A 54,733-nucleotide genomic window follows, 5' to 3' on the forward strand; every position below is an offset into this window, starting at 1 on the left:
GCGGCGATCCCAGGCGTGCAGACCCAGCAGCAACAAAATCGGGATAACGAGAAAGCGTAAGAGAATGCCAAAATAGGTCATGACCAGAATCTCCAGCGGCGGGAAAAATCGTGTAGTAGGACGGTGGCGGCGTTGCGCCCGGCTGCCCCCATGATGCCGCCGCCAGGGTGGGTGCTGGCTCCTGTAAAGTACAATCCCTTGATGGGGCCGCGATAGTTGCCCATCGTCAGCGCGGGGCGCAGCAGGAACATCTGGTCCACGGACATTTCCAGGTGCATGACGTTGCCGCGGAGCAACCCCAGCGTGCGTTCCAGGTACAGGGGCGTTTCGATCAGTTGGCCGATGACGGCGTCGGTGACGTTGGGGGCATATTCGGCCAGCTTGGCCAGCATCCGGTCCGCCTCTCGCCGGGCGATGTCGTCCCAGTTTTCCCGCGAAGCCAGTTCATACGGGTAATACTGTCCCCAGAGAAAGAGGGTGTGTTGGCCTGGGGGGGCCAGGGTAGGGTCTACGGCGGAAAACGTCATGGCGATGAGGGCGGGGTCGCGGGAGGGCGTGCCGCCGAGATAGTCGCCATAGGCACGGTCCAGGTAGTCCAGGTCGGGGCAGATAAACTGCAAGGCGCGGTGCTGCGGTCCGGCAACGCCGTCAGGTGGCGAGGGCAGCGCCGTGTAGTTGGGGAGTTCGCGCATGGCGTAGCGCACGATCATGCCAAAGCCGTTGCCGATGCGGGACTTTTGCAGCAGGCTGCGGGATTTTTGCGGAATTTCTCCATCCTGGAGCAAACCCAATGTGGTGTGGATGTGCGCGCCGGAGACGACGGCGCGGGCGGTGATGCGGCGACCATCGCTTGTTTCCACGCCAACGGCGCGTCCGTTCTGCGTGAGGATGCGGCGCACGGGGGCGTCGGTCATGATGTGGCCGCTGTGTGCCTGGATCATGCGCGCCAGGGCTTGCGTTAACATGCCGGAGCCACCGCGCGGGCGGCGCACGCCGCTGACGTGGTACATGGGATGCCAGAGGGCGAAGGGGGCGCTGAAGGGTTCGGTGGGCGGGGGGCCGGATTGGGCGGCCATCCAGCCGATGAGGGCTTGCACCTGGGGGGTTTCAAACGTTTGCCGCAGCAGGGGGCCGTAGCCGCGGAGGATGTCGGCCAGGCGGTCGATGTTGTCGCGCCCCAGGCCGCTGCGCCATCCCAATGTTTTGGCAAGGTTGAGGGGGGAGGGGCGCTGCATGAAGGCGTCTACCATGGCGGCGGCGAGTGGCTGCCATTCGCGTATGAAGCGGGCGTAATTGTCGGCGTCACGGGGGGAAATGCCGGCAATTTCATCATACGTGCGATCCAGGTCTTTCCAAATGGTCAGGGAGCGGCGATCGGGGTAGGGCGCGAAGAAAAGGGGATCGACGTCAATGTATTCCAGGCCATACGCCTCCAGGCCTAAATCGGCGACGATGGGCGTGTGGTTGATGAGGATGTGCGCGGAGCCGCCGAGGTCAAAGCGGAAGCCGGGCACGTGTTCCTCCGTGACCACCGCGCCGCCAACGATAGGGCGGCGTTCCACCAGGCAAACGCGATAGCCTGCCTGGGCCAGGTAGGCGGCGCAGACGAGGGCGTTGTGCCCCGCGCCAATGAAGACAGCATCGTAGTCGGTCATGCGGTTTCCCGGCTGCGCCACCAGATACCGGGTAGGCGGCGCAATTTGCCCCAGCCGCTGACGTGAGCGCGGCGGGAGAATACGTCGTAGTCGTGGGCTTCGATGTCGGCCAGGATGCCGCGGTATAGTTCGGCGGCGGCGGCGATGGCAAAGCGTCCGCTGGGGTCGAGCAGGGCGATGCCGGGCCAGGCTTCTTCGTAGAGTTGATGGTTGCGGGCGATTTGGAAGCGCATGAAGTCGCGCCAGGCGGGGGTGACTATGCCGCGTTCCAGGTCGGCGGCGCTGAGGCCGTAGGCGGCGAGTTCTTCACGGGGCAGGTAGATGCGCCCGTTCTGGTAGTCCTGGGCGACGTCGCGCAGGATGTTGGTTAGCTGTAGGGCGACGCCCAGTTTGATGGCGTAGGGGATGGCGTGTGTGCCGGCATAACCGGTGATGTGCATACTCATGAGGCCGACGGTGGAGGCGACGCTGTAGCAGTAGGTGGTGAGGTCGGTGAATGTTTCATAGGAGGTTTGCACCAGGTCGCGGGCGACGCCGTCCAGGAGTTGGTGGGCGTAGTGGAGGGGGATGTGGTGGCGCAGGCGGGCGTCGGTCCAGGCGAGGACGACGGGGTCTTCGGTGTGCGGGCTGCCGCTGAGGGCTTGTTGTCGCCACTGCGCCAGTTGGTCGGCGATGTTGCCACTGCCGCGATCGACGATGTCGTCACTGACGCGGCAGAAGGCGTAGAGGGCACGCACGGCGCGGCGTTTGTCCGCGGGGAGCAGACCAGAGGCCATGTGGAATGAGCGGCTGTGCCGCGCGGTGATGGCTTCGCAGGTGGCGTAGGCTTGCTGCAAGTGGGTGTTGGGGATGTTGTGGGTGCGGGGGGAGAATGCCGGCATTCCCTCTCCCGAACTCTGCGCCAACGAAAGCAAATTGTGTTCCCATGCCGTGTTTACGAATGTCATTGCGCTCTCCAGAGGAAAAGGGATGAGGTATGAGGTGTGAGGTGTCCCTTATGCCAGGGCCAGTTCCGGCGCGGCGTAGTGGGTGGGGGCGGGGCGGTGGCTGCCGACGGGCGCCGGTCCGCCGATTAACTCGTCCACGATTTTGGCGGAGGCGAGAACGCCGGGGATACCCGCTCCCGGATGCGTGCCCGCGCCCACGAAGTAGAGATTGTCGAAGTCCTCGGAGCGGTTGTGCGGGCGGAACCAGGCGGATTGCGTCAGCGTGGGCTGCACGGAGAAGGCGGAGCCGAGGTGGCTGTTCAGCGTGTTTTGGAAGTGCAGCGGGTCGATCACATGCTCGGCGACCAGATTGGCTTGCAAGTCGGGCAGGTAGTTGTCCTCCAGGAACTGCATGATGGCGTCACGGTATGGTTTGGCGGCGGTGCGCCAATCAATGTTCGCGCCCAGGTGGGGCACGGGGGAGAGGACGTAGAATGCTTCATGTCCGGGCGGGGCGATGGAGGGATCGGTGAGCGTGGGCATGTGCAGGTAGAGCGAAAAGTCTTCGGGCAGATCGCCGTTGGCGAAGATGTCGCGCAGCAGTCCTTTGTACCGTTCGCTGAGGATGATGTTGTGGTGTGTGAGGGCGGAATCGGTGTAGCGGCGCTTTGTGCCGAAGTAGATGACGAAGAGGGACATGCTGTACTTCATGTTGCGGATGCGGCGGTCGCTGTTCTTGCGCCGGTTGGCGGCGGGGATCATGTTCAGGTAGGTGTGGGCGACGTCCGCGTTGGAGATAACGATGTCTGCGTGGTGGACTGTGCCGTCCGCCAGGCGAATGCCATGTGCATGGCGGCCGGTTGTCAAGATTTCGTCTACTTCCGCGTTTAGCACCACTTTGCCGCCCAAATCGCTGAAGAGGCGGCCCATGCCGTTGACGATGGCGCCTGTGCCGCCCATCGCATAATGCACGCCCCACTGTCGTTCGAGGTAGTGGATGAGGACGTAAAGGGAGGCGGCGTCCAGTGGGTTGCCGCCAATGAGCAGGGGGTGGAATGAGAAGCAGCGGCGCAGGAAGTCGTCTTTGATGAAGCGGGAGACGTAGCCGTAGACGCTGCGGTAGGATTGGAGGCGTATGAGGTCGGGGGCGACTTTGAGCATGTCGCCGACGCGCAGGAATGGCTTGTCAATTAAGGACATGCCGGCATCGAAGATGTCTTTGGTTGTCTTGATGAAGGCGGTGTAGCCGTCGCGGTCTTGTGGGTTCCAGCGGTCAATCTGGTCCAGGGTGAAGTTGTGGTCGCCGTTGTAGTCGAAGGCGCGTCCCTGGTGGTCGAAGATGCGATAGAAGGGGTCGAGGGGGACAATTTGGAAGTAGTCGCTGGCGTTTTTGCCGGCACTTTCCCAAATCTCATCAAACATAAATGGCGCGGTGATGACGGTTGGGCCGCCATCAAACTTGAATCCGTTCTGCTCGTAGACGTAGGCGCGGCCACCCAACTTGTCTCGTTTCTCAAAAATCGTCACCCGATGACCGCGTGCCGCCAGGCGGATGGCCGCGGCCAGCCCACCAAACCCACTGCCGATGACGATGACGTTTTTTACTTCGCTGTTTCCTATCACTGCTGCCTTCCTTATGGTCCAAGCCGTGTCGCACACTGGTAACTATTCACGACCATCTTCCCGGAAGCTGCTTGATGCTCAATGATTGGAATAACGAGTCGCTTTGGGCTTGAAATCGCGCTTCTGGGGATATTGAGGATCATGTACCCCAGAGGCTGAATAGTCACGCACATCTTTTGTTCAGATACGTGTCCATTATACGGTGTTCGTCTATGATTTGTCAAGACTTTGTCGAGCAATTGGCGGGATTTTATTTGGCTCTCATCTTTATGTCGGGCGGCAGGCGAGCGTGGAGAACGTCCGCGTGCATCAGACGACAACCGGCAGGCAAACAAAAACCCACGCCATGACGTGGCGTGGGTCATGTGACGGAAGCGGACTTGTAACGGCTAGGCCAGATTGGACCAATTGGCTCAGGTGAAACTGGTCCTATCTCCAGAGGTCGCCCGGAGTTACGCGGACTCTACGAATTCGGGTCGCTTGTCAGTTTGGGTAGGGCGCGGAGCGCGTTGTCTACTTTTGGTCCCAATCCCGTAGGGCCTTTTTCAGCAAGAGCTGCACCGCGCTGTCTGGAATCTGTCCAGGACTTGCATAGAAGCGTCCGTCCACTTCGATTTGCAGTGTCCCGGAGGCGCCACCTATGAGGCGCACCCGTCGCCCGGCCATCTCCGGCGTGGCTTGAAGGTGGCGCTGCAAGATGGCGTTTATCTGCGCGGCAATGTCGGTTTGCATGGGCGGAGGAGGCGGGGGCGTCGCGCGACCTGTCAAGGAGGGGCGGCGTGAGGTTGGGGTTGCCGGTTCTTCGGATGGCGCGGACAGTGTTTGCAGGAATGCTTCTTGTCTTTCCTGGATGGCTTCCGGCGTTTCCGTGGGGCGGATTGCCGGGGCCAGACCGGCTTCCACCAGCGTGTCGTAGCCGCCGGCAAAGCTAACCAGTTCGCCGATGGCCGCCAGTACACGCTGGCGCAGCGGTCCTACGGGCAGTTCTTCCAGTTTTTCGTAGCGGTGGTTGCCTACCTTGACGACGAGTTTCCCCAGCGGCGGCAGTCGCAAGGCAGTCATGACTTCGAGTTCCCGATCCATGTTGGAATCACCTCTCACTGTTGACAGCGTGGGCAGTAATGCGTGCCGCGCCCGCCCAGGACGATGCGTTCAATGGGCTGGCCGCAGTGATTACAGGGGTTGCCCGTGCGGCGGAAAACTTGTACGGCGTTTTGCATGTCCCCTTTTTGCCCGTCTGGTTTGACGTAAAGGTCAATGCTGGCTCCTTCGCGGTCGATGCCCAGTTGCAGGACGTGGCGAATGCCGGCATACAAGGCCATCACCTCTTCCTCCAATAAACTAGCCGCGCTCCGTCGTGGATCAATGCGTGCGGCGTACAATGCCTCGTCTGCGTAGATGTTGCCAATGCCGGCAATAAATGACTGATCCAGCAGTAGCGGTTTGATTGCCCGCTGCCGTCCTTGGAGCCGCTCTCGCAGCACCTCTGGCGTAAATGCCGGCTCTAGCGGCTCCGGTCCCAGGCTGCCCAACACCGTCCGCGGGTTTTGGGTAAGGTAAATCTGGCCGAATTTACGCTGATCCCGGAAACGAAGCTCCGCGCCGTTGTCCAGATGGAAGACGGTGTGGATGTGCGGGTGCATCGGTTGGTCAGGCGCGACTACTGCCAGGTGGCCGGACATGCGCAGGTGGATGATCAGCGTCTCCGGGCTGTCCAGGTGGAACACCAGATATTTGCCGCGTCGAGAGAGGTTGGTTATGCGGCTGCCGCGGAGGCGGGCGGCGAATTCTGGCAGGTCCAGGCGGGCGATGTGGCGTGGCCAATCATTCCAGATGCCTACGATCATCCGCCCGCGCAGCAGCGGGCGCAGTGCGCGGACACTGGTTTCGACTTCGGGTAGCTCAGGCATGGCGTGTGGGGGAGGGTGATACGAATTTCATGAATGGACACGACGGGTATTTTATACAAGAAAGTGGCCGCTTTCGTAGAAGAGTTCATCGTCCACCCAAATCTGGCCGCCGTCGCGCATGTCGCAGATCATGTCCCAGTGGATGGCGGAGCGGTTACGGCTGCCGGTTTGCGGATAGCCGGCACCCAGGGCCATGTGGAACGTGCCGCCGATCTTCTCGTCAAACAGGATGGACCTGGTAAAGCGGTTGATGCCGTTGTTTGTGCCAATGGCGAATTCGCCCAGGTAGCGCGCGCCGGGGTCGGTGTTGAGGGCGCTTTGGAGGATGGCTTCGCCTTTGCCGGCATTTGCCCGAACCACCTCACCGTCCCGAAAATGCAGCTCAACCCCTTCCACCTCGCGCCCCTGGTAGATGGCCGGATACGTAAAGCGCACCCAACCATTCACCGACTCCTCCACGGGACCGGTGAAAATCTCGCCGCTGGGCATGTTGTTACGGCCATCGGAGTTGATAAAAACGCGGTCGGCAATGGAAAGCGTGAGATCGGCGTGGGGACCTTGCACGCGCACCTGCTTTTTGCCATGCAGCCAGTCAACCAGGCGGCTTTGCGTGGCGGACATGGCGCGCCAGGCGGCTGCCGGGTCGTCGCGGTCAATGAAGCAGGCGCGGTAAACGAAATCCTCATACTCCGTGAGCGACATGTCTGCGTCCTGCGCCTGTGGGTTCGTGGGGAAGAGCGTGCCCACCCAGCGCATCTGGCCGGCGGCGCTGCGACGCATACGGATGTCCAGGAGTTCCCGCTGGGCTTTTTGTCGCAGGGCCTGGCGCGCGGGATCGACGCTGCTGAGGGTGCGGGTGTTGCTGCCGCCGCTGATGTAGATGCGGCAGTCGTACGTTTCCGTGATGAGCAGGTGCGCCGGATCGATGAATTGGATCTGGTCGTCGTTCCCTTCTTTGAGGAGGATTTCTTCCAGGGCGTAATCCTGCAATTGGATGAAGGGGTGGGCGCCTGCTTGAATGACGGCGCGGTAGGTTGCGATTAATGCCGGCATCACCCCCGCCGCCCCCATAATCACCACCTTATCGCCCGGCTGCGCCGCCACGCAATAATTTGTCAACAAACTCGCTAATTTCTCCACACGAGGATCATTCATAACGTATCCATTCCCATTACTTGTGACGACAATTCAGGTAGGGCGCACACGCACGAGCCAGTGCCCCGCCACCTGATTATACCTTCCTTGCGCCCACCATTCCATGCCTTTGTGCATTATGGTAAAATATCAGTGACGCGAATACGTGTTACTCTATATTTCGCCGCGTACAATCGCGTCCTATTTGCCGGCTATTACCCTTTCCCCATGTATCCCGAAGATCGCGTTCTCGTTGCCTATGTCCCCACCCCCGCCGACTTTGCCCTCATTGAGGCGGAGCATTGGTATCGTATCCCCCGGCGATACGCCCCCAAGGGGTTGTATGCGGAGTACTTCGCTTTTTACTTCAGCCGTCATTTTGGGGCGCGGAAATGGGCCGTTCACGCCTATGCCCGCCGCCTGGGGCACGAATTGATGACGCGCCAGGCGCTGTTGCCGCACGAACCGGACCATCCGCGTGCCCACGCGCTCTATTACAAAGTGCAGCTTGGTCCGGTGCAGTGGCTGGAGCGCCCGATCATCAGCCTGCGTTGGCGGCGCATCACGTTTATTCACACGACCTGGGACCGCTTCCAAAATGCGGCGGAGATCAACGACCTGCTGGTGGACAGCGCCGACTTTGTGGACCGCGCCTTTGCCACGCTGCGCGAGCGGGACGAGGAGGAGTGAGGGGGACGGGCGGGGGCGACGATTTCAGGCCTGTGGGAACTGCAAAAAGAGGTTTTCCAGCACCAGGCGGGTGTTGGCGTTGTGTTGCAACTGCCACAGCGCGGTCTGGGTGTGCTTGAGGCTGGCAACGATAGCCGGTTTGCCCCAGGTCGTAGCCAGCGGTTGCATTTGCGCCAGTTGATCGACGTGGACGACACGCGCGGACTGTTGCCAGGCCACCAGCGCCATATCGCGCCACCAGGCAACCCACGTTTGCAGCAGCGCGGGGAGTTCTTCCGCTTTGTTCGCCAGTTTTTCCGCTTGCTGGAAGCGTTCTAACAGGGAGCCGTGGAGGATGGCGTGCAGTTGCGCCAGACTGGCGGTGTGCGCTTCTCGCAGTTGTGGGTCGGTGGCGGCCTGGATGGCCCATCCGAGGCGACCGTCGGCCAGGTGGCCCAGGTGTTCGGCTTGTTCTGGCGCAATGCGCCGGCGGCTTTGTAGGGCGTCGATGATGGTGTTGAGGGGAAGGGGGCGGAGGGGAAGATGCCGGCATCTCGACCCAATCGTCGGCAGCAAACTTTCCGCATCCGTCGCCGTCAGCAGCAGCACCACCTGGCGCGGCGGCTCCTCCAGCGTCTTCAAAAACGCATTCGCCGCGCTGGCATTCGCCGCCTCAAACTGGCGCAAAATCGCCACCTTCCAGCGCGCCTCATAAGCCGCCAGCGACAACTCCTGTTGCAGCGTGCGAATCTGGTCAATTTTGATAATGGGATTGCCGCGGCTGCCCACCTCCGGCTGCAACAGACGCACATCCGTGTGGCGATCCGCCGCAATAAGCTGGCAGGGGCGACACTTGCCACACGGGCGCGCCGCCACATCCGCCGCCTGGCAGTTCAGCGCCTGCGCAAACGTGCGCGCCAACGTCGTTTTGCCCACCTGCGCCGGCCCCGTAATCAGGTAAGCGTGCCCTACCCGCTCATGCCGGATCGCCGCCCGCAAAATATCCACGGCCCAATCATGGCCGACAATTCTGTTCCACTCGTTCATCTATCCATCCCGAAATGATATTGCGCCCGCATCACCCGCGTATTTTATGGGAAAGCGGAATCTTTTCAATGCTCTGGCGTAAACGTGGCCTGAGCTTGTCGCAGGTCGTCGGTTTCCACATGCTCAACCGACGCCGCCCGATGTTTTGAGATGACGCGGAAAGCGGGCGATCTGGCATCCGTCAACTCCTGAGCAAAGCCCTTGTAAACGGATGCGCCCTTATTTTCATGTCGGGTTATAATAGCCGCATGGAACCGTTATTTATCTCTGGCGAATCATTGACAATGGATGACGTCGTATCCGTCGCGCGCGATTTTCGGCCCGTGCGATTGGACCCGGCGGCGCTGCCGCGCATTCAGCGGACTCGGATGGCGGTGGAAAAACTGGTGGCGGAGGATGCCATTGTCTACGGCATCACCACGGGATTTGGTCGTTTCAAGGACAAAGTGATTCCCCACGACCAGGTGCGGCAGTTGCAACAGAACCTGGTACGCAGCCACGCCGTTGGCGTCGGCCCACTTCTGGACGAGGCCGCCGTGCGCGCCCTGACGCTGGTGCGCGCCAATACGCTGGCAAAGGGCTTCTCCGGCGTGCGCCCGATGGTGATTGAACACCTGCTGGCGTTGCTCAATCATGGCGTGCATCCTCGCATCCCCGCGCAGGGTTCCCTGGGAGCCAGCGGCGATCTGGCCCCGTTGGCGCACCTGGCGCTGGTCCTCATTGGCGAAGGCGAAGCCACCTGGCAGGGAACGTGCCTGCCGGGGGGCGAGGCGCTGACGCGGGTGGGGTTGGAGCCGCTGCAACTGGGGGCGAAGGAAGGGCTGGCCCTGCTGAATGGCACGGCGTTCATGGTGGGATTGGGGGCGCTGGCGGTGCGGCGGGGGATCAACCTGGCGCTGACGGCGGACGCGGCGGCGTGTCTCAGCCTGGAGGCGCTGCATGGCACGGACCGCGCCTTTGATGCCCGCGTTCATGCGGTGCGCCCGCATCCGCGACAAATTGACTGCGCCACTTTTTTGCGGCGGCTGCTGCACGGGAGCGATTTTGTGCGCCGCCACGATCCATATCATGTGCAGGACCCGTACACGCTGCGCTGCGTGCCGCAGGTGCATGGGGCGATTCGGGATGCGATTGCGTACGCGCAGTGGGTGATCGGCATTGAGTTGAATTCCGTGAATGACAATCCGATCATTTTCGTGGATGAGGAAACGGACGGGGTGGAGGTGATTAGTGCCGGCAATTTCCACGGTGAACCCGTGGCCATCGCCATGGACTACATGACCCTGGCCCTGACTGAACTGGGCAACATCAGCGAACGACGCGCTGCCCGCCTGGTGGACGCGGACAGCAACGGGCATGTGCTGCCCATGTTCCTCACGGCGCACGGTGGCCTGGAGAGCGGCTACATGATGGTCCAGTACACGGCCGCCGCTCTGGCCAGCGAGAATAAAGTGCTGGCTCATCCTGCCTGCGCGGACACGATTCCCACCAGTGCGAATGTAGAGGACCACGTGAGCATGGGCGCGACGGCGGTGCGTCAGGCGCGGCAGGTGTTGGACCATGTGGAGACGATTGTGGCGATTGAGTTGCTGCTGGCGGCGCAGGGGGTCGATTTTCGGCGGCGAGTATTGGGGCAAGAGGCGCGCCTGGGGGCGGGAACGGCGGTTGTTTATGAGTTGGTGCGCGAGGCGGTCCCATTTGTGGATCATGACGTGGTTTTGGCCCCGTATATGGAGAAGGTGAGGGAGATGGTGAATGCCGGCATTTTCAAAGAAGCCATTGAGTCGGCCGTAGGAGAAAAGCCATGACGCCTTTGTCAACAACCCGGCGCGTTCCGGGCGAACCTGCGAAGTACCGCGAACCGGATCTGATGTTTCTGGCCGCGGCCTATTTGCACCGGGTCAAGGCGCACTACTGGGACGGAGCAGACCTGGTGATGGGAGTTGTCAGCGGGAGTGCGGCGGACCGCCGGCGGGATTTGGTGGTGAAGCGAGGGGAGTATGCGCGTGCCGGCATTTCCGAATACTGGCTCATTGATCCGGACGCGGCCCAAATCACCGTCTTAACCCTGGCGGGCGACGATTATAGCGTACACGGCGTGTTCCCTCCCGGTTCGATGGCGGACTCCATCCTCCTTCCAGGATTTAGCCTGGACGTCGCCGCCGTCCTGGACGCGGCCACAACATAGTTCCTTTGGTAAACGCGCCTGCTTACGAAAAGCACGCCGCAAGGAAAGCCCAAAATGAAAGTTGAACGTCTGGTCATCAACAGGTTTAAGCGATTTGATAAGTACGAAATTGACTTCCGCGATCAAACGTTGGGGGAGATCAGCAATCGCTACCTGATTTTGGGTGACAATGGCGCGGGCAAAACCACCATTCTGCAGGCCATTGCCCTCCCATTGGCATTGGCGACACGCCAGGTATACCAGGTACAGGACTTTGACTGGATTGGGTTTCAGTCCGGGAGATATGCCCGCTGGGGGCTTCCACGTATTGAAGTCACCATCAAGTTTAGTGCGGAAGAGATAGAAACGAATCGTGAGCTGGCTCTTCGCTGGCGTGATACCAAACCGGCTGACTTTTGGCTTAATCGTCATTTCATACCCCCAGGTGAAAAATCCCGGATAACGCTTGTATTGGATGGTTTCAAACTCACTAATCCCGTTGATGAGTTAAGCCAGTTCTGGGGACGATATTATTTGCTGGGTTTGCTGCGCAACAATCCGGCCGAAAAGAGCAAATTTTCTGGCGTTCCGCGCGTTTTTTGGTTCGATCAGTTCCGCAACCTGGCGTCGCCGCCATCATCACCGGAAACCGATAAGGTTGATCAAGAAAATGGTCAGAATAATGGACATAGCGGTGGCGGACGGCTTAATTATGAGGCTGGTGTGGGACAATTGCGCGAGTACTTGTTAGGTTGGGATTATCGTCGCCGGGTATTGACTTCGGAACAGGATTATTTGCAGAAACTTGACCAACTATATCAGCGCATTTTTCCATCACGCACCGTATTGGGCGGCATTGAACCGATGTCAGACTCACCAGATTCACGCGAGTACTACTTCCTCATCCGTGACGGCGACGGACGCACTTACGATATAGCGGAGATGTCGGCTGGCGAACAAAATGTGTTTCCTATTTTGTATGAGTTTGTGCGTCAGCAGATAGGCTATTCCGTTATCTTGATTGATGAAGTGGATCTGAATCTACATCCGCCAGCGGCGCAGGCATTGGCCGCGCAACTGCCTAAAATTGATCCCACCAGCCAGTTCATCATGACGACCCATTCCGAAGCGGTGAGCAATGTCATGCGGGAAGAAGTGATTCACCGTTTGCCAGGGGGGGCGTTATGCCTGTAGCGCTGTTGTTTTGCGAGGGTGGAGGTAGTAGCCCGGATGCCATTGTACTCAACCACGTTCTCGCAGGAACTGGTTGCGAGATTCGCCCAGGCGGTGGCAAACATGAACTGAGTAAACGAATTATGGCCACACGCGCCAAAGGGTTGCGTAGTGCCGGCATTCGAGACCGTGATTTTGATGATGAAGAAAGCAGCGAATCGCTTTCCCTTCCGCAAAAATGGTCTGAGAATTGGGATGATAAAGAGGAATGGCTTGGTTGGCAGTGGGAACGGCGGGAGATAGAAAACTACCTGCTTGACCCTCAGGTTGTTCAAAAGGCATTGGGCGACGAGGCTCCTGACCCACGGCGGTTTGAAGAGGCGTTAACAAAGGCATGTACTGAACTTGGCTTTTATATGGCGGCTAGACACACTTTGTCTTCATCTCGACGTCGCTTTGAGCGTCTGGAAAACCGTTGGGGCCGGAAGCGAGGGCAAGGGAAGCATCCTTTACCCGACGAACGCACGGAAAAATCTTGCCGTCAGGCCCTTAAAGACAACCTCCAAAAATGGATGAGAGGAAACCAGGTCAACGTCAATGAAGTAATGGCCCGATTTGAGAGTTTTATCCCTCTTTACCAGGCGGGAGGCGTCTATTATGAGCGCGCTTTGACGTTTTTTGCCGGCAAAGACATCCTCTACACAATGGAACCAGAATTGACAAGTATGGGTTTCATTTCACCATTGGGTTTTCGCAATAAAGTGATCAGCGGTATTGAAAAAGCCGCGGATGCCTGGACGTGGCTGCCGGAGTGGGGCAGGCTGCGGCAGGAAGTAATGAGAGCGCGTTTCCCTTGAAATTGAACAAAAACAGGTACTATTCACGAGCATCTTCCCGGAAGCTGTTTTGATGCCACTTGACATTGAGCTTCCGGGAAGATCTCCGGTCTGAATAGATATCAAAAGCATGGAGTAGAACGGAGTATTCCCATGAGAGAAGTTGTTATTGTCAGTGCCGTGCGCACGCCGATTGGTCGGCTGGCGGGGGCGCTTTCCGATGTGCGCCCGGATGATCTGGCGGCGTTGGTGATCAAAGAAGTGGTGAACCGTGCCGGCATTAATCCCGCGGAAATCGAGGAAGTCATCTTCGGCTGCGCCAACCAGGCCGGCGAAGACAATCGCAACGTGGCCCGCATGGCCACCCTGCTCGCCGGGCTGCCCCATCACGTCCCCGCCGTGACCGTCAACCGCCTCTGCGCCAGTGGCCTGAACGCCGTGAACCAGGCGGCGCGCGCCATTGCCGTGGGCGAGGGAGACATCTACGTGGCCGGCGGCGTGGAAAGCATGACGCGCGCCCCCTACTCCTTCCCCAAAAACGCGCGCGCCTGGGGACCTGCCGGCAACGTCACCGGCTGGGACACCACGCTCGGCTGGCGTTACCCGAACCCCAATATGGAGGCCCTGTTCCCCCTGGAAGCTATGGGAGAAACGGCGGAAAACATCTACGAGATGAGCTGCGCCGGCCAGATTGAGGGGGGCGAGATCAGCCGCGCGGAGCAGGATGCGTTTGCCTATGAAAGCCAGCGGCGCGCCTGCACGGCCATCAACGCGGGCCGATTCCAGGCGGAAATCGTGCCCGTGCCCATTCCCCAGCGCAAAGGCCCGCCCGTGATGGTGGATACGGATGAGCATCCCCGTATCGTCAAGGGCGATAACGGGTATGAACTGGATACCAGCCCGCAGATTCTGGCGAAGTTGCGTCCCGCTTTTCGCCAGGGCGGGACGGTGACGGCGGGTAATGCCAGTGGCCTGAATGATGGGGCGAGCGCGTTGGTGCTGATGGCGGCGGAGAGGGCGGCGGCGCTGGGTGTCCAGCCGCTGGCGCGATGGGTGGCGGCGGCGGCGGCCGGGGTTGATCCGCGTACGATGGGGTTGGGGCCAGTGCCGGCATCGCGCAAAGCCCTCCAACGCGCCCACCTCACCCTCAACGACATCAACCTGGTCGAACTCAATGAAGCGTTCGCCGTGCAATCCCTGGCCGTCATGCGTGAATTGGGGCTGCGACCCGAAATCACCAACGTCAACGGCGGCGCCATTGCCCTCGGCCACCCCTTGGGCTGCTCCGGCGCGCGCATCCTCACCACGTTGCTGTACGAAATGCGGCGGCGCGCCGCGGAAGGCGAGCACATGCGCTACGGTTTGGCGACGCTGTGCGTGGGCGTGGGGCAGGGCGAAGCAACGATCATTGAGTTGCTGTAAACCGTTCGCGGGAGCCGTCTTTGCGGCGGCTCCTCTCGCTTGAGGCTGTATGCACGTATTCATCACCGGCGGCACGGGCTTTATTGGCGCGAATCTGACCGCGGCGCTGAACCAACGCGGCATCACGCCGCGTCTGCTGCACCGCCAGACGTCTTCGCGGCAGGCGTTGGCGGGTCTCGCTTATGAATCCGTCATTGGCGACGTGCTAGACTCCCCGGAGACGCTGGCGGCGGCCCTGGAGGGCTGCGAGTGGGTTTTTCACGTGGCCGCCGTGGCCGACTATTGGCGACAACAGCCAGATTGGGTATATCGCGTCAACGTGGGCGGCACGCAAAACGTGCTGCAAGCGGCGCGATTGGCGGGCGTGTCGCGGCTGGTGTTTACCAGTTCGATGGCGGCTATGGGCGTGCCGGCATCAGGCGAACTGCTCACCGAGGATAGCCCCTTTAATCTGCCGCCCCAGGCGTGGCCCTATGGTCACAGCAAGTTTATGGCGGAAATTGAAGTGCGAAAAGCAGTAGAAGCGGGTCTGGAAGCCGTCATCGTGAATCCTGCCGTGGTGCTGGGTCCGCGTGACGTTAATCAAATCTCCGGTTCCATCATCGTCGAGGCCGCGCGCGGGCTGGCGAAGATGAATCTGCCCGGGGGCACAAACTACGTGGCCGTGCAGGATGTGGTGGCGGGGCATCTGGCGGCGGCGGAGAAGGGGCGCGCGGGCGAGCGTTACATCCTGGGGCACATCAATCTGCCGCACGCGGAGGCGCTGGCGACGATTTGCCAGGTGTTGGAAAAGCGTCCGCCGACACTGAACCTGCCGCGATGGAGCCTGCCCCTGGCGGCGGCGGGGGTGCGCGCATCGCGGCGCGTGTTGGGCAATCGTGTGCCTTTTGATGAAAACCAGGTGCGGATGTTAGGGGCGTTTGTGTACGCAGACGTGACCAAAGCCACGCGGGAGTTGGACTTGCCGCGGACGCCATTTCTCCAAGTGGTGCAGGAAACCGTGGCATGGTATCGAACGCAAGGGATTATCTAATCAGCCGATCCCTAAAGGTCTTGGAGACCTTCGTAGCCCGATTTTCCAAATCGCCCTACATTTTCAAAGGAGACTTCACCGGCTGTCGCCGACTACCGTGAATGGAAATGATGCACCACCGTAGCCCGATTTTCCAAATCGGGCGGGCGATTTTCTAAATCGCCCTACATTTTCGAAGGAGGAAACTGATGAGCGCAACTGCATTGACGATGCGGCCAGAGCGTCGCAACTTGAGCCAGAGTAAGTGGATTTACAACCAAAAATGGGACTTGATTTTTATCAGCGCCAGTGTTTTGTTGGTTCCCTTGCCGTACCTGACATGGTTATTCATGCGGGATGTGCTGCACGTCGAGTCGGATTTTGGGCGGCAGGCGGTCAACCTGCTCATTGCGGCCATGATCGGCGGCCCCCACATGTACGCCACCTTTACCCGTACTGCCCTGGACGTCGATTTTCGCCAGCATTATCGCGGATTCCTGCGTTCCTCCATCGTGATCCCCCTCGTCGTGATTACGCTGGCACTGACCAACCTGACGCTTCTGCTGACGATTTTCTTCTTCTGGGCGTCTATTCACGTCTTGCACCAGATCATCTTTGTCGTGGAAGCGTATAACCAGAAGGCGGGAGCCGCCCCCGTGAAGACTTCCCTCTCGCCCCTTTCCCGCTTCATCGATTATGCGGTTGTTCTGACCAGTCTTTATCCTTTTGCCGCCTATCGCGTGGCCATCACGCAGGATTTCACCATTGGTCCCAGCAGGTTGAATGACGTCATTCCCGCCTTTTTGGAGCAGCCGTGGGTGGTTTGGGCGGCGGGGCTGGCGTTTGGCGTCAGCGCCCTGGCCTTTATCATCAAGACGATCCTGGAGTTCCGCGAGGGCACGGCGCATGTCCCGAAGATCGTCTTTATCACCCTGACGAGTATTGCTTCGTTCATTGTGCCCACGTTGGGCAACCTGGACACCGCGTTCCAGGGTATGAACGTGTGGCACTCGTTCCAATATCTGGCGCTGACGTGGTACATCAATCGCCTGCGTGAGGAGCGCGGGGAGCTGCGCAAATCGCCGCTGGTGGAACGAATTTCCGAGGATGGCAAGGCCAGGGTTTTTTATGGCTTTAATCTGGCGCTGACGGGCGGCGCGGTCGTCATTATCGGCATTGTCTTCTCCATCCTCTACTTCGTGATCGGCGGCAAGTGGGGTACGGCCTCTTTCGCCCTGGAAACGTCCTATTACATCGGCGTGCTGTCGTTCCTCTGGATTCACTACTACCACGACCACTTCTTGTTTACCAAAGCGGACGCTGTGCTCCCCTGAGGTTGATGGTTGTGAAAGGGCGACGCGCGGCGCGGGACGTGGCGGCGCGTCGCCCCAATCAGGTTTAGGGCGCGGGGGTTCCGGCTCCGGAGAGCAGGTCGAGTACGGCCTGGATGCTTTGCCATAGCTCCGCTGGCACGCCCTCCGTGCCGTCAATCGTGGTGATACTGTGGCTTTGCCCGTCCTGGTAGAGGGTGAGCGTGTAGGTGAAGCGGTCGCAGCAGGGGTCGGCGGGGAGGTAGGTGGCGTCCAGGTCGTTGAACCCGTAGCCGAGGAGTTGGTCGCGCAAGGCAAGGACGCGCGTGGGGGCAATTTGCTGGTTGGGGCTGCCGTTGAGCGTGATCAGGCCGTCGGCGTAGATGGCCCATTCGTCATTGAGGGCGACAATCCCGCCGCTTTGTTGGAAGCGCAGGATGGGGGTTCCGGTGGGGGTTTGGTTGATGACGGGGGTGGCGATGGAGGTGGAAATGCCGGCACATCCCGCCAGCATCCACCCTACGAAAATCAGAATCAAGGGAGGGAAGGTACGTATTCGTTGCATAGCGTCATCCTGTTCAGTTGATGGTTGATCGTTGGTCATTGTTCGTGGCGGCGCGTCCGAGGAGGCGCAAGAGCCGGTCGGGAAAATCCGTGATGAGGCCATCCACGCCCATCTCCATCAGGCGCGCCATGTCCGCCTCCTCGTTCACCGTCCAGACGTGAACGCCCACCCCGTGGCGGTGCGCGTCCGCCACGAAGCGGGGCGTGACCACCCGCGTTTTTCCGCTGTACTCAGGGAGCTGCACGGCGCGCGCCTGGCCACGATAGAGACCGCCCAGCCGCATTTTGCTCAGCAGAAAAAGGCGGCGCACCTCGTTCACGGAGCCAATCGTGACGACCTCCGGGCATTCGTGGCGAAATTCCGCGACCGTTTCGTTGTCGAAGGAGCCAACGCAAAGCTGGCGCGTCAGGCCAAAGTCGCGGATCATGCGCGCAAACGGCTTGACGATGGACGGCTGACGCTGCTTGATGTCTACGTTGATCCAGAAACCGGGAAACGTGGTGAACACCTCCTCCAGCGTTGGCACGGTCAATCCCTGGCCGCGAAACGGGTGCGTTTGGCCGCCGTCGTCCGTCCAGTTGTAGCCGGCGTCCAGTTGGCGCAGTTCCGCCAGGGTGAGCGCGTGAATGGGGCCGCGCCCGTTGGTGGTGCGCTCCAGCGTGTCGTCGTGAAAGACCACGAGAACGCCGTCGGCGGTGCTGTGGATATCCATTTCCAGGGCGTCCACACCCAGGGCGGCGGCGGCGGCGAAGGAGCGCATCGTGTTTTCGGGGAAGCGCCCGCGCCAGCCGCGATGGGCCATGACGACGACGCCGTCAGGTTGGGATAGGGGATTTTGTGGAAGTCGCTTCATAGTATAAGTCCTGGAACCGCTGCATGGCAACGGGGAGATCGTAGTGGGTTTGCGCCAACTGCCGCGCTCGGGCGCGTTGGTAGACGTAGTGCGCGGGGTCGGCCAGGAGGGCGACGATGTGCGCGGCGAGGGCGGCGGGTTCGTCGGTGGGCGGGGCGGCGGCGATTTCGGGAATGACGCCAACGGGTGTGCCCAATGCCGGCACGCCACACGCCATCGCCTCCAAAACGGCCATCCCTTGTGCCTCGTGTATCGAGGTTTGCACGTAGACGTGCGCCTGCCGGAAAACGGCTGGCATTTGCGTGAATCCGACCCTGTCCTGCCAGGAAATGCACGATCCCAGCCCCATTTCCGCCGCCTGCTGTTGCAGCCGCGCGCGCAGAGGACCGTCCCCCGCCAGCAGTAGGCGGGTGGTTGGTAGATGCCGCCGCACATCGGCCAGGACGGCCAGCAGCGCGGCCTGCCCTTTGACCGGCGTCAGCGACGCGGCCTGGACGAGCGTTGGCGGCAGCGGTGGGGGGGCGGTGGGTGGTTGGAAGTGGGCGCAGTCCATGCCCAGCGGGGCCAGGCGCAGGCGGTGCGCGTCGATGCCTTGCGCGGCGGCCAGGCCAAGCTGGTAGCGTGAGCCGGTGGTGACGAGGGTGGCGTGGCGCAGGGCGGTGCGCACAAGCCAGCGGCGAAAAAGGGAGCCTTGCGTGCCGTAGCCATGCGCGGGAAACCAGACCAGTTCACCCCCCGCGCAGGAGATGAGTGCCGGCATTTTCAACCACCGTCCCACCCATGCCGCCACAAACCCCGCCTCATCCGCCCAGAAAGCGTGCAGCACATCAAACGGTTGTCGTTGGTGCGCGCGCCGCACCGCCGCCGCCGCCCGCCCCATGATGCGCAGCGAGGCCGCGCCCCCCCGCTGCCCGCCGCCGATGGCCGTGTGCGCCAGCCCGCCAAAAGCATACGTCCCCGGCGGGGGATACCGCAGGCTAAAGACGTGGACCTCGTGCCGCCGTGCCAGCCGCGTGGCGTACACTTCCAGCGCAGGTATCGCCCAATGTCCCGCGTGGGCGCTGAATCCGGGTGTGATGAGGGCAATTCGCATAAATTACTTCTCAGATTGGTTCATTCTGGAAGAATGAACCAATCTCTAGTGTACAGCAGCCGACCGAATCATGGTACACTACCGCTCTTTCCCGTTTGATGAATGTGGGAGAGTGGAAGATTTAATTGTTGAACTGTTGAACGGGTGAATGGGTGAATGGGTGAATGGGTGGTTCATGTGGACGCCATTAACCGTTCAACGATTCTTCAATTCACGAATGAATTATTCCTCCCCTTTTATGAGGCAACTGTGCTGGCCCGTATTTGGCGCGCGTGGCTGCGGCTGCGCTTTCTTCTCTTTCAGCGACATCGATTTAACCGCCTGGTGCTGGAGCGGGTGGGCGATTATTCCCTGTTGATTTTGCCCGACGTATTCAATCCTACCCTGTTTTTGACGAGTGAATTCATGGTGGAGGCTTTTGACAGTTCGCTGATCCCGCCTGGCTCTTCCGTTTTGGACATGGGAACCGGGTCGGGGATTGGGGCCATCTTCGCCGCGCGATGGGCGGGGCGCGTGCTGGCGGTGGACGTCAACCCGGCGGCGGTGCGCTGCGCGCGCATCAATGTGCTGTTGAACGATCTGGAAGCGAAAATTGTGGTGCGGGAGGGGGATTTGTTCGCGGGATTGGCGGAACGGCGTTTCGCGGTGATTCTTTTTAACCCGCCCTATTTTCCCGGCGAACCGACCGGCGCGCTGGATCGCGCTTTTCATGCCACGGACGTGGCGGAGCGGTTTGCGGCGGGTTTGGGGGCGCACCTGGTTCCCGGTGGGTGGGCGCTGGTGCTGCTGTCTTCGCTGGGGGACGAGGCGGGCTTCCTGGCGGCTCTGGCGGCGCGGGGATGGGCGGCAAAGGGCGTGGCGCAGCGGCGACTGCCGTCAGAACGGATAACGCTCTATCGGGTGGCACGGGCATGATGGCGCGACGGTCTGTGTTGGTCGCGCTGCTGTGGTTGGCGGTGGTGGTGGCCGGGGTGGATTTTGTGCGGGAGCTTGTGCCGGCATTTTCCCGACCCTCCCACGGTTTTGTTGCCTACTACACCGCCTCCCGCCTCCTTGCCGCGGGCGCCGACCCCGCCCTCAACTACGACGTAGACTGGTTCATCGCGCAGATTGCCCGCTTCCAACCGGACGCGAGCGACGTCCACATCAACCCGCCGCCCACAAACGTGCTGTTGCTGCCACTCGTGGGCCTGGATTACGTCGGCGCGCGCCGTGTCTGGTCCACCCTTTCCTTGCTGACGATGCTGCTGGTCGTCGGGTGGTGGCTGTGGCGATGGAACTGGCGGGGGGCGTGGATGCCGGCATTTCTACTCCTTACGCTCCTCTTCCAACCCATCCGCGCCAATTTCCACCTCGGCCAGATATACGTCCTGCTGCTGGGGCTTTTCACCGCCGCCTGGGTCGCCTATCGCCAATGGCGCGCTGGCTGGTTGGGCGCGCTGCTGGCCGTGGCCGGCGTGATGAAACTGGCGGGCGCGTTCGTGTGGCTGCTGCTGCTGTGCCAGCGTCGCTGGCGGGCGCTGCTGGCCGGCGGAGTGGCTGCCGTGGTCTTGTTGCTGCTCACCTGGCCGGGCTGGCCTGCGTGGGAGGCGTTCCTCACGCTGCTGCGCGGCCTCAGCCAGCAGCCGGAGCGCGCCGTCACGGCCTACCAGACATGGCTCAGTTGGACGCGCCATCTGTTCACCGCTGATGCGCAGTGGAATCCCCTGCCCGTGGCGCGATTGCCGCAGTTGGGCAACGCGCTCTACCTGGCGGGCGCGGGTTTGCTGGTGGGGGTGACGGCGTGGTTTGCGTGGAAAATGCCGGCATCTCCGACGAAAGCGGCCAGAGAAATCACCGACCAGGACCTGCTCTTTGCCGCCGGCGTGATTCTGGGCCTGATTCTCAGCCCGCTGGCGCTCGATTACCATTATGCGTTGCTGTTATTGCCGGCATTCATCCTCTGCCAATGGGCGCGGCAGCAGTCCGATTGGCGCGTCTGGCTCCTCCTGCTGCTGGCCCTCATCCTCATCGCCGCCGACCTGCCTTACCGCTCGCCGCGACTGGCCGCCGGCTGGTGGGCGCTGCTGGCCTACCCCAAACTGGTCGGCGGGCTGCTGCTCTGGGCGCTCTGCTTGCAGCAATCAACGGAAAGCCGCCCACTACCACCTGTCAACGACCAACCACCAACTGCCAACCGTCAACGACCAACCACCAACCACCAAGCAACCGACCGGAAACAACTTCGCACTTTTCTACGGATGGTTACTGACCGGCTGCCCGCGCATTTCCGCTGATTTAATGGCGGACAGCCACCAACTTCCAACTATGACCCTGCTCACCCAATGGCGGACGAACAAAGTGCAACGCCGTTTCTGGACGGTGGTGAAGAACGCCTTCAACAGCCTGCTGCTGCCCATTTTTAACGTGGTCGTCTCTTTTCTGGTCATCCGGCGCGCGTCGGTGGACCTCTGGGGGGCGTTTGTGAACGTGATGATCGTGGTGCAGTTGGCGGCGCACGTCGTCGGTTGGGGGAACAAGGAGTATTTGCTGCGCGCTTTTAGCCAGTCGCCGGCGACCATTGGCCGCGCGTGGCTTTCCAGCCTGTGGACGCGCCTGACGCTGCTGGCGCTGTTGTCGGTGGCCGCGTGGTTTTGGGGCTTTGCTTCGGGGCGCACGCTGCTGATTATCGGCTGGGGGCTGGGGCAGGTGCTGGTGCAGTCCTACGATGTGCTGGTGCTGTACCGGCGGGATTTTTTGTACGCGGCGGCGCTGGAGTTGGTGGGATTGGCGGTGATGGCCGGCGTCGTTGTGTGGCAAGGACCGGCGACGACGCTGGACACGCTGTTGGCGTTGTTTTGCGGCGTGCATCTGGCGCAGGCGGCGGCGTTTGCCTGGCGTTTTCGCCGTGATACGTTTCTCGCGGGGGGCGGGCGGCTGGATTGGGGGTATTATCGGCTGGCGTTCCCGTTTTTTCTGTTGGGCCTGAGTGGGATGTTGCAGTCGCGGGCGGATTTGTATGCGGTGAATTTTTATTTGATGCCGGCAAAAGTCGGCCAATACCAGGTCTTCATCAACCTCATGCTCTACGCCCAATCCGTCAGCGCCTTCGTCCTGATGCCCTTTGTCAAAACCCTCTACCGCCTGCAAACGCGGGCCATCCTCAAAATCGCCGCCCGCCTCTTTGCCCTGGGGTTGCTCCTCGTGGGACCATTCTTGCTCATGGCGCACCTTGCCCTCGTCTACCTCTACCAATTCCAACTACCGCTCCTCATGCTCCTCCTCGGCGGCCTGTTCATCCTGCCCATCTACGCCTATTTGCCCGCCATCTACGCCCTGTACAAGAACAACCGCCAGACCGCCGTGGTGTCCGTCAACGTCCTCGGTATCGCCGCCAATTTTGGCCTCAACATGCTGTTGCTGCCGCGCGTGGGCATGGTGGGGGCCATTGCCGCCAGCGCCGCCGCGCAGTGGCTGATGCTGGTCGTGTATGGGGGATGGGTGAGGTATGAGGTGTGAGGTATGAGGTGTGAGGTATGAGGTATGAGGTATGAGGTATGAGGTATGAGGTATGAGGTGTGCGGATGGATTTTGATTATTTGAAGTATTTGGGGCGTTTGGGGGCGGCGGATATTCACCCGTTGGGGGCGGCGGGGACGGCGGCGTTGTTGTTGGCGGCGGCGGTGCGGCCGGGGATGCGCGTGCTGGAGATTGGTTGCGGCACGGGGCAAACGCTGTGGCGATTGCGACGGCGGGGCGCGCGGGCGGTGGGCGTGGAACTGTTGCCAGAGATGTTGGCGGCGGCGCGGGCGCGGTTGGCGCAGGAGGGCGGGGCAACGCCGGTTTCTCTGGTGCGTGGGCGTGGTCACTGTTTGCCCATGCCGGCAAATACCTTCGACCGCGCCCTCACGGAATCTGTACTGGGGTTCCAGGATGTTCAGGTAGCCACGGACATGCTGTCTGAGTTGTGGCGCGTGCTGCGTCCCGGCGGCCTCTACGTCGCTAACGAGGCTATCTGGAAGCCGGATGTGTCGCCGGAGCAAGCGGACGTGATCAATGCCCGTGCCCTGGCTCATTTTGGCCTGCGCCAGGCTTCCGACGCGCCCTGGTCGGTGCGCGAGTGGCGGCAGGCGATGGAACGGGCGGGCTTCGAGGTACTGTCGGCGGCTATTTTGCGGCCTGTGCCGGCATTTGCAGAGGATGCCCCCTCCGTTACCGTCCGTATTAACTGGCGGCATGGGGCATCGCCGCGTTTGCTCTGGCGGCGCTGGTACTACCGCCGCCGCCTGCGCCAACATCATGCCGATGGACAGGCGATTGAGAGCCGCCTGTTTGTGCTGCGTAAACCGGAGGGGCTTGTATGATGGGGGAATTGGCGAGCGGGATTTGTTGTCCGGAATGCCGGCAACGACTGGACCTCCAAACCTGGACCTGCACGCGAGGACATGCCTTCGCCGTCGCAGATGGCGTCGTCACCCTGTTTTCCACCCCGTTTGCCGCCCGCTATCTGCCTTTTCAACGGCAGTTCAGCCAGTACCGCGCCACCCGCGACCACAGCATCCGCCAACCCGCTGCTTATCCGCCACTGCCTTATGGACCCGCGACCCAGGGCGCATTCGAGTGGCGGCTGCGGCAATATGACCTGGCGCTGGTGCGCCGCCTCTTGTCACGCCGTTCCGGTCCACGCCGCATTCTGGAAATCGGCGCGTGGAACGGCTGGTTGACGCATTGGCTGGCGGCGGATGGGCACGCGGTCGCGGCGGTTGATTATTTCGCCGACGAGTGGGACGGACTGCGCGCCATGAAGCATTACAACCAGTCGTGGTTAGCGATGCAGATGGACCTGGAAGACCTGTCGATTTTGCCGGCAGACTATGACGTGGTCATTGTCAATCGCTGCCTCCAGTTCTATGTCGATCCCCTGCACGCCGTGGCCCAGGCCCGGGCGCGGCTGGTCCCTGGCGGGTTGCTCTTGCTCACCGGTCTCGCTTTCATGCGGGACACCGCCGCCGCCGCCGAACGCGCCGCCGCCTTTCGCGCCTATTTGCAGGCGGAAGGCGTGCAATACTTCAAGACCTTCAAAGGATACCTGGATTTTGCCGACCACGCCGCGCTGCGGGCCGCGGGCGTGCGCCTGCGCTGGCAGCGGGCGCTCCTCCCCGCCAACCTGAAATCCTGGCTCCGCCCCACCCGCCCGCGCTACTACTACGGCTTGTGGCGGCGGGGACCTGATTCGCAGTTATAAAAACCGGGTATTGTATCCCTCCTGCTCACCGACTCAGCCCTCAACGTCTTGAAAATCCTGCCAATCAATGCCCAACTGCCGCACCGCAGAACGAATCGTTCCCAACTTTAGGTCACGCCCACCCCAATTAGGAATTACCGTAGCTCTCTGCGATTTTGGATTAAACCTAAAATCTTTGCGACACCCGATTAGTCAAGTTTGTAAACCTCGCGGCGATGGCGGACAAAATGGACAGTGATACGGCTTTCAGCAGCGCTAAACGTATACAAGACCCGATAATCACCCGCGCGCAGCTTATAAACACCTTTCCATTGCCCGGTCAACGGTTCAGGCGTTAGCAAATCAAAGTTATCCGCCAACCAGCGAATTTTGCTAAATATTCGTTGCGCTGTTGGCTTACTCAATCGCTCCAGATCGTCCACTGCGTTTGCAGTGAACTCAACGTGATACACCTTACCAGTCCAACCCCAACCTGGCAGCAACGTCATCCGTCGCCATTGTCTTTTCCCCTAACATAACAGCTTCTATCGAGAGGCGTAAAGCTGTTTCAATGTCCTCGCGCAGTAACAATCCTTCATCCGGATCACGCAGCAATTCTGCCAAAGTTTGCGTGATTGTCTCCTGAATGAGTGTCCTTAATTCATCCACGCTCATATCTGCTACTCGCGTTACCATTGCATCATCTCCTTTGCTTTCTCGCAGGTAATGGTTATTGCTAACATAGCCTAATCAACTTGTTCTGGCTTTCCGGCTATTTTCCGAATAGTCTGCTATGAATTCCTCAAGTCTGGCGATCAAAATAGTTCGCTATTCCAGGTTTTGTCGCGCCGCTTTTGAAAAGTATATGGTGGTCATGGCGCAAACGCAAGCGGGGAGAGCTGATGCGCTGGCTTGTCCCCCCTGACGGCGACACCCCCACCTTCCTGAGGAATCTCTCCTGAAAAGCTGCCTGCCCCCTAGACATCCCCGCCTTCACTGCCTTCGCCTTTGCCGAACCATAACTACGTTCACCTTATTTACCTGCGGCTTTTTGCCAGCGGGCTTTGAATTCACTGGCGGAGTAGAAGTGGAAATTGGGCACATGTTTGGGCTTCATTGTGCCCTGAGCATAGAAAAAGGCGTATTCGACAAGTTTAGCCGTTGGATTCAGACCGTGCTGTTCAGCAAGATGGTAGATTTCGTTGACAATCTTTTGGTTTTCGGCGGTGACGTGGTAGGTTTGCACCTGTTCTTGATCCTCAAAACGCAGATAGACAAGCCACATAATGATCTCGCTTATTCTGTGAGATAATCTCTGCCTGTGAATTTTGGGGCAGAGTAAATACCCTTTTCTAGTTGGGAGTGGAGGCTTCCAGCCGGAACGGAACCGGCTAAAGCCTCGACTCCGGAACCGGCTAAAGCCTCGACTCCGGAACCGGCTAAAGCCTCGACTCCGGAACCGGCTAAAGCCTCGACTCCGGAGAGCCCGATTCCAACGGCCTGTTAGAAATCATCCCCTTCCAGATAATCCAGCACTGGATACCTCATCGCACAATCATCCAGCCATGCCTGCCCCTGGGTGCGCAGGTAATAACGATAACTGGAAAAGCGCCAATCCGCACTATTTTGTACATAACCATGTTTGACCGGGTTCTGGTGAATGTAGTTAAAGCGCGTCCAATACCCTTTGTCGTTACGGATACAGGTGTCCCAGTAATTGTGCCACACCTGCCGCCCCCTGACGTTGTCCCATCCATTGAGCGTCCATGCTGTACTACCGTGTAACTGGCCGAAGAAGCGACTTAAATCCTGACCGTGGGAGGTTTGCAGAAGCAGGTGATAATGATTATCCAGAATGACCCAGGCGCGCAGATTGATTTTGAACGTTTGGACAAGCTCTTTTAATTTATCGCGCAGAAGTGCTTTGGCGCGTTCCTCGCGTAGGAAGGGGGTGTGGTTGAGCGTGGCAGCCGTAATGATGTACCAGGTATCGTCCAGGTAGATATGGGGTGGGTGGTGACTCATGCGACCCCTATTCTATCCCTCTACCGGAGTGGAGGCTTTAGCCGGAACGGGCACGGGGAGACGACCGGCTGAAGCCTCGACTCCTGTTGTAGTATTCTGTCGGAGTGGAGGCTTTAGCCGGAACGGGCACGAGCGAGACGACCGGCTGAAGCCTCGACTCCAATTTTCGAGTTGTCGTAGCATTCTGCCGGAGTGGAGGCTTTAGCCGGAACGGCACGGGGAGACGACCGGCTGAAGCCTCGACTCCGGATTAGGCGGCGCGAGGGTGAAGGACACGGCGTACAGGCTTTAGCAGCGCGGGTGAGAAAACCGGCTGAAGCCTCGACTCCTGTTGTAGTATTCTGTCGGAGTGGAGGCTTTAGCCGGAACAGGCTTTAGCAGCGCGGGTGAGAAAACCGGCTGAAGCCTCCACTCCTGTTGTAGTATTCTGTCGGAGTGGAGGCTTTAGCCGGAACGGGCACGAGTGAGACGACCGGCTGAAGCCTCCACTCCGGATTTTAGATTTTGCTGGGGCGAAGCCCCAGACCCAAAATGGAAGCCAGAAATCCAGAAAAGAGGGGAGAAAGCTACTCCTGGGCGCACCGAAAGCCGATGTAGCCGTAGCGGGCGGCGGGCGGATAGCCGTTGCGGTAGGCAGCGCGGATGAAGTGGGCGGAGAGGTTCCACGCCCCTTCCCGAAGCACTTTCCCTGTACCTGTAACCGGTCCTGGTGGGTTACTGTAAGGCGAACTGCTGTAATAGTCGAAATCATACCAGTCGCTGACCCATTCTCCTACATTGCCAGCCATATCCAGTGCCCCATACGGGCTGGCTGCGTTCGGGTAGTTGCCTACCTGGCTGGTGTCGCCTACGCAAATATCGTGTGTTCCAGGATCAACGTCAAAGTTGGTGAGCGTACAATTCGGAGATTGATCCCCCCATGGAAAAGCTTGCACCGTTGTCCCCCGCGCCGCCTTCTCCCACTCTGCTTCGGTAGGCAGCCGCTTGTCGGCCCAGGCGCAGTAGTCAGCAGCATCATACCAGGAAACGTGAATCACCGGGTAGTCGGCATAAGCCGGGTTATCATAATAAGAGGGGCGGGTATATGAATGATTATACAATGGCGGTGCGCACGCCCCGGCGACTACACATTGGGCATACTGGGCGTTGGTCACTTCTGTCGTGTCTATGGAGTAAGCATCCAGGTAGACCGTGTGCAGGGGCAGTTCATCTTGCCAGCAGGAATAACCGCCGTTGTGGGCCGGGTCGCAGCCCATCTGGAACTCCCCTGCCGGCACGTATACCATTTCCCCAGGTAACGGCGGAGGATCCGCTTGCGCCAACAGAATTTCGTAGGCAATGACGACCTCTGTATGCTCGCCTAACGAGTGCCCCAAGACATCAACTTTTACGCCTACGGTGGCCTCTATTCCGCCATATAGCTCCCACCAGGGATTGGCGAAAATGTCTGCCTGTAATTTCAGGTAGGGAGTAACCCCAGCAAACGGCCCCGCTGCACCGTAAAGCAGGAGGGTCAAGGGAGGATCAATGTAACCCTTGAAGTCAGCGCCAATAGATAACTGGGGAGGATCAAACCCAAAGCTGTTATCCAGGTCAGCAATTGGATCCCAGTTGCCGTCCTCATAACGCAGCCCGGCGGACAGGTCAGCTTGTTGGGTGACACGGGTCACGATGCCTACACTCACGTTGCCATCAGCGCGAAGATAAACAGGCATTTCGATAACAAAAACGACCGGGACTGGTCCCACAAACACGACGACTGTTCCCAGATACAATCGCGCCAGTTCATATTGCATCTCTACACTCAGCAGATTAACTTCAATCTGGAACTCCAGTTCAGTCGTTTCCTGGGCGTTAAAGACAAACTCCAACTCCTGCAACTCCCAATCCTCAATGCGCCAATCGAAGCTAAAGTCAGGGGCTAACTCCAAACTGCCGTTCACTTTAAGCTGGTCGTAGGTGGTATTGAGGTTGCCATCCTCGTCATATAGCACAACATCATTAATCTCAAATAGGAAGCTGTCGTCAATCATCGTTTCAGACGGTTTTCGCAGCAGCACCCCTGGCCGTGCGCTCATGGATTCAATGTCCGCAGGCGTCAGCCGTTTGGCAAAATGAAACTCTCCCTGCTGGATGGCATCTTCTAGAGTAGCTGAGGCGGTAGTAACCACAACCTGACCATCGGTTTCCGTCACAGTAGACACCTGGCGTAAGAAGCCATAGGGTGCAATTTCACTGGCGTCGCCAACCATCACGTCGCCACTGTTGAGCGCCTGCAATTCTGGTGTCATTTGTCCAAAGGTAAAGATGTCGCCGTTCTCAGAGACGGACAGCAGATGTTGCGTTGTTTCGTCTGTTAACACCTCGGTTGTATCGGGGATGATCGGGGGCAAATTGGTCACAAACATTGGCAAGAAAAGAGTGTTTTCTATCGTGGGCGTATCTGGCGCTGCATTGCTGGGAGATGCGCTGCGGAAAAAGGAAAGGGTAAGCAGCAGCAAAGCCAGCAATAATAGCAGCATACTGTATAGGGGTTGGCGGTTTCATGTTGTCTCCTCCATTTATTGGGCACGTAAGCCAGGCTCGCCTCTTTGCCTCTTTGAGAAGCGCTCTGAAGCAGAGTATACCACGAACGAACAGGTAGAAAGGAACCAAAACCGGAACCGTGGGGAGAACCGGCTGAAGCCTCGACTCCAAAGGTTGCGTTTAATAATATCCTACCGGAGTGGAGGCTTTAGCCGGAACTCACACAGCGTAAAAGAACCGGCTGAAGCCTCGACTCCAAAGGTTGCGTTTAATATATCCTACCGGAGTGGAGGCTTTAGCCGGAATAGGGCAAAAACGCGGATAAAACAAGGATCTGCGCCATCCGCGAAATCCTGATTATTTTCATCCGTCGCGGCTTCGGCGTGGGCGGCTCTCGTCCCAACTTCTACATTGGTTGGGTATCTGGAATTTAATTTGACATCCGCACGGCGCCGCGGCCGGCTAACGTAAAGTCCTGGCTACGTTCTGGCGGTTCGCGTTATTATTACGGCTTGTGGCGGCGGGGGAGTTGTTTGGTGGTGATGAAAACCGGGTTCTGGGACACCGGAACCTGATTTTGTGGGTGTTTTTATGATGCAAGCGTTTTGGTCTTCTTCGCGTATACGTCAGTGGTGGCTGCCGGCATTCCTATTTGCCACGTTTGTAGGAGCGCAGGTGGTCACGTTGCATGGAAGCGGGTTTGATGGCCTGTATGGGCAGGATTCGTTTGCATACTATGATTATGCCGTGGGTCCGTTGTTGGCGGCGCTGCGTGGGGGAGGGGGGATGCCGGCATTTACCTGGCCCCCCGGCTACCCACTCATCCTGGCGCTCGTCTCCCTCCTTGTCGGCCAAACCCCGCTGGCCGGGCAACTCGTCAGCCTGACGGCGGGCGCGCTCGTGCCCGTGTTCACCTGGCTGCTGGCCGAAGAACTCTGGGGGCGCGACCATCCCGGTTCGGCTGTGCCCCTGGTGGCGGCGCTGCTGGCGGGGTGCATGGGGCAGTTGTGGCAGTCGAGCGCCGTCGTCATGGCGGATACGACCGCGCTGGCGGCGGCGACGATGGGCGCGTGGGCGCTGGCGCGGTTTGGGCGCACGCAGGGGCGCGGCTGGCTGTGGCTGGCGGCGGCGGGCATGGCCTTTGCCGTGCTGACGCGCTGGGCCTATGCGTTGGTGGCTTTGCCCATCACCGCCTACGCGCTGATGGTTTTGGTACAGATGGCGCGGGGGCGTGGTTGGCGCGAGGCGACGCTGGCTGCCGTGGTCGCTGCCGTAGTAGTGGGGTTGGTTTTGCAGCCACTTTGGTTGCCGCTGCGCCAGTTCTTGGCCGGGCAGCCGGGGCAAAATTATCTGGTAGACCTGGATGTGTACTCCTGGCGTCCGCTCAATGCGCTGCGCCACCAGTTTGTCACGGCGGATGGGCTGCTGCAATACCGGCTGCCCAACGGCCTCTACTATGCCTTGACGCCGCTGCATCGTTACTTTCTGACGCCGCTGTTAGCCGGCTTGCTGCTGCCCGGCCTGTGGGCGCTGTGGCGCGAGTGGCAGGGGGGGCGGATGTGGCTGCTGGCCGGCTGGTGGGGGGTGGTGTTGGTTTTCCACGCGGGCGCGCCCTGGCAGAATTTCCGCTTTGTGCTGGCGTTTATGCCACCGGCAGCGGTTGTGGCGGCGGTGGGGTGGTCCTGGGTGCGGGACTGGCTGCCGCGGCGCTGGCGCTGGCTGGCGGGGGTGTGGCTGGTGGTGGGGTTGCTGCTGATGGGGGTTGGGGGGGGGACGCTGACGCGCGGTTTTGTGGCGCGGAAGGCGGCTGATTTGCGGACAGTGGCGTGGGTGGCGGGGGAAATGCCGGCACAATCCCAACTCCTCGCCTTCCAACTCACCGCGACCTTGCAGCATTACACCCGCATCGACACCACCGAACTCTACTTCACCCCCCCATCCGCCTTGCCCGCCTGGCTGTCCTCCGCCCGCCCCGCCTATCTGCTCATCGACGTGGCGAACGTCGAAAGCCAATGGTCGGACATGACACCGGGGCAGACCTACCATTGGCTACGTGACCGCGGCGGGCTAATCCCTGTCGGCCAGCGGCAATCATATACGCTTTTTCGTGTAGTCAGTGATAGCACAGGGTGTAACGGGGGCGAGTTCCCCCGCCCTGAAGAATGAACCAATCAGAAGCCTGACGTTTCCGGGCGCTGGTAGGCAATGACTTTGTGCAGGGCGCGCAGTTCCAGGGGAAAGCGGTAGAAGCCGAGGTGGTAGCGCCAGGCGGAGACGGCGCGCAACACGCCCCGCCACGTCCGCGTCAGTCTGGTGTCGGTGGAGGTGGGGTAGTAGGCGTTGAGGACGCGCTCGAAGTCGTACAGCATTTCCTGTAGCGGCTGCTTTACCCAGGGCATGGTCTTGCTGCGCCGCTGCGAAAAAGCCACCCAGTCAGGACTAACCCACTCCAGCAGCGTCTCCGGGAAGGCGAAGCCATCGGCGCGCGCCTCGTCGTACAGATCGCCTGCTAGCGGTACGGGCGTGTACAGATACATGATGACTTCCGTCGCCGGATTGACCTTCTTCACCTGCCGGATAAAGGCTATCGTCTGCCGCGCATCCGCTTCCGGGTCGGGGGGGTTGCCCATCACGAAGGAAAACTCAGGCACGATGTTCCACTGTTTCATCAGGCGGGCCATTTCTAGCGTCTTGTCCGTACTCATCGTGCCCCCCTTGTCCATGCGTTTGAGCGTTTCGTTGGAGCCGGATTCCGCGCCCATGAAGACCATGTGCAGCCCGGCGTCCCGCATCAGTCGCCATGTCTCCGCGCTGTATTTTTGCATGGTGTCAATGCGCCCCTCTCCCCACCAGCGAATTTTCAGGCCGCGTTGCAGTAGTTCCTGGCTAAAATCCGCTACCCGTTTCTCTGAGGTAAAGAAGTTGTTGTCATAGAATTCAATGGCGTTTACGCCCCAGCGGTCATGATACATCTGCGCGATCTCGGCCACTGTTTGCGCGTCTTGCGGTAGCCAGCGTCCGTTGACCATGTTGACGACGGCGCAGAAGTTGCAGAAGAAGGGGCAGCCGTAGGAGGAGTGGTAGCCGAGGGTGCGGGAGCCGAGGAAGGTGTGGCGCACGTATGGTTCCACGGGGAGGCGGTCGAAGTTCCATGCCGGCATTACACGCGGATGCGGAATGGGCGCCAACGGGTTGCTGATCGGCTCGTTGTCCGTGCCGCGATAGGCGATGCCGGGGATGAGGGAGAGGGGGTGGGTGGATGCCGGCATTCCCCCATCCAGCGGCAGGAGCGTACTTTGCCCAACCAGCCAATCAACAAGCTGGCGAAAGGCGTGTTCCCCATGCCCTCGGACAACATAATCCACGAAATCCGACCGCAGACAGGCATCCCAGTGCTGCGTCGGGAAATAGCCGCCCCAGACGATGATCAAATGCGGGTGGCGCTGCTTCAGTTCGTGGCAAAGGGGGACAGCCTGCTGCAACTGCGGACCCGGCATGACGGTGCAGGCCAGGATCGGGCGTGGACCGGCCTGGCGAATGGCCGCGTCCAGGCAAGCCAGCGGGTCGTCTTCCAGGTTGCCATCAACAATGCGATAGTCATACTGCCCTTCCAACACCGCGCCCACGGCCAGGAGGGACATGGGCAGGATGGGCTTGCGATTGGCGGAGGATTGCGGATTGTAGAGAAGGATCATGAGGAATGGCTAATGGTTGAATTCGTGAATGGGTGAATGGTTAATCGGGATGATTCTCGGCGGGAAGCTGGCGCTGATTGTACACAACATGGTTCATAGGTGAAAATAAGGTATAGTTAGATTGGCAATATCAGTTTAATCGCAATCCTAAAAAAGAGCGGATATACTAACGATCATGAGACCTGAAGAGCTGCTGAGACTATTTAACGACCTTGAATCGGATCGCGTTGAGCGAAAAGAGTCGTGGAAAAGTTCAAAGGAGAGGATTCGCGAGGCCATCTGTGCCTTTGCAAATGACCTTCCTGATTATGGGCTTGCTGGTGTTGTATTTGTCGGTGTAAAAGATAATGGGCAGTGTAGTAATCTAACCGTTACAGATGAATTATTAACAACGATTGCTCAATGTAGAGATGATGGTACCATTGTTCCGTTCCCAACCATGGTCGTTCAGAAACATGTTCTCAATGGTTGTGAGGTTGTCGCCATTATAGTAGAACCCTCTCATTCCCCACCGGTGCGCAGACGTGGCAGGGTTTGGATAAGAGTTGGGCCGCGTCGTGCCATAGCAAGTCCAGATGATGAACGTATATTGAATGAGAAACGACGTTCAAAAGATCTCGCTTTTGATCTTAGGCCTGTGTACTCCGCATCCATGAATGACTTAGATATCGCGTTGTTTGAACGAATATATTTACCATCCGCCGTTGCCTTTGATGTATTGGAAGAAAATAATCGGCCGCTTGAACACCAATTAGTCTCCTTAAGAATGCTTGATTCCTTAGAAGCAAAAGTGCCGACAGTGGTTGGAATTTTGACGGTGGGCAAAACACCTCGCAACTTCATTTACGGGGCGTATGTTCAGTTTTTGCGCGTAAATGGAAATGAGCTGACCGATCCAATCATTGATCAGAAGGAAATTGATGATCCACTACCAGATATGTTGCGTTTGATAGACGATTTACTTGAGATTAATGTCTCAATTCGCTCAACTATTTTGGGAAACTCAGTCGAGGAAAAGCGAAGCGATTATCCTATCGAAGCACTGCGTCAGCTAATTCGGAATGCCATTCTGCATCGTAGTTACGAGGCAAATAATACACCGGTCAGAATCACGTGGTTTGATGATCGAATTGAGATATATAATCCCGGTGGACTGTTTGGGCAGGTCAATGAATCTAATTTGGGACGTGGTGCAACAGATTATCGTAACCCCCATATTGCGGAAGCGTTAAAGAATCTTGGATTCGTACAACGTTTTGGACTCGGAATACCAATTGCCCAAAAAGCACTCGCCAACAACGGCAACCCGCCTGTTGAATATCAGATTACACAAAATAGCGTACTGGCGATTGTACGAGAGAGATAGACTGTTATGGCACCAACAGTTACATTCTTTAATAATAAGGGCGGAGTGGGCAAGACCTCTCTAGTTTATCACTTAGCATGGAGTTATGCTGAACAAGGGAAACGAATCATCGCGGTTGATCTCGACCCACAATCTAATCTATCATCATTTTTTCTTACTGAAACAGAACTTGAAACATTATGGGAAGACACATCCAAGCCTAACACGATTTACCGTTGCATCCAACCTCTAATCAAGGGAACGGGTGATGTTTTAGAACCACACCTACAGGAAATAGAGCTAGAGGGACTTTCTGTTGCGTTACTAAGTGGCGATTTGTCACTATCCCAATTTGAAGACGATCTAGCGACAGCATGGCCCGAATCCGCGGATGGCAAAGAACGAGCATTTCGTGTTCTTTCTGCTTTCTGGCGAATTATTCAGCTTGCGATAAAGATTTATTCAGCAGATTTAGTTTTGATCGACATAGGGCCTAATCTTGGCTCAATCAATCGTGCTGTTATGATTTCAACTGATTATTTGGTCATCCCGCTTGCATCTGACCTCTTTTCTGTACAAGGTTTACGAAATCTAGGTCCTACCCTTGAGAAATGGCGTTCACAATGGCAACAACGTCGAGAATTACATACTTCGAGAGAATTTGAAGTACCGACGGGGAAAACGGAGCCTTTGGGTTATATTTCCATGTTACATGCAGAACGTATTAGCCGTCCAACTTTAGCCTATCAAAGGTGGTTATCTCGTATCCCCAGCGTCTATCAATCAGAAATTTTGCGAAAAAACGAAGTTGTTGATGTTCCTATTGAGCGTGATCCAAACAGAATTGGTACATTAAAACATTACCGAAGTTTAATACCCATGGCTCAAGAAGCTCGGAAACCGATCTTTTTCTTAAAACCGGCTGATGGAGTCGTTGGTGGACATTATTATTCTGTACAAGACGCACATCAAGATTTTCAGGGTTTAGCCAAGAACATTCTCTCTCGAATTCCAGTTGCTTCGGTGTCTGGAAATTAATACACGCAATCGAACAAAGCTCGCGTGCATGCACCAGGGAAGTTGGGCGAGTCTGACGAGAGCCACCTGGAGAGAGTGACACGTTTTGCCCAAGTAAACAAAACCTCAAGCGGCCCCAAACGCAAGGTAAACCGGCCGCAATAGGTGTTTAGACGCTTGTTTTAAGTCGCAGGAAGCCGACGCCGATTGTACATAACATGGTTTGGAGGCGAAAATAAGGTATAGTTCTACCAGGAGTGAACTGGAATTGCTGGAGAAACAAGGATGCAAGCAATCATACAAAGCATTAACTTGATTTCTATTGATCCCAATATCCGCGGTGGACGGCCATGTATTGCCGGCACTTCCATAGAAGTGTCCGTCATCGTCATCGCCAAAATCGTCCAGGGTTTGGAGCCAGATGAGATTGCGGCTGATTATGGCCTCTCTCTCTCTCAGATCTACGCGGCATTGGCCTATTACTACGATAACAAACTGGCTATTGATGCCTCGATTAACGAACGGCGTCAGTTGGCCCAGGAAATGAAGCAGGCACGGGTTGGAAGCCGCCATTCGTCTCTATTTTGATGAGAATATAAGCCCGAAAGTTGCGGAACAGCTCAAACTACGTGGCATTGATGCTGTTTCTGTTCGTGAGCTAGGGCAGTTGGGCGAGTCTGACGAAAGCCATCTGGAGAGAGCGACACGCCTTGGCCGCGTTTTGGTCACATCTGACATGGATTTCCTGCGCTTTGCGGCAAGCGGCATCGCGCACGCTGGAATCGTATTTGGCGTTCAGGAAGACAACTCGATGGGGGATTGGGTGAAAAAGCTGGAACTGATTTGCTTTGTATACTCTCCTGCCGAGCTTGAAAACCACGTTGAATACCTCTGACCAGCAAGCAATCCGCCCCAATAAGTGCCGGCTCCAACTAATGTTGGTTTCCGGTCTCATTGCCGGGTCGTCGTTCGAGGACGACGATGTAGTGGTCGCCGGCGGGGGCGGTGAGGCGGGCGGTGGCGCGTTCCAGCCGATTCAGGCGGGCGAAAAGGTCGGGTTGGCGCGTTACCAGGTGTCCCAGGTAGCTGGGGGGCAGCCAGAGGCCGAGGCTGTGCCGTTCCACGACGCGGAACCAGGGGCGGAAATGGCTTTGCAGAGTGCGCAACGATGGATACCAGATGGGGATTTTGCTGGGGCCGATGCGGGCCGTGGCCGGGCCGCGCAGCCGCCGCAGGGCTGCGCGGAACTGGCCGTGCGCTGCGTACCAGGCGATTTCCCAGGGGCAGCAGGGACCCATGGGCACAAGGATGACACGCCCACCGGGACGAATAAGCTGGCCGATGGCGGCGGCCAGGGAGGGCCACCGGTCCGTGGTGTTCAGGCCGCCGAAGTTGCTGAGAAGGCCGTCGTAGGGGCCGGGTGGCAGATTGTTTTGGCGCGATAGGTCTTGCCAGGAGAGGGGGCGCACGTCTATCTGATCGGATAAGTTGGCCTGCCGCGCTTTGGCGATGGTTTGGGCGCACATGGCGGGGGAGGCGTCCGTGGCCGTGACGCGCAGGCCGTGGCGCGCCAACCATACGGCGTCCTCACCCGTGCCGCAGGCGAGTTCGAGGATGTGCTGGCCGGGTTGGAAGTGCCGGGCCAGCAGTTGCCACACACGCGCGCGCAGCATTTTTCCCAGGTGGGTATGGGTGAAGTCGGCGTCGTATGTGCCGGCAAAAGCGTCAAACGCCGCCGCCACCGAAGAAACACGCTCCTGGTCCCCCATCACCACGCATCCGTCGCCCGCTGCTCCGCCGCCCAACCGCGCCCGCTGGCCGGCTCGCCATCTTGCCCTTCCCGCTCCCGTTGCGTCAACCACATGCCCAACCGCCCCCGCCGCGCATTGAGAAACAGCTTCGCCAGACGCAGCACATTCCGCTCGCCCGCCAGCCGTGCCTTGTGCAATTGCACCTCATTCACCATCCAGCGCGTGGCGTGGTCATAGAAACGGGATGAATACCGCCCCAAGACGCGCAAATCGCGGTCGGTGCGCGCCTCCCACGCCAGGTCCGTGTCAATCCGATCCTGCACCGTCTCATAGTAAGCCGTGCCCTTGATTGGATAAGCCACCGTCGTCAGGAAAACGTCGGGATTGGCCGCCTTCAGATGCGCCGTCGTCGCTTCAATGTCCGCAACCGTTTCGCCATCGTACCCCAGCATGATAAACATGCCGACCTCAATGCCCCGTGCTTGCAGCATGTGTGTCTTTTGCTGCACATCCGCAACATCCGCTTTGCGCTTCATGCCGTCCAGAATGCGCTGCGAGCCGCTCTCCGAACCAATCCAGAGGCGATAGCAGCCCATTTCCGCCAGGGCGTTGACCATATCCTCGTTCAGGCGGTCCGCGCGGCTGATGCACTCAAATGGCAGGCGCAGGCCCCGCTTCTTCAGCTCCGCGTGATAGGCGAGAAACCAGCGCGGGTTGATGGTCAGTACGTCATCAGCATACCAGAGTAGGTCGGGATTGTACTGCGCCTTGATCCAGGCCACCTCGTCCGCCACATCGGTGACGGAGCGGCGGCGATGGGTATGGCCGAAGACGGTGTGGCTGCACCAGGTGCAGGTGTATGGGCAGCCGCGCGCGGTGATGAGGGAGACAGAGCTTTGCCCGTGGTGTGTCTGCCACGTATCCAGGTACAGCCGCATGTCGATGGCATCCCGATCCGGCCACGGCTGCGCGGACAGGTCTTTGATCTGCGGGCGCGGCGGCGTAAACCGTACCTGGTCGGCGTCGTCCAGGAAGGCGATGCCGTCGATTTGCGCCAATTGCGCCAGACCGTGGCGCGCCAGATGCGGGATTAACTCCTCCAGCGTCAGTTCCCCTTCGCCGCTGACGACGAGGTCCGCGCCGTGCCGCAAATAGGCGTCGGCATAGGAGACGGGTTCCGGGCCGCCGAGGATGACGGTGGCGCCCGCTTGTTTGCAGAGGGCGATCATGCGCAGCACGTTGTGCTTGGTCATCAGGTTGCAGTAGATGCCCACGAGCGCGGGGCGGCGCCGGCGCACCATTTCAGCGAAATCGCTCAGGGAGTGGAAGGTGCTGTCGTAAACCTCAACGGCGAAGCCGCGCGATTTCAAGTGGGAGGAGACGTACAGCAGCCCCAGCGGTGGGTAGGGCTTCATGATTTTCTGTTCGTGCGCGTCTTCGGCGATGAAGTAACCGTGCGTTAGGAGGATGTCCATGGGTTTGGTCGGTGTAAAAAACCGGGTTTTTGTTTCTTATTGGTGTCCTGCACCAATAGAAACCCGGTTTTTTGGTTGGCGGTGGCGGTTTTGGCGGTGTTAGTTTTGCGGCGAGGGCGTGGCGGCGGCTTCCAGGTCCATCCCTGGGGGGAGCGCCTTGACGCCCTGGTGCGGCAGCTTTTCCAGATGGTTCAGGCGGCGGCGGGCCAGGGGCAGGGTGGTTGTGTGGTAGAGCATGGATGCAGCCTGGCGCAGGTGTGTGGGACGCCATTGGTGTGGTTGGCGTGCCAACGACCGCAGCGCGCGCCACGTTTTGCGCGCGCGGTATTCTTTGTGGAGGACGGTGTGTAGTTGGCGATAGAATTCTGTGGCGAAGGGGCCGGCGTAGAGCATTTCCAGGTCGCTGGAATCCACCCAATTTTGTTTTCGCCCCAATTCATCTTTGACGCGCTCGTGGAAGCTGGTCCCCGGCAGGGGGTAGGAGACGGACATGCCGATGTCGTCGGGCCGGCAGTCGCGGACCATTTGCAGCGTTTTTTCGATGTCGGCGCGGGTTTCGCCGGGGTAGCCAAACTGGAGGAAGAAGCCGATTTTGAAGCCGGCTTGATGGACGCGGGCGCTGGCTTCGTAGATTTGCTGGACCGTGGTGCCTTTTTCCATGGCGTTGAGGACTGGCTGGGAGCCGGATTCGGCCCCAATCCAGACGATGTGGCAGCCCGCTTGCGCCAGGGCCTCAATCGTGTTGCCGCGTAGCAGCAGGTCGGCGCGGCTGAGGCATTTGAAGGGGATTTGGGCGTTCTCGGCGGCGACGAGGCGGCCAAACTGCTCTAACCAGCCGGGTTTGAGTCCCATGATGTCGTCGGCGAACCAGATGGCGTCAGGTTGGTAGGTCTGTTTTAGCCATTTCAGCTCGGCGACGACGTTTTGCGGGCCACGGCTGTTGTAGCGCTGTCCCCAGATGGGTTTGGCGCACCAGTTGCAGTGGTAGGGGCAGCCGCGCGTGGTGACCATGTTCATGCTGTAGTGGCCGTGCCGCTGCTGCCAGATGGCGCGGTAGCGGGGCACGTCCACCAGGTCCCAGGCGGGGAAGGGGAGGTCGTCCAGGGCGCGGATGTCGGGGCGGCGCGGGTTTTGTTGAAATCGGTCATCATCGAGGTAGGCCAGGCCGGGGATGTTGGCAAGGGGGCGGGGGGCGCGACCGGTGAGGGTCTGGAGCAGTTCGGCCAGGGTTCGTTCGCCTTCGCCGAGGAGGACGTAGTTGGCGCCATGCCGGCAATACGCCTGCGCGTGGTCGGTGGCATCAGAGCCGCAGATGATCACGGGGATGCCGCGCTGCCGGGCCATGTCCGTCATGGTGAAGGCGGCCTGGCGCATACGCAGGAGGCACATCTTGGAGAGGTAGTTGAAATTGTCCTCGTAGATGATGGCGTAATCGGGCTGGTGCTGATCGAGTGCGGCGGCCCATTCGTCCTCGGATTCGGCGAGCATGGCATCGAAGAGGGCCACATCGTAGCCTTGTTGGCGCATGAAGCTGGCGGCGTAGAGTGTGCCCAGCGGGGGAAAGGGCTGCATTGCATCCCACAATTTAGGATCGAAGCGGAGATAGTAGGCCTGTCCGAAAAGCAGTCGGGTCATGAGTTATTCGCGTATCCGTTGTTGGTAGGCGTTCATGATGCGCTGGCTGTGGTCTTGAAAATGGCCTTTGCACCAGTCGGCGGTGAAGTTGGCTTCGCTGCCAGGGGTGGTAAGCTGGCTGAATTTGCGGATTTTGCGTCGCATTTCCCATTTTTCCAGGGCGTTGCCGAGGGAGGAGGCGAGCAGGTGTTCGGCGAGGCGGGTGAGGCGGGTGGTGTGTGTGTTGGTGGGGAGCGGGGGAATGCCGGCATCGGGCACACCCCGCGCATTGGGCAAAAACGACGCCGTCCACGCATTTCGCTCCCGCAGCCGCGCATACGTCTCCATCCCCGCCAGCGGGACCATCTGCGCGATCTCCCGCGCATTGTACAACGTTTGCGGAAACGTGAGGGCGCGCTCGCTGACCACGAAATTGGGGCATAGCTCCACCCGGTGGCGGCGGCGGGCCAGTCGCACCAGGAGAATAATGGCGGCGCGCGCCAGCCAGACGCGGTCATTGGCCGTGACGATGAGGTAATCGAGGTCGGCGTGCGCGTCGGCATTGTTTACGGCCAGGGAGCCGGTGACGGCCACCATGCGCACAAAAGGGAGCCGGGCGATGAGTTGTCCGTAGCGGATGGTCAACGGCCAGAGCGCGGCGGCGGCGGCGGCCCGTTGGCGGCGCGTCTGCACGATATTTTCCCGTCCGGGCAGGGTGAAGTATTCATCCTGGTGCGCCAGATGCGCCGGGACGAGATGCCCGTTGCTGAGGAGATTATTGATGGTGGATGCCGCGACTTTTGGCCCGACCAGGTAGCGGTGGATTTCGCCGGCCCGCAGCGGAAAATCAAACACGTCCGCATAGGCGACTGTGCGTATGACGGCTTCCGTGATGGTGGTTATGCCGGCATCTTCCTCATCGAAAACGTGCGCCAAATCCGTTCTCCTACTGAAATTTACAGCAGAACCCGATCATCTCCCTCCCGTCGGGTCAGCCGTTGTTCATCGAAGTGCTCCAGCCAGGCTATCGCATATTTGCGGCTCGTTTGCAGCAGATCGCGCACCTGCGCCGCCGTGATCCGTTTCTGGTCCGCGAGAAAGTCCAAAATGCGCGTCCGATACCGCTCGTAGCCGGCGCGGGCGTAAACCACGTCGCTGTTCAAGGGGATAAGTTGCCCCAGGTCCACCAGGGCCACGTACACGTCCTCCCCCAGTGCCGCCTTGCACGTCTTCACCGATGGCGTATTGATGCCCGCCGCGTCCATCTGCTGCCGCAGCCGGGTGGCGGCGGCTTCTTGCCGCGCATCCAGGCGGATGGCGTGGTCCGGCGTGTACAGAATCGCCCCGGCATCCACGATTTGCTCCGACTCGACCGCCTGCGCCACCAGTGCCTGGAAGAGCGGGGTGGTCAATTGCAGGCGGCTGCGCGCTTCTTCCCGCGATATGCCGGCACGCAGCGGAAACCGGCGCTGATATTGAGTGACCAGGTCGGCGAGCCTTTCCCCGCGGCGCTGCCAACCACCACCGGTAAAGGACTGCGCGCCAATCTGCACCACGCGCTGGTCGGCCAGCAGGTCTTCCCAGGCGGATTGTCCCGTTTCCTGGTCCAGGCCGGTTTGCTTGAGGAGGTCGGCGAGCGGAGCCGGTTCCAGGCGGGACAACGCTTGCAGCAGCAGTTCGGCGGGCGTTCCCTGAGCCAAAGTTTGCAGGCGGGCGACCACTTCGTCCCGAAAGCGACGATGTCGCCGTCCGGGGTGGGGATCGAGGACGCGCCCGCCGCCGAGGGTGGTGCCGGGGGAGGGCAGGCGCAGGATGAAGCGGTCGCCACGCACGAGGGCGGCCGGTTCGCGCAGGGCGATTTGCAGCCAGCCTTCGGCGCCCGGTTCGATGTGCGGTGCGCCGAGGATGCGGGTGCGCCCGACGATTTCGGCGGCTCCGGCGAATAGTTTGATTTCCATGTTGTGTTTGAGGGGAATGCCGGCATCCGCCAGATGCCGATACGCCGCGTCAAATAAAATGGTATCCCGCAGCACGCCGGGCCGCGTCAGAACCTGGCCCCGCCGCAGCGATTCACGGTCCACTCCCGTCAGATTCACGGCCACGCGGCTGCCCGGATGCACCGCTTCCCGTTTACGGCGGTGCGTTTGCAGGCCGCGAATGCGCCCCTTCATCTCGCCTGGGTGAATCTCCACCGGGTCGCCCAGGCGCAAACTGCCGCCCACCAGCGTCCCCGTGACCACCGTGCCAAAACCGGTCAAGGTGAAAACGCGGTCAATGGGCAGGCGTGGTTGCCCTTCGTCCGCGCGTGGCGTCGTCGTTTGCAGCCGTGCCAGGAGTGTTTGCCGCAGCGTCGCCAGCCCCGCGCCCGTGCGCGCGGATACGGGGATGATGGGCGCGTCCGCCAGCACGGTGCCGGCCAATGCCTCACTCACGTCTAGGGTCACCAATTCTAGCCAATCGGGATCGTCAATCAGGTCTGTTTTGGTCAGAGCCACGACGCCGCTTTGCACCTGGAGCAGGTCCAGGATGGCCAGATGTTCGCGCGTTTGTGGCATCACGCCCTCATCCGCGGCCACCACCAGCAGCGCCAGGTCAATGCCGCCGACGCCCGCCAGCATGTTTTCGATGAAATCACGATGCCCCGGTACGTCAACGACGCCGACTTCCTCTTCGTTGCCGGCAGCGTCCGTGAGCGTGAGCCAGGCAAAACCCAACTCAATCGTCATTTCCCGTTCTTTTTCTTCGACCAATCGATCCGGATCGATACCCGTGAGGGCTTCCACTAACGTGGATTTTCCATGATCCACATGGCCGGCGGTTCCAACGACGTACATGGTAGCGAGGCGTATTCTTGTGTGCTATCAGGCAGCTATGTAAGGCTGGTTTGGGCGGCAAGCGTCCAGCGCGCCGCGTAGGTGCAAGACACCGATTATTCTTCGCGCACGGGTATGAGGGCGGGCTGGCGGCGGCGGTTGGGGTTTTGGGCCAGGGTTTTTTCGACTTCTTCCATCCACAGTCGCGGCCACTGTTTGAGGGCATCCGCCTGCGCCGCCTGCACGCGCCAGAGCATGTCTTTGTCCTGCCGGATTTCCAGGATGGCTTCTTCGGCGGCGGTTAGTTTTTCTTCAAACTGGCTGTCACGTCGATGAATGCCGGCAAGACGTTGTTCCATGTCGATCTCATTGTTGCGCCAACGTTTCTCATACTCCGCCTGGAATGTCTGCCATTGCGTGAGAATACGGTTGACTTCCGTGCGCTGCCGCTCGATTTCTTCCCGCTGTTTTTGTTCCAACTGTTTTTGCCAGGGAGCCAATGATTGGACGGCCATTTTCGCTTCCTGGTACTGGTCGGAAAAAGTGGCCCACTGTTTGGCATATTGAGCCATCACGCCTTGCTGTTCTTCTAGCTGGCGTTCCCAGCTCGCCACTCGTTGATTACGTTCATATTCACCCAGTTGGACTTGCTCCGCCCAGTTCTTAATGGTGTCGCGCAATTCAACCTGCGCTTCGGTGATGCCGCGGATGTCCGTTTCGAAACGGGCGACGGCATTGGCGACGGCGTCGTGGCGGGTGTAGATGGGTTCCCACTTTTTGTCCACTTCCAGCAGCGCCGTTTCCAGTTCGGTCAGGCGATTGGCGTGGCGTCGGGTTGTTTCGTTGACGAAGGTTATCTCCCGCGGCCACGGTTCCATTTCGTGTTGTAGGCCGGAAATCTGGTTTTGCACCGTGCCGATAAGCTGTGCCAGACGCGCATCTTCCGCCTGACGCAAATCCATATCCTGCCGCAAGCGGCCAATTGCCGGCAATTCCCGCCGCATGTCCGCGATCTCCCGCGTGTGTACCTCATGCTCCACGCGGCGCAGCCGTTCCGCTTCCGCCTGCGCCTTGCGCTGCCGGTCGTCGTACTGCTCGATCATCTGCACCATTTCGTCCTTAAACTGGGAAAGTCGGGCCTCCACCTGGGGCATCCGCCCCAACTGCGCCGCCAGATTCGTCACCTGACGTTCCAATTCCTTGATCCGTTGTTCCCGTTTGGTCAGTTCTTCTCTTTGCAGCGTGACTTGCTGCTCCACTTCCGCCAGTTTTCGATTGACTTTGCGACGCTCGTCGTCCAGCCACTCCAGGCGACTGCGTAGTTCGTTCAAATCTTGGGCAATGGTCGCATTCGTTGCCATGTGCATATCCTTGGGAATCAGCCTTCCCGGAAGCTCGATTCAGGCCAAAAGTGTCTCACTATTCGCATCAACACAGCTTCCGGGAAATTAGTTGCGAGTTGGTTGCCAGTCGTTGTTTGCCGGCATATACGCGGTCGTTACGAGGGCCGCGCGAGGAGGTGAGGTAGTCGTACAGTGATGTGAGGGAAGGCTTGCATTGTGTAAGGGCATTATATTGCGGAAAGGTGAAAAGGTAAAACCGGACGGCGCACCTCATTGGCGCGTCTATTACCGTCGCGGTGGCGGCTGGCATATAATCGGGGGTATGCGCATAGGAATTGATTGTCGATTGCCGGCATACCAGATGGGTGGAATCAGCCAGTACGTGCTGCATCTGCTGCCCGCGCTGGCCGCTTTGGACGCGGAAAACGCCTACACCATCCTGCACAGCCGCCGTGACCGGGTCACGCACTTGCCGCCGGGCGCGCCCAACTTTCGCCGCGCCACCTTGTGGACACCCTGCCATCATCGCCTGGAGCGGTGGGCGCTGGGCGGGGAACTGCTGCCGCATCGACTGCATCTGCTGCACAGCCCGGATTTCATCCCACCCGCCTTTGGCGCCCGCCGCCGCGTGATCACCGTGCACGACCTCAATTTTCTCTACTATCCGCAGTTTCTTACGCCCGCCAGCCGCCGCTACTATCTGGACCAGATCGCCTGGGCGGTCCGGCGGGCGGACCACGTCATCGCGGACAGCCACCACACGCGCCACGATTTGCGGGAACGGCTGGGTGTGCCGGCACAAAAGGCCACCACCATCCACCTGGCCGCGAACCCTCTCTACACCAATCCTCCCACGACAGCGGAGGTGGCGGCGACGCTGGTTCAGTATGCGCTGCCGGCATCTTTTCTGCTGTTTGTGGGCACGCTGGAACCGCGTAAGAACGTGCCCACGCTGCTGCGGGCTTACCACGCGCTGCGCCACGCGCATGGCGTGGACCTGCCCCTGGTGCTGGTGGGGGGCAAGGGGTGGCTGAATGAGGCGGTTTTTGCCACAATTGAGGAACTGGATTTGCAAGATGCGGTGCGCCATCTGACGGGTGTGCCCAATCAGCATCTGGCTTGCCTGTACGCGGCGGCGGCGCTGCTGGCGCTACCCAGTTTTTATGAGGGGTTTGGCTTGCCGGCATTGGAAGCGATGCACATCGGTTGTCCTGTGATTGCCAGTAATCGCGCCTCGCTGCCGGAAGTGGTGGGGAATGCCGGCATTCTCCTTGATCCCGACGACGTAGACGGCTGGTGCGAGGCGATGCGGCGGGTGGTGGAGGATGAAGAATGCCGGCAATCCCTCATCGCCCGCGGCCGGCAACAGGCGCGAAAATTCACCTGGACCCAAACCGCCGCCGCCACCCTGAACATCTACCGCACGCTCACCTGACGCTTTCATGCCCGCCATTGCCTATCGGCGGGACGACGAAACAACCATGTCTTCTTCTCAGCATATTCTCATCCTCACGCCGCAGCTTCCTTATCCCCCCCATCAGGGCGCCAGCCTGCGCAACTTCTACATCATCAAGGGGCTGGCGCAGCGCCATGCCATCACGCTTCTCAGCTTCGTAGACCCCGACCAACACCTGGACAGCGACCCATCCGGTCCGCTGACCCAGTTGTGCACCCACGTCTACACCATTCCCGCGCCGCCGCGCACCCGCGCCCAACGCCTGCGCCAACTTCTGTTCACCGATCAACCCGACATGGCTTTTCGCCTGAGCAGTTCCGCCTTCACTACCCGCCTGCGCGAGGTGCTGCATCAACAGGTTTTTGACATTGTGCAGGTGGAAGGGCTGGAACTGGCCCGCTATATCCCCATTGTTCGCCAGGCCAGCCCGCGCAGCCACATTGTCTTCGACGACCACAACGCAGAAGCGGCGCTGCAACAGCGCGCTTTTCTTACCGACCTGCGGCAGCCGCGGCGCTGGGGGGCGGCGTTGTATTCGTCTATTCAGGTGCGGCGGCTGCGCCGGTTTGAGACCTGGGCCTGTCAACAGGCAGACCAGGTCACGGCCGTCAGCGAAGCCGACCAAGAAACGTTGCAAGGCCTGGTTCCCGAAAAGCGCGTCACCCCCATTCCCAACTGCATCGACGTGGCCACCTACGACCTGCCCCCTGACGGCCTTTATCCTACGTTTGACCTGGTCTTCAGCGGCAAAATGGACTACCGCCCCAACGTAGACGCCATGCTCTGGTTCGTGGCGGAGATATGGCCGCGCATCCGCGAAGCGCGCCCGCAGGCCACGCTGGCCGTGGTCGGGCAAAAACCGCACCCCCGCCTGGAGCCGCTCTACCACCTGCCCGGCGTGACCATGACGGGGTGGGTGGAGAGCGTGCAGCCCTACCTGGCCGGCGCGACCGTCTACGTGATGCCCTTCCGCATGGGCAGCGGCACTCGTTTGAAGCTGATTGAGGCCATGGCTGCCGGCAAAGCCATTGTCAGCACCCCCATTGGCGCGGAAGGCTTCCCCGTCGTGCACAACGAGCACCTCATGCTCGCCTCCACCCCCAACGAATTCGCCACCGCCGTCCTCACGCTCCTCACCCAACCCCCGCGCCGCCAGAAACTAGGCAACGCCGCGCGCCAGTTCGCCCAGCAATACGACTGGCGGCAAGTCGTGCAGCGGTTTGAAGCAGTCTATGCAAGCGTCATCTCGTAAAACAATTCGCCGGTCATTGACGCTTCTCTCTTGCTTGCCAGTGCCATCTGTCACACCGATAGCCGCCTGTTCAACGTCTTGGTTCAACGTTTGCTTGAGCGGCGGGCGGGTTGAGAGACGACTCTCAGGTTAACCCAAAACCTGAAACGCGGATGACAATGACGGTTTCCTGGCCCAATATGGGCAGATGGCGCAAGTGTACGGCTTGACCATGGCCGTAGTTACATTTGATTTCTTGTTTACACACGCCACATCTCGTTGTTTCGCGGCGACTTTCAACCGTAATGAAGAATTTGCCATCTCGGGTGTGTTGGGTGGCAACAACATCAACCTGAGGAATATCCAGGGGAAAACTGATTTGGGCTGGGGTGGATATGGGCATCGTTTTTACTCCGTTTGTGAAAATGGCCTCCATTCTACCTCACCACCACATATGGGTGTACCCCCGGAATTCCCAAAGAATTACCGCTTTTGCCGGCACACTCTACGACTGCGCCCCGCCCTGATCGCGGCCGGCGAAACGGATTTCATGACTGACCCAAAGTCCCAACCTTAAAAAATAGCGTAGATGTTCTAAAACGGTTGACAACCGCCGTCAAATGGCCTAAACTTCCGGCCATTGTTACCAGAAAAGAGCCAAATTGAGCCAAAGCCATAAGCCAGGAGGAGGAGGAGTCCCATGGTCCCTACGGTCGGTCTGTCCTTGCGTGCCGGCATTCACCTTATCACCGCGCTCGCCCTATCACTCCAACTACTGCTGGCACCCTTCACCCCACCCCCCGGCATGCCACCGACCCCCGGCCTGCGCCAGGCGACAGCCGGCAAAGACATCGCCGCCCGCCGCGCCGCGCCGCTCGCCGGACCGTAACATCGCCAGCTACGGACCGGGAGACCCGCCCAACGCCCCCCACCACTGCGTCGAATACGCCTACGCCCACAACGTCAGCGGAAGCAACTGGCTCGTCAACCGGCAACTGCGGCAAAGCACCTACGAAAACAGCAACGAAGCCTGCGGCGGCGGCAACCGAATCGCCATGACCCTCTACCGCTACGACAACAGCGCCAACCCCACGGACACCACCCTGGGAACGCTGGGCCAATTGAAATGGACCATGCACTGGTCGGCGGGAGACAGCTACCAGACCACCTACACCAACTACCACGGCAGCGGCAGCGCCTACGACGGCCTGCCGCGCCAGACCAAAACCTTCCAACAGTACAACCACCTCGGTCTGCCCACACAAACGCAAACCACCGCCGCGGACGTGGCCGCGCAAACCACGCAAATCAGCTACGACGCCGTATTCCCCTGGCTGCCGGCCACCATCACCGACGCCAACAACGCCCAGACCCGCTACGAATACGACCTCTTTGGTCGCCTCACCCACATCTACGCCCCCGACCCCGCCACCGGCGCGGCCACCGAGTTGCAAGCCAGCACCGACTACAGCTACGACCCCGGCGCGCAAGTGTTAACCATCACCCAAACCGCCCACCCCGACCCATCCGACCCGGCGCAAGACCAGACCAGCCGCCGCTTCTACAACGGGCTAGGGCAGGTCGTGCAAGAACGGCGGCTGAACGCGGAAATTGCCGGCAGCACCGACACCGTCATCTGGAGCCACACCGCATACGACGGACGCGGCCTCCCCATCTGCCAGACCACCCCCCAAAGCGGCGGCGCGCAAAACTTCCAACCCAAAACCTGCGCCAACTACAACCACACCAGCACCCAATACGACCCCTTCGGTCGCGCCACCCACATCACCGCCCCCGACGGCAGCGCCACCACCACCACCTACGGCTTCCCCACCATCACCCCCGCCGCGCAGCCCGAACTGGCCAAAGTCCAGGTCACCGACGCCAACAGCCACACCATCACCTCCTACACCAACGCCTGGGGGCAGCTTTCCGTGGTGCGCGAGTTCTTCGGCGCGGCGCTGGCAGACAACGCAGACACCGTTTATACTTACGACGTTGCCGGCAACCTCACCCAAGTACAAACCTACGACGCCTTCAACGCCGGAACCGGCAACCTGCTGCGCCAGAACAGCATGAGCTACGACACCCTGGGGCGCAAAACCGACATGACCGACGCCGACATGGGTTACTGGACCTACACCTACGACGCCAACGGCAACCTCCTGCGGCAGGAAGCCAACCCCGGCACAGCCGATCACGTCGCCCTCTGCTTTTACTACGACAACCTGAATCGCCTGCGCCACAAAACCAGCGATCCCAGCCCAACTACCCCCTGCCCGGCCAACCCCGCCGCCAGCGGCCCCCAACACCTGTCCACGACGGAATACGACACCGCCGCCAACGGCCTGGGCAAACCGGCCGCCATCCGCTGGGGACCCGACCCGGTCAACAACTACGAGACTTTCAGCTACGACCAACGCGGCCGCCTCACCGGCCACACGCGCACGATTGACGGCCACGCCTTCACCCTGGCCGTGACCGTCTACGACAACCTGGACCGCCCCCTGACCACCGTCTACCCCGACGGCGAACTCGTGCAGACGACCTACGACCAGGAAGGCGAAAACACCCTCACCGCCGGCGCCAACGGCATCATCACCAACATCGCCTACAACCAGCGCGGCCAGATGACCACCCTGGCGCGGGGCAACGGGCGGGACACCCTCTTCACCTACTACAGCGCCACCGGCAGCAACGGCAACGCCAACTTCCGCCTGCAAAGCATCCACACCGCCACCCTGCCCGGCAAAGAAGACCTCCTCTCCCTCACCTACGAATACGACCCCGTGGGCAACATCACCCAAATCGTCGATAATCTGTTGGCGACAGACAAAAAGCAGGAATTCGAGTACGACGCACGCAACCGGCTCACCCACGCCTGGACGCCCCCCGCCGCCGTCGACCCCTACGACCACGACATCGCCTACGACAAACTGGGCAACATCAGCAACTACGACGGCGCCAGCTACACCTACCACCCCGTGAAAAAAGACGCCGTCATCGCCACCAGCGGCGGCCAACAGTTCGCGTACGACGCCCACGGCAACATGATAGACCGCAGCGACAGTGCCGGCAACTACAGCCAGCAATTCGACAGCGAAAACCGCCTCATCAGCGTCACCACCGGCGGGCAAACCACCCAATTCTTCTACGACGCCGCCGGCCAGCGCGTGCAGACCATCCACCCCGACGGGCGCATCACCTATTCCCCCTTCCCCCAATACGAAGAAGAACACATCCCCCTCCCCCCCACACCCACACCCACCGCCACCAACACCCCCACACGCACCCCAACGCCCACCCGCACGCCCACGCCCACCCGTACCCCTACCCCAACCAACACGCCCACTCGCACCCCCACCCCAACCAACACCCCTACGCGTACCCCCACCCCAACCAACACCCCTACGCATACCCCGACGCCCACCCACACGCCCACCCCATCATCCACCGCTACTCCGCCGCCAACCGCCACCGCTACCCCGCCGCCAACAGCCACGCACACGCCGACAGTCACTCCCACCCCCCTCCCCGCCTGTCCGCCAGCGTTGACCTCGCCCCTCAACGGCGGCATCGCCCTCGTCAAAACCTTCTCCTGGCAGCCCTGCGCCGCCGCCGTCCGCTACACCCTCAACATTCGCGGCGACGGCCTGCCCGCAAGGCATCACCATCCCCACCGCGGAGACCAGCACCACCGCCCCTGGCTCAACCTCATCCCCGGCGGCAGCTACAGTTGGAACGTGAAAGCGTGCTACACCCTCACCTGCGGCGACAGCAGCGACTGGTCCGCCCCTTCACCTTCTCCTACCTCTACCAACCCACCGCCACCCCGCCCGCCGCCACCGCCACCCCCACACCCGGTGGCGCACCATCGCCCCCAGCCCCACCCCCTACGAATGCCCCACCGCCCTGCAAGAGCCGCCCGACGGCTCCACGCAGAAACGAACCACCCACCCTCATGTGGGCAGACCCCTGCGCTCCCGGCGGCGACGTCCTCACCGCCGGCTGGCGCACCAGGTGGAGATAACGGGACAGAACCAATCCCCCATCATCCTCATCATCGCCGCCGAAAGCTACGACACCGGCTGGCTGCTCCTCCCCCCCGACAGCTACACCTGGCGCGCCCGCTCCTGCGCGGACGAAGACTGCGTCCAGGCCGGCCCCTGGCCCGAAGCCTGGTCCTTCACCTACGAAGACCCCATCCCCCCCACCCCCACCCCACAAAGCCCACAAGCGCCCGGCGGCAACGGCGGCGGCATCCAGAGCGGCTACACCATCACCCAACGCAGCACCTACTTCCTCGCCGGACAGGCCGTCGCCGTGCGCCAGGTCATCCCCGGCGAGACCAACAACCTGCTGCACCTGCACAGCGACCACCTCGGCAGCAACAGCGTCATGAGCTACAATAACGGTGGCGGCATGGTTGCCGGCAGCCGCACCCGCTACCTCCCCTTCGGCGGCTACCGCACCGCCCCCAGCCAAACCTATACCGACCGCGGCTACACCGGCCAGAAGCACAACGACGACCTCGGACTCATCTACTACAACGCGCGGTATTACCTCCCCGGCGTGGGCCGGTTTGTGAGCGCGGATTCGATTGTGCCGGATGCCGGCATTCCCCAGACATTCAACCGCTACGCTTATGCTGAAAACCGTCCTCTTATGTACACAGACCCCTCTGGACACTGCATTTTTGGGATAGACACCGCTATCTGTATAGCTGTTGCTTTAGGCGCTGGAATTGGTTTAATTGTAGATTATAGTGTACAAGTTCACGAGAATATTGAAAAAGGCATGTCCTTTTTTGAGGCAGTGTACAAAGAAAACGTGGATTGGGGGAGTGTTACTGGAGCAACCGTATCAGGAGGTATAGGGGGAGGGATTGCTGCGCCAATTACATCTCTAGCTGGTCCGGGAAGCAGTTTGTTAACCCGTCTTACTGTATCTTCAGTGGGAGGATTTATTGGTGGCGGCGTGGGTGGACAAACGGGTACACTTGCCGAAGCTTCAGCAACTGAAGTTGCTTCACTATTTAGCGGAATGGGGATAGATGGTCAAAGATTTCTTGACAATGCTATTGCAGCAGGTTTGCTGTCCACTGACGAGTTCGTAATGGATGCCGTGGCTGGAGCTTTTTTTGCCGCAGCAGGAGAAGGGTTAAACAACGCTTTGTCCAAAAGCCTTTCGGGCCTTCGCCCGTGGCAAGGTTCTCAACCGCATGTGTCCATGATTAAATTTGAACCAGTGGTTGGAGGCGGTGTGCAGATGAAAACAATCATCAGTGGCAGGGCGGTGACACTTACTCCAGAGAAAACGCAAACGCTTCTTCAAGCTCTTGCACAAGGTACAATTGACACGGCTACGGACCTGCTGGAGGAATGGTTAAACAGTGAGATTGATAGGTGGAATGAGCCATGAGGGAATTGAGGTGCGATCTGTTGTGAGGATGTTTGATTACTCAAGCAACTGGCTTATTCATGAACAACGTGGTCGCCTGGATGTACTCTTGGTTTGAGTTCTTATTGAGGCAATTATGTCTGAAGGTCATAAAATTCCTTTGGTCTTTTTATCATTTGCTGCTTATGTTCTTGGCGCAAGTGCTACATTAGCAGTTCTATGTCGTTTGAATTTTGCACCGCTAACACTGTTTGCAGGATTTTTCTGGGGATGGTATGCACTACTGAAAACCTACATTGTTATAAAAGGTAGGATGTCAGTCACTGGTGATTTTCTTTTGTTTATAAACACAATGGCTGTGTTCTATCTGACTCGTGTTTTACATGGTTGGCTCTGTACGCTGAACATGGGTCACGCACAGTGCCTTCCTGCACAAAAGACAGGCTGTTCCTTTCTGCTATTCATGTCAATGGGCATTGCACTTGTAAGCCTATGGCTCTGGTTTCGTTTTCGACAGGCAAAAGGAGAAGCTGTATTTCATTGAGATCGAAACCATCTACACCGTCCCCTGGCTCAACCTCATCCCCGGCGGCAACTATGCCTGGAACGTGAAAGCGTGCTACACCCCGGATTGCAGCAGCGACAGCGACTGGTCCACCCCCTTCACCTTCTGGTCCCTCTACCAGCCCGCCGCCACGCCCACGCCCACGCCCACGCTAGAAATAAGCACCGTCGAAGGGAAAGGAGGTGTCTATGAAACGAAACTGATGCGTGATGGGCGGTGGTCACATGAGCTGGTCAATCCCTTTCCTGACGGTCATGTGCTTGTGTATTTATGGGCGGCGAAGGAACACATTGAACGATAAAAAGTGGACATTTTAACCCGATGAAATGAGGACATTCTTAACCGATGTTGACAGGGGGCATGGTCGGCGGCAGCCGCACCCGCTACCTCCCCTTCGGTGCCTACCGCACCGCCCCCACCCAAACCTTTACAGATAGAGGCTTCACCGGCCAGCAGCACAACGACGACCTCGGCCTCATCTACTACAACGCCCGCTACTATTTGCCCGGCATCGCCCGGTTTGTGAGCGCGGATACGGTTGTGCCGGATGCCGCAAACCCCCAAGCCTTCAACCGATACGCCTACGTTCTCAACAATCCGCTCATTTTGACAGACCCTACAGGCCACATTGCTTGCGATAGTAGTAATCTGCCAGGGATGGATCAAGGGGCCTGTGCATCGGGGACAGATGATTACTATCCTACCCAAAGCAGTACCGCCAGTTACATCATTGGTGCCGGCTTTGCAGAGGAAGGGATTCCTACTCAACTTGCCGATTTAGATCATTCGGATTTTTGGGTGCAAGTATTCCGAACCGCTGCCGGCTTTATATCTGAACCACTGGATTGGGTATTGACCGGCAAAGAGATCTTTTCAGGTGAAATAAGTGGTGAAGAGATCGGTGCCACAATATTGTTCGCGGCCTTGCCTATTGCCCAAGGGGGGTGGGCGGATGATACTGTCACGCTTTATCGGGCTGTGAGTCCAGGCGAATTAGATGATATTATGCACACAGGTATCTTTCGTCCACATCCAGATGGACTATCAATGGACACCAAATGGTTTTCGGAAACCCTCGAAGGGGCAAAAGAGTGGGGATCCCGGATGTTTGATGAGTTTGAAGTGGTAAATGTAATCGTCCCCAAGGACATTGCCGACCAGATGTTCATCGTAAAAAATCTTGACGGCATTGCTAACGCTCGCGCTGCGAGCGATGATGTTTTGGAACATTTCAACGAAAGTATAATAAACTTCCTACTGGAGAGGTGATATGAACCAAAAGCACAGGATTCACGCAATTGCACTCATCCGGTGGAAGAGGAAAGAGGAAATTGGTCGTGTAATGCCTCCACCTGGAACGGAAAGGTTTGCAGCAACTGCCAGGCTTGCGGAAGATGCCCAAGAGGCTCTTTTCAGTGTAGTGATCTACTATCCATTGACCCAACCATTGAAAACCATTATTAAGCATAAAGCAAAGCTGCATTTTTTTGCGCCCGACATGGTTTTGCCAAGGCTTGAACAGGGAACGCTTTTATACATTACGGACGGCCCCAAAACAATAGCGGAGGCAATTATAGAAAGGGTCTGTGGTGATTGGGAACATTGACAACATGGGCAAGCTGTCGCTGTACGGCAGGTCATCCCCAGCCAGACCAACAACCTGCTGCATTTACATGCCGACCATATCGGCAGCAACAGCGTCATGAGCTACAGCAGCAACGGCGGCATGGTCAGTGGCAGCCGCGCCCGCTACCTTCCCTTCGGCGCCTACCGCACCGCCCCCACCCAAACCTTTACCGACCGCGGCTACACCGGGCAGCAGCACAACGACGACCTCGGACTCATCTACTACAACGCGCGGTATTATCTGCCGGGCATT

51 protein-coding genes (1 of these 51 only partly in view) are annotated in these 54,733 nt (G+C 59.4%); 27 read left to right on the plus strand and 24 right to left on the minus strand.

Annotated features, from left to right (window positions below; genetic code table 11):
• The 7 genes from H6650_08710 to H6650_08740 all read right to left on the minus strand — a co-directional run.
• Positions 1-81, minus strand: the 5' end (the start) of a protein-coding gene (locus H6650_08710; GenBank protein MCB8952077.1) for a lycopene cyclase domain-containing protein. Its footprint begins 711 nt before the window's first position; the window shows 81 of its 792 coding nt (coding positions 1-81); it begins with the start codon at positions 79-81; the stop codon falls past the left edge of the window.
• The gene (locus H6650_08715) at positions 78-1,655 is read right to left on the minus strand and encodes an NAD(P)/FAD-dependent oxidoreductase (GenBank protein MCB8952078.1); all 1,578 of its coding nucleotides are present in this window, start codon (positions 1,653-1,655) and stop codon (positions 78-80) included. The genes H6650_08710 and H6650_08715 overlap by 4 nt, the downstream gene beginning before the upstream one ends.
• A complete protein-coding gene (locus tag H6650_08720) occupies positions 1,652-2,602 on the minus strand; it encodes a phytoene/squalene synthase family protein (GenBank protein ID MCB8952079.1) in 951 nt (316 codons plus the stop codon). The genes H6650_08715 and H6650_08720 overlap by 4 nt, the downstream gene beginning before the upstream one ends.
• A 48-nt stretch (positions 2,603-2,650) precedes the next feature.
• The gene (locus H6650_08725; GenBank protein ID MCB8952080.1) at positions 2,651-4,201 is read right to left on the minus strand and encodes a phytoene desaturase; all 1,551 of its coding nucleotides are present in this window, start codon (positions 4,199-4,201) and stop codon (positions 2,651-2,653) included.
• 516 nt (positions 4,202-4,717) lie between these two features.
• Positions 4,718-5,287: a hypothetical protein gene (locus H6650_08730; GenBank protein MCB8952081.1), complete on the minus strand. Its 570-nt coding sequence runs from the start codon at positions 5,285-5,287 to the stop codon at positions 4,718-4,720.
• A 14-nt stretch (positions 5,288-5,301) separates the two neighbouring features.
• Positions 5,302-6,114, minus strand: coding sequence for a bifunctional DNA-formamidopyrimidine glycosylase/DNA-(apurinic or apyrimidinic site) lyase (gene mutM / locus H6650_08735; protein MCB8952082.1), 813 nt, complete (start codon positions 6,112-6,114; stop codon positions 5,302-5,304).
• A gap of 51 nt (positions 6,115-6,165) precedes the next feature.
• Complete coding sequence (locus tag H6650_08740) at positions 6,166-7,269, minus strand: aminopeptidase (GenBank protein ID MCB8952083.1); 1,104 nt, start codon at positions 7,267-7,269, stop codon at positions 6,166-6,168.
• Positions 7,270-7,401: 132 nt separating this feature from the next.
• Here H6650_08740 and H6650_08745 point away from each other — a divergent pair, with 132 nt between their 5' ends.
• Positions 7,402-7,938 (plus strand): hypothetical protein, encoded by a 537-nt coding sequence (locus H6650_08745; protein ID MCB8952084.1) that lies wholly within the window; start codon positions 7,402-7,404, stop codon positions 7,936-7,938.
• A gap of 24 nt (positions 7,939-7,962) precedes the next feature.
• On the opposite strand, the gene holB is transcribed toward H6650_08745, so the two are convergent.
• Positions 7,963-8,964, minus strand: a complete 1,002-nt coding sequence (gene holB / locus H6650_08750; protein ID MCB8952085.1) for a DNA polymerase III subunit delta' — start codon at positions 8,962-8,964, stop codon at positions 7,963-7,965.
• 248 nt (positions 8,965-9,212) lie between these two features.
• Between holB and hutH the strand changes: the two genes are divergently transcribed.
• The 7 genes from hutH (at position 9,213) to H6650_08785 (ending at position 16,908) form a co-directional block, all read left to right on the plus strand.
• Positions 9,213-10,772, plus strand: coding sequence for a histidine ammonia-lyase (hutH, locus tag H6650_08755; protein ID MCB8952086.1), 1,560 nt, complete (start codon positions 9,213-9,215; stop codon positions 10,770-10,772).
• On the plus strand, positions 10,769-11,152 hold the full coding sequence (locus H6650_08760; GenBank protein MCB8952087.1) for a Uma2 family endonuclease: 384 nt from the start codon (positions 10,769-10,771) through the stop codon (positions 11,150-11,152). The genes hutH and H6650_08760 overlap by 4 nt, the downstream gene beginning before the upstream one ends.
• 54 nt (positions 11,153-11,206) lie before the next feature.
• Positions 11,207-12,325, plus strand: a complete 1,119-nt coding sequence (locus H6650_08765) for an ATP-binding protein (GenBank protein ID MCB8952088.1) — start codon at positions 11,207-11,209, stop codon at positions 12,323-12,325.
• Positions 12,316-13,161, plus strand: coding sequence for a hypothetical protein (locus H6650_08770; protein MCB8952089.1), 846 nt, complete (start codon positions 12,316-12,318; stop codon positions 13,159-13,161). Before H6650_08765 ends, H6650_08770 begins: the two co-directional genes overlap by 10 nt.
• 132 nt (positions 13,162-13,293) lie before the next feature.
• A complete protein-coding gene (locus H6650_08775; protein MCB8952090.1) occupies positions 13,294-14,562 on the plus strand; it encodes a thiolase family protein in 1,269 nt (422 codons plus the stop codon).
• Between the two features lie 49 nt (positions 14,563-14,611).
• Entirely contained in the window at positions 14,612-15,595 is a 984-nt protein-coding gene (locus tag H6650_08780) for an NAD-dependent epimerase/dehydratase family protein (GenBank protein MCB8952091.1), read from the plus strand.
• Between the two features lie 188 nt (positions 15,596-15,783).
• The gene (locus tag H6650_08785) at positions 15,784-16,908 is read left to right on the plus strand and encodes a hypothetical protein (GenBank protein ID MCB8952092.1); all 1,125 of its coding nucleotides are present in this window, start codon (positions 15,784-15,786) and stop codon (positions 16,906-16,908) included.
• Positions 16,909-16,972: 64 nt separating this feature from the next.
• Here H6650_08785 and H6650_08790 read toward each other — a convergent pair whose 3' ends face one another.
• From H6650_08790 to H6650_08800, 3 genes are read right to left on the minus strand one after another with little or no spacing between them, the layout of a single operon-like run.
• Positions 16,973-17,449 (minus strand): hypothetical protein, encoded by a 477-nt coding sequence (locus H6650_08790; protein MCB8952093.1) that lies wholly within the window; start codon positions 17,447-17,449, stop codon positions 16,973-16,975.
• A 13-nt stretch (positions 17,450-17,462) separates the two neighbouring features.
• The gene (locus H6650_08795; GenBank protein MCB8952094.1) at positions 17,463-18,302 is read right to left on the minus strand and encodes a glycerophosphodiester phosphodiesterase; all 840 of its coding nucleotides are present in this window, start codon (positions 18,300-18,302) and stop codon (positions 17,463-17,465) included.
• A complete protein-coding gene (locus tag H6650_08800; protein MCB8952095.1) occupies positions 18,265-19,395 on the minus strand; it encodes a glycosyltransferase family 4 protein in 1,131 nt (376 codons plus the stop codon). Before H6650_08800 ends, H6650_08795 begins: the two co-directional genes overlap by 38 nt.
• Before the next feature lie 249 nt (positions 19,396-19,644).
• Here H6650_08800 and H6650_08805 point away from each other — a divergent pair, with 249 nt between their 5' ends.
• The 5 genes from H6650_08805 to H6650_08825 all read left to right on the plus strand — a co-directional run bounded on the left by H6650_08805 (position 19,645) and on the right by H6650_08825 (position 24,619).
• Positions 19,645-20,310, plus strand: a complete 666-nt coding sequence (locus tag H6650_08805) for a methyltransferase (protein MCB8952096.1) — start codon at positions 19,645-19,647, stop codon at positions 20,308-20,310.
• Positions 20,307-21,671, plus strand: coding sequence for a DUF2029 domain-containing protein (locus tag H6650_08810; protein MCB8952097.1), 1,365 nt, complete (start codon positions 20,307-20,309; stop codon positions 21,669-21,671). Before H6650_08805 ends, H6650_08810 begins: the two co-directional genes overlap by 4 nt.
• A gap of 31 nt (positions 21,672-21,702) precedes the next feature.
• Positions 21,703-22,893: a hypothetical protein gene (locus tag H6650_08815; protein MCB8952098.1), complete on the plus strand. Its 1,191-nt coding sequence runs from the start codon at positions 21,703-21,705 to the stop codon at positions 22,891-22,893.
• Between the two features lie 65 nt (positions 22,894-22,958).
• Positions 22,959-23,738 carry a methyltransferase domain-containing protein gene (locus tag H6650_08820; GenBank protein MCB8952099.1) on the plus strand — a complete coding sequence of 260 codons (780 nt, stop codon included), beginning with the start codon at positions 22,959-22,961 and terminating at the stop codon, positions 23,736-23,738.
• Entirely contained in the window at positions 23,735-24,619 is an 885-nt protein-coding gene (locus H6650_08825; GenBank protein ID MCB8952100.1) for a methyltransferase domain-containing protein, read from the plus strand. The genes H6650_08820 and H6650_08825 overlap by 4 nt, the downstream gene beginning before the upstream one ends.
• A 188-nt stretch (positions 24,620-24,807) precedes the next feature.
• On the opposite strand, the gene H6650_08830 is transcribed toward H6650_08825, so the two are convergent.
• The 5 genes from H6650_08830 to H6650_08850 form a co-directional block, all read right to left on the minus strand.
• Positions 24,808-25,107, minus strand: a complete 300-nt coding sequence (locus H6650_08830) for a type II toxin-antitoxin system RelE/ParE family toxin (GenBank protein MCB8952101.1) — start codon at positions 25,105-25,107, stop codon at positions 24,808-24,810.
• Complete coding sequence (locus tag H6650_08835) at positions 25,073-25,294, minus strand: hypothetical protein (protein MCB8952102.1); 222 nt, start codon at positions 25,292-25,294, stop codon at positions 25,073-25,075. Before H6650_08835 ends, H6650_08830 begins: the two co-directional genes overlap by 35 nt.
• Positions 25,295-25,631: 337 nt before the next feature.
• Positions 25,632-25,883: a hypothetical protein gene (locus H6650_08840; protein MCB8952103.1), complete on the minus strand. Its 252-nt coding sequence runs from the start codon at positions 25,881-25,883 to the stop codon at positions 25,632-25,634.
• A gap of 218 nt (positions 25,884-26,101) precedes the next feature.
• On the minus strand, positions 26,102-26,623 hold the full coding sequence (locus H6650_08845) for a transposase (GenBank protein MCB8952104.1): 522 nt from the start codon (positions 26,621-26,623) through the stop codon (positions 26,102-26,104).
• Positions 26,624-27,189: 566 nt separating this feature from the next.
• Positions 27,190-29,145, minus strand: coding sequence for a formylglycine-generating enzyme family protein (locus tag H6650_08850; protein MCB8952105.1), 1,956 nt, complete (start codon positions 29,143-29,145; stop codon positions 27,190-27,192).
• Positions 29,146-29,740: 595 nt separating this feature from the next.
• Here H6650_08850 and H6650_08855 point away from each other — a divergent pair.
• Positions 29,741-31,315: a glycosyltransferase family 39 protein gene (locus tag H6650_08855; GenBank protein MCB8952106.1), complete on the plus strand. Its 1,575-nt coding sequence runs from the start codon at positions 29,741-29,743 to the stop codon at positions 31,313-31,315.
• A 5-nt stretch (positions 31,316-31,320) separates the two neighbouring features.
• Here H6650_08855 and H6650_08860 read toward each other — a convergent pair whose 3' ends face one another.
• Positions 31,321-32,844 carry a cobalamin B12-binding domain-containing protein gene (locus tag H6650_08860; protein ID MCB8952107.1) on the minus strand — a complete coding sequence of 508 codons (1,524 nt, stop codon included), beginning with the start codon at positions 32,842-32,844 and terminating at the stop codon, positions 31,321-31,323.
• Positions 32,845-33,019: 175 nt separating this feature from the next.
• Here H6650_08860 and H6650_08865 point away from each other — a divergent pair, with 175 nt between their 5' ends.
• The 4 genes from H6650_08865 (at position 33,020) to H6650_08880 (ending at position 36,101) form a co-directional block, all read left to right on the plus strand.
• Positions 33,020-34,210 (plus strand): putative DNA binding domain-containing protein, encoded by a 1,191-nt coding sequence (locus H6650_08865; protein MCB8952108.1) that lies wholly within the window; start codon positions 33,020-33,022, stop codon positions 34,208-34,210.
• A 6-nt stretch (positions 34,211-34,216) separates the two neighbouring features.
• Positions 34,217-35,227, plus strand: a complete 1,011-nt coding sequence (locus H6650_08870; protein ID MCB8952109.1) for a ParA family protein — start codon at positions 34,217-34,219, stop codon at positions 35,225-35,227.
• 264 nt (positions 35,228-35,491) lie between these two features.
• The gene (locus H6650_08875) at positions 35,492-35,794 is read left to right on the plus strand and encodes a DUF433 domain-containing protein (protein ID MCB8952110.1); all 303 of its coding nucleotides are present in this window, start codon (positions 35,492-35,494) and stop codon (positions 35,792-35,794) included.
• Positions 35,766-36,101 (plus strand): DUF5615 family PIN-like protein, encoded by a 336-nt coding sequence (locus tag H6650_08880; protein ID MCB8952111.1) that lies wholly within the window; start codon positions 35,766-35,768, stop codon positions 36,099-36,101. The genes H6650_08875 and H6650_08880 overlap by 29 nt, the downstream gene beginning before the upstream one ends.
• A 37-nt stretch (positions 36,102-36,138) precedes the next feature.
• On the opposite strand, the gene H6650_08885 is transcribed toward H6650_08880, so the two are convergent.
• From H6650_08885 to H6650_08910, 6 genes are all read right to left on the minus strand, one after another.
• The gene (locus H6650_08885) at positions 36,139-36,975 is read right to left on the minus strand and encodes a methyltransferase domain-containing protein (GenBank protein ID MCB8952112.1); all 837 of its coding nucleotides are present in this window, start codon (positions 36,973-36,975) and stop codon (positions 36,139-36,141) included.
• The gene (locus H6650_08890) at positions 36,975-38,432 is read right to left on the minus strand and encodes a B12-binding domain-containing radical SAM protein (GenBank protein MCB8952113.1); all 1,458 of its coding nucleotides are present in this window, start codon (positions 38,430-38,432) and stop codon (positions 36,975-36,977) included. Before H6650_08890 ends, H6650_08885 begins: the two co-directional genes overlap by 1 nt.
• Positions 38,433-38,531: 99 nt before the next feature.
• A complete protein-coding gene (locus H6650_08895) occupies positions 38,532-40,067 on the minus strand; it encodes a B12-binding domain-containing radical SAM protein (protein ID MCB8952114.1) in 1,536 nt (511 codons plus the stop codon).
• A gap of 3 nt (positions 40,068-40,070) precedes the next feature.
• On the minus strand, positions 40,071-40,982 hold the full coding sequence (locus tag H6650_08900) for a hypothetical protein (GenBank protein MCB8952115.1): 912 nt from the start codon (positions 40,980-40,982) through the stop codon (positions 40,071-40,073).
• Between the two features lie 20 nt (positions 40,983-41,002).
• Positions 41,003-42,880, minus strand: coding sequence for a selenocysteine-specific translation elongation factor (gene selB / locus H6650_08905; protein MCB8952116.1), 1,878 nt, complete (start codon positions 42,878-42,880; stop codon positions 41,003-41,005).
• A 95-nt stretch (positions 42,881-42,975) separates the two neighbouring features.
• Complete coding sequence (locus tag H6650_08910) at positions 42,976-44,220, minus strand: hypothetical protein (GenBank protein MCB8952117.1); 1,245 nt, start codon at positions 44,218-44,220, stop codon at positions 42,976-42,978.
• Positions 44,221-44,524: 304 nt separating this feature from the next.
• Between H6650_08910 and H6650_08915 the strand changes: the two genes are divergently transcribed.
• Together H6650_08915 and H6650_08920 are read left to right on the plus strand one after the other, a co-directional pair.
• Positions 44,525-45,637 (plus strand): glycosyltransferase family 4 protein, encoded by a 1,113-nt coding sequence (locus tag H6650_08915; protein ID MCB8952118.1) that lies wholly within the window; start codon positions 44,525-44,527, stop codon positions 45,635-45,637.
• A gap of 46 nt (positions 45,638-45,683) precedes the next feature.
• Entirely contained in the window at positions 45,684-46,910 is a 1,227-nt protein-coding gene (locus H6650_08920) for a glycosyltransferase (protein ID MCB8952119.1), read from the plus strand.
• A gap of 124 nt (positions 46,911-47,034) precedes the next feature.
• On the opposite strand, the gene H6650_08925 is transcribed toward H6650_08920, so the two are convergent.
• Positions 47,035-47,325, minus strand: coding sequence for a hypothetical protein (locus H6650_08925; GenBank protein MCB8952120.1), 291 nt, complete (start codon positions 47,323-47,325; stop codon positions 47,035-47,037).
• A 292-nt stretch (positions 47,326-47,617) separates the two neighbouring features.
• On the opposite strand from H6650_08925, the gene H6650_08930 reads away from it, so the two are divergent.
• The 7 genes from H6650_08930 to H6650_08960 form a co-directional block, all read left to right on the plus strand.
• Positions 47,618-51,301: an RHS repeat protein gene (locus H6650_08930; GenBank protein ID MCB8952121.1), complete on the plus strand. Its 3,684-nt coding sequence runs from the start codon at positions 47,618-47,620 to the stop codon at positions 51,299-51,301.
• The gene (locus tag H6650_08935) at positions 51,288-52,310 is read left to right on the plus strand and encodes an RHS repeat-associated core domain-containing protein (GenBank protein MCB8952122.1); all 1,023 of its coding nucleotides are present in this window, start codon (positions 51,288-51,290) and stop codon (positions 52,308-52,310) included. The genes H6650_08930 and H6650_08935 overlap by 14 nt, the downstream gene beginning before the upstream one ends.
• 115 nt (positions 52,311-52,425) lie before the next feature.
• A complete protein-coding gene (locus H6650_08940) occupies positions 52,426-52,833 on the plus strand; it encodes a hypothetical protein (protein ID MCB8952123.1) in 408 nt (135 codons plus the stop codon).
• A 64-nt stretch (positions 52,834-52,897) separates the two neighbouring features.
• Complete coding sequence (locus H6650_08945; protein ID MCB8952124.1) at positions 52,898-53,155, plus strand: hypothetical protein; 258 nt, start codon at positions 52,898-52,900, stop codon at positions 53,153-53,155.
• A 44-nt stretch (positions 53,156-53,199) separates the two neighbouring features.
• Positions 53,200-54,123: an RHS repeat-associated core domain-containing protein gene (locus tag H6650_08950; GenBank protein ID MCB8952125.1), complete on the plus strand. Its 924-nt coding sequence runs from the start codon at positions 53,200-53,202 to the stop codon at positions 54,121-54,123.
• Position 54,124: 1 nt separating this feature from the next.
• Positions 54,125-54,460: a hypothetical protein gene (locus H6650_08955; protein ID MCB8952126.1), complete on the plus strand. Its 336-nt coding sequence runs from the start codon at positions 54,125-54,127 to the stop codon at positions 54,458-54,460.
• A 96-nt stretch (positions 54,461-54,556) separates the two neighbouring features.
• The coding region (locus tag H6650_08960; GenBank protein MCB8952127.1) for a hypothetical protein at positions 54,557-54,733 on the plus strand (177 nt) is incomplete at its 3' end.

This window comes from Ardenticatenales bacterium (assembly GCA_020634515.1).
In the GTDB taxonomy this organism is placed as follows: Bacteria; Chloroflexota; Anaerolineae; order Promineifilales; family Promineifilaceae; genus JAGVTM01.

What these genes read in the sequence shown, in the direction of transcription:
- H6650_08925 (MCB8952120.1), bottom strand. Translation starts at nt 47,325, where the DNA reads ATGGAGGCCATTTTCACAAACGGAGTAAAAACGATGCCCATATCCACC.
- H6650_08785 (MCB8952092.1), top strand. Translation starts at nt 15,784, where the DNA reads ATGAGCGCAACTGCATTGACGATGCGGCCAGAGCGTCGCAACTTGAGC.
- H6650_08770 (MCB8952089.1), top strand. Translation starts at nt 12,316, where the DNA reads ATGCCTGTAGCGCTGTTGTTTTGCGAGGGTGGAGGTAGTAGCCCGGAT.
- H6650_08870 (MCB8952109.1), top strand. Translation starts at nt 34,217, where the DNA reads ATGGCACCAACAGTTACATTCTTTAATAATAAGGGCGGAGTGGGCAAG.
- H6650_08915 (MCB8952118.1), top strand. Translation starts at nt 44,525, where the DNA reads ATGCGCATAGGAATTGATTGTCGATTGCCGGCATACCAGATGGGTGGA.
- H6650_08850 (MCB8952105.1), bottom strand. Translation starts at nt 29,145, where the DNA reads ATGCTGCTATTATTGCTGGCTTTGCTGCTGCTTACCCTTTCCTTTTTC.
- H6650_08840 (MCB8952103.1), bottom strand. Translation starts at nt 25,883, where the DNA reads ATGTGGCTTGTCTATCTGCGTTTTGAGGATCAAGAACAGGTGCAAACC.
- H6650_08800 (MCB8952095.1), bottom strand. Translation starts at nt 19,395, where the DNA reads ATGCGAATTGCCCTCATCACACCCGGATTCAGCGCCCACGCGGGACAT.
- H6650_08860 (MCB8952107.1), bottom strand. Translation starts at nt 32,844, where the DNA reads ATGATCCTTCTCTACAATCCGCAATCCTCCGCCAATCGCAAGCCCATC.
- H6650_08935 (MCB8952122.1), top strand. Translation starts at nt 51,288, where the DNA reads ATGAGCTACAATAACGGTGGCGGCATGGTTGCCGGCAGCCGCACCCGC.
- H6650_08810 (MCB8952097.1), top strand. Translation starts at nt 20,307, where the DNA reads ATGATGGCGCGACGGTCTGTGTTGGTCGCGCTGCTGTGGTTGGCGGTG.
- H6650_08830 (MCB8952101.1), bottom strand. Translation starts at nt 25,107, where the DNA reads ATGACGTTGCTGCCAGGTTGGGGTTGGACTGGTAAGGTGTATCACGTT.
- H6650_08720 (MCB8952079.1), bottom strand. Translation starts at nt 2,602, where the DNA reads ATGACATTCGTAAACACGGCATGGGAACACAATTTGCTTTCGTTGGCG.
- selB (MCB8952116.1), bottom strand. Translation starts at nt 42,880, where the DNA reads ATGTACGTCGTTGGAACCGCCGGCCATGTGGATCATGGAAAATCCACG.
- H6650_08885 (MCB8952112.1), bottom strand. Translation starts at nt 36,975, where the DNA reads ATGGGGGACCAGGAGCGTGTTTCTTCGGTGGCGGCGGCGTTTGACGCT.
- hutH (MCB8952086.1), top strand. Translation starts at nt 9,213, where the DNA reads ATGGAACCGTTATTTATCTCTGGCGAATCATTGACAATGGATGACGTC.
- holB (MCB8952085.1), bottom strand. Translation starts at nt 8,964, where the DNA reads ATGAACGAGTGGAACAGAATTGTCGGCCATGATTGGGCCGTGGATATT.
- H6650_08790 (MCB8952093.1), bottom strand. Translation starts at nt 17,449, where the DNA reads ATGCAACGAATACGTACCTTCCCTCCCTTGATTCTGATTTTCGTAGGG.
- H6650_08875 (MCB8952110.1), top strand. Translation starts at nt 35,492, where the DNA reads ATGCAAGCAATCATACAAAGCATTAACTTGATTTCTATTGATCCCAAT.
- H6650_08780 (MCB8952091.1), top strand. Translation starts at nt 14,612, where the DNA reads ATGCACGTATTCATCACCGGCGGCACGGGCTTTATTGGCGCGAATCTG.
- H6650_08835 (MCB8952102.1), bottom strand. Translation starts at nt 25,294, where the DNA reads ATGGTAACGCGAGTAGCAGATATGAGCGTGGATGAATTAAGGACACTC.
- H6650_08845 (MCB8952104.1), bottom strand. Translation starts at nt 26,623, where the DNA reads ATGAGTCACCACCCACCCCATATCTACCTGGACGATACCTGGTACATC.
- mutM (MCB8952082.1), bottom strand. Translation starts at nt 6,114, where the DNA reads ATGCCTGAGCTACCCGAAGTCGAAACCAGTGTCCGCGCACTGCGCCCG.
- H6650_08890 (MCB8952113.1), bottom strand. Translation starts at nt 38,432, where the DNA reads ATGGACATCCTCCTAACGCACGGTTACTTCATCGCCGAAGACGCGCAC.
- H6650_08795 (MCB8952094.1), bottom strand. Translation starts at nt 18,302, where the DNA reads ATGAAGCGACTTCCACAAAATCCCCTATCCCAACCTGACGGCGTCGTC.
- H6650_08815 (MCB8952098.1), top strand. Translation starts at nt 21,703, where the DNA reads ATGACCCTGCTCACCCAATGGCGGACGAACAAAGTGCAACGCCGTTTC.
- H6650_08820 (MCB8952099.1), top strand. Translation starts at nt 22,959, where the DNA reads ATGGATTTTGATTATTTGAAGTATTTGGGGCGTTTGGGGGCGGCGGAT.
- H6650_08715 (MCB8952078.1), bottom strand. Translation starts at nt 1,655, where the DNA reads ATGACCGACTACGATGCTGTCTTCATTGGCGCGGGGCACAACGCCCTC.
- H6650_08955 (MCB8952126.1), top strand. Translation starts at nt 54,125, where the DNA reads ATGAACCAAAAGCACAGGATTCACGCAATTGCACTCATCCGGTGGAAG.
- H6650_08950 (MCB8952125.1), top strand. Translation starts at nt 53,200, where the DNA reads ATGTTGACAGGGGGCATGGTCGGCGGCAGCCGCACCCGCTACCTCCCC.
- H6650_08765 (MCB8952088.1), top strand. Translation starts at nt 11,207, where the DNA reads ATGAAAGTTGAACGTCTGGTCATCAACAGGTTTAAGCGATTTGATAAG.
- H6650_08740 (MCB8952083.1), bottom strand. Translation starts at nt 7,269, where the DNA reads ATGAATGATCCTCGTGTGGAGAAATTAGCGAGTTTGTTGACAAATTAT.
- H6650_08895 (MCB8952114.1), bottom strand. Translation starts at nt 40,067, where the DNA reads ATGACCCGACTGCTTTTCGGACAGGCCTACTATCTCCGCTTCGATCCT.
- H6650_08855 (MCB8952106.1), top strand. Translation starts at nt 29,741, where the DNA reads ATGATGCAAGCGTTTTGGTCTTCTTCGCGTATACGTCAGTGGTGGCTG.
- H6650_08920 (MCB8952119.1), top strand. Translation starts at nt 45,684, where the DNA reads ATGTCTTCTTCTCAGCATATTCTCATCCTCACGCCGCAGCTTCCTTAT.
- H6650_08775 (MCB8952090.1), top strand. Translation starts at nt 13,294, where the DNA reads ATGAGAGAAGTTGTTATTGTCAGTGCCGTGCGCACGCCGATTGGTCGG.
- H6650_08910 (MCB8952117.1), bottom strand. Translation starts at nt 44,220, where the DNA reads ATGGCAACGAATGCGACCATTGCCCAAGATTTGAACGAACTACGCAGT.
- H6650_08940 (MCB8952123.1), top strand. Translation starts at nt 52,426, where the DNA reads ATGTCTGAAGGTCATAAAATTCCTTTGGTCTTTTTATCATTTGCTGCT.
- H6650_08730 (MCB8952081.1), bottom strand. Translation starts at nt 5,287, where the DNA reads ATGGATCGGGAACTCGAAGTCATGACTGCCTTGCGACTGCCGCCGCTG.
- H6650_08865 (MCB8952108.1), top strand. Translation starts at nt 33,020, where the DNA reads ATGAGACCTGAAGAGCTGCTGAGACTATTTAACGACCTTGAATCGGAT.
- H6650_08760 (MCB8952087.1), top strand. Translation starts at nt 10,769, where the DNA reads ATGACGCCTTTGTCAACAACCCGGCGCGTTCCGGGCGAACCTGCGAAG.
- H6650_08825 (MCB8952100.1), top strand. Translation starts at nt 23,735, where the DNA reads ATGATGGGGGAATTGGCGAGCGGGATTTGTTGTCCGGAATGCCGGCAA.